Annotated in this window: 51 protein-coding genes, 1 pseudogene and 1 riboswitch (2 of these 53 cut by a window edge); of the genes and pseudogenes, 18 read left to right on the top strand and 34 right to left on the bottom strand. The window is 71.5% G+C overall.

Features of this window, described 5'->3' with window-relative positions; genetic code table 11:
• From ACWD68_RS15585 to ACWD68_RS15575, 3 genes are all read right to left on the bottom strand, one after another.
• Positions 1–712 carry the 5' portion of a glycosyltransferase family 4 protein gene (locus ACWD68_RS15585; RefSeq protein ID WP_451806947.1) on the bottom strand. Its footprint begins 452 nt before the window's first position, so only the first 712 of its 1,164 coding nucleotides appear in the window; its start codon is at positions 710–712; the stop codon falls past the left edge of the window.
• Positions 713–851: 139 nt separating this feature from the next.
• The gene (locus ACWD68_RS15580) at positions 852–2,270 is read right to left on the bottom strand and encodes a HEAT repeat domain-containing protein (protein ID WP_451806946.1); all 1,419 of its coding nucleotides are present in this window, start codon (positions 2,268–2,270) and stop codon (positions 852–854) included.
• 300 nt (positions 2,271–2,570) lie between these two features.
• Entirely contained in the window at positions 2,571–2,963 is a 393-nt protein-coding gene (locus ACWD68_RS15575; protein ID WP_451806945.1) for an ankyrin repeat domain-containing protein, read from the bottom strand.
• A gap of 260 nt (positions 2,964–3,223) precedes the next feature.
• Here ACWD68_RS15575 and ACWD68_RS15570 point away from each other — a divergent pair, with 260 nt between their 5' ends.
• Together ACWD68_RS15570 and ACWD68_RS15565 are read left to right on the top strand one after the other, a co-directional pair.
• Positions 3,224–3,418, top strand: coding sequence for a hypothetical protein (locus ACWD68_RS15570; RefSeq protein WP_037621052.1), 195 nt, complete (start codon positions 3,224–3,226; stop codon positions 3,416–3,418).
• Positions 3,419–3,458: 40 nt separating this feature from the next.
• Positions 3,459–5,036 carry an ATP-binding protein gene (locus ACWD68_RS15565; protein WP_451806944.1) on the top strand — a complete coding sequence of 526 codons (1,578 nt, stop codon included), beginning with the start codon at positions 3,459–3,461 and terminating at the stop codon, positions 5,034–5,036.
• A 144-nt stretch (positions 5,037–5,180) separates the two neighbouring features.
• On the opposite strand, the gene ACWD68_RS15560 is transcribed toward ACWD68_RS15565, so the two are convergent.
• Entirely contained in the window at positions 5,181–6,680 is a 1,500-nt protein-coding gene (locus ACWD68_RS15560; RefSeq protein ID WP_451806943.1) for an SCO1417 family MocR-like transcription factor, read from the bottom strand.
• Positions 6,681–6,743: 63 nt separating this feature from the next.
• Between ACWD68_RS15560 and yczE the strand changes: the two genes are divergently transcribed.
• The 4 genes from yczE (at position 6,744) to ACWD68_RS15540 (ending at position 10,253) form a co-directional block, all read left to right on the top strand.
• The gene (gene yczE, locus ACWD68_RS15555) at positions 6,744–7,466 is read left to right on the top strand and encodes a membrane protein YczE (protein ID WP_451806942.1); all 723 of its coding nucleotides are present in this window, start codon (positions 6,744–6,746) and stop codon (positions 7,464–7,466) included.
• Entirely contained in the window at positions 7,463–8,230 is a 768-nt protein-coding gene (locus tag ACWD68_RS15550) for a glycerophosphodiester phosphodiesterase (RefSeq protein WP_451806941.1), read from the top strand. The genes yczE and ACWD68_RS15550 overlap by 4 nt, the downstream gene beginning before the upstream one ends.
• A gap of 43 nt (positions 8,231–8,273) precedes the next feature.
• Positions 8,274–9,623 (top strand): MFS transporter, encoded by a 1,350-nt coding sequence (locus ACWD68_RS15545; protein WP_451806940.1) that lies wholly within the window; start codon positions 8,274–8,276, stop codon positions 9,621–9,623.
• 255 nt (positions 9,624–9,878) lie between these two features.
• A complete protein-coding gene (locus ACWD68_RS15540) occupies positions 9,879–10,253 on the top strand; it encodes an RNA polymerase-binding protein RbpA (RefSeq protein WP_030677841.1) in 375 nt (124 codons plus the stop codon).
• 314 nt (positions 10,254–10,567) lie between these two features.
• On the opposite strand, the gene fxsA is transcribed toward ACWD68_RS15540, so the two are convergent.
• The 4 genes from fxsA to ACWD68_RS15520 form a co-directional block, all read right to left on the bottom strand.
• On the bottom strand, positions 10,568–11,140 hold the full coding sequence (fxsA, locus tag ACWD68_RS15535) for an FxsA family membrane protein (protein ID WP_451806939.1): 573 nt from the start codon (positions 11,138–11,140) through the stop codon (positions 10,568–10,570).
• A gap of 123 nt (positions 11,141–11,263) precedes the next feature.
• The gene (locus tag ACWD68_RS15530; protein WP_451806938.1) at positions 11,264–12,055 is read right to left on the bottom strand and encodes a polyprenol monophosphomannose synthase; all 792 of its coding nucleotides are present in this window, start codon (positions 12,053–12,055) and stop codon (positions 11,264–11,266) included.
• A gap of 540 nt (positions 12,056–12,595) precedes the next feature.
• The gene (locus ACWD68_RS15525; RefSeq protein ID WP_451806937.1) at positions 12,596–14,212 is read right to left on the bottom strand and encodes an amidohydrolase; all 1,617 of its coding nucleotides are present in this window, start codon (positions 14,210–14,212) and stop codon (positions 12,596–12,598) included.
• A gap of 613 nt (positions 14,213–14,825) precedes the next feature.
• On the bottom strand, positions 14,826–15,266 hold the full coding sequence (locus tag ACWD68_RS15520; protein ID WP_385698471.1) for an Lrp/AsnC family transcriptional regulator: 441 nt from the start codon (positions 15,264–15,266) through the stop codon (positions 14,826–14,828).
• A gap of 267 nt (positions 15,267–15,533) precedes the next feature.
• Between ACWD68_RS15520 and ACWD68_RS15515 the strand changes: the two genes are divergently transcribed.
• A complete protein-coding gene (locus ACWD68_RS15515; RefSeq protein ID WP_451806936.1) occupies positions 15,534–15,971 on the top strand; it encodes a hypothetical protein in 438 nt (145 codons plus the stop codon).
• A 13-nt stretch (positions 15,972–15,984) separates the two neighbouring features.
• Here the strand turns inward: ACWD68_RS15515 and ACWD68_RS15510 are convergent, their stop codons facing one another.
• Together ACWD68_RS15510 and ACWD68_RS15505 are read right to left on the bottom strand one after the other, a co-directional pair.
• Entirely contained in the window at positions 15,985–17,097 is a 1,113-nt protein-coding gene (locus ACWD68_RS15510; RefSeq protein ID WP_451806935.1) for a phosphotransferase family protein, read from the bottom strand.
• Positions 17,098–17,110: 13 nt separating this feature from the next.
• Positions 17,111–18,223, bottom strand: coding sequence for a hypothetical protein (locus ACWD68_RS15505; RefSeq protein WP_451806934.1), 1,113 nt, complete (start codon positions 18,221–18,223; stop codon positions 17,111–17,113).
• A gap of 328 nt (positions 18,224–18,551) precedes the next feature.
• Here ACWD68_RS15505 and ACWD68_RS15500 point away from each other — a divergent pair, with 328 nt between their 5' ends.
• Positions 18,552–18,782, top strand: coding sequence for a hypothetical protein (locus ACWD68_RS15500; protein ID WP_451806933.1), 231 nt, complete (start codon positions 18,552–18,554; stop codon positions 18,780–18,782).
• Positions 18,783–18,821: 39 nt separating this feature from the next.
• Here ACWD68_RS15500 and ACWD68_RS15495 read toward each other — a convergent pair whose 3' ends face one another.
• The gene (locus tag ACWD68_RS15495; protein WP_451806932.1) at positions 18,822–19,994 is read right to left on the bottom strand and encodes an acyl-CoA dehydrogenase family protein; all 1,173 of its coding nucleotides are present in this window, start codon (positions 19,992–19,994) and stop codon (positions 18,822–18,824) included.
• 350 nt (positions 19,995–20,344) lie between these two features.
• On the opposite strand from ACWD68_RS15495, the pseudogene ACWD68_RS15490 reads away from it, so the two are divergent.
• Positions 20,345–21,651: pseudogene (locus ACWD68_RS15490) on the top strand (glycoside hydrolase family 18 protein).
• A gap of 144 nt (positions 21,652–21,795) precedes the next feature.
• Here the strand turns inward: ACWD68_RS15490 and ACWD68_RS15485 are convergent.
• Both ACWD68_RS15485 and ACWD68_RS15480 read right to left on the bottom strand, forming a co-directional pair.
• Complete coding sequence (locus tag ACWD68_RS15485; protein ID WP_451806931.1) at positions 21,796–22,455, bottom strand: TetR/AcrR family transcriptional regulator; 660 nt, start codon at positions 22,453–22,455, stop codon at positions 21,796–21,798.
• Positions 22,456–22,658: 203 nt separating this feature from the next.
• On the bottom strand, positions 22,659–22,805 hold the full coding sequence (locus ACWD68_RS15480) for an SCO1431 family membrane protein (protein WP_451806930.1): 147 nt from the start codon (positions 22,803–22,805) through the stop codon (positions 22,659–22,661).
• 213 nt (positions 22,806–23,018) lie between these two features.
• Here ACWD68_RS15480 and ACWD68_RS15475 point away from each other — a divergent pair, with 213 nt between their 5' ends.
• Complete coding sequence (locus ACWD68_RS15475) at positions 23,019–24,500, top strand: M1 family metallopeptidase (RefSeq protein WP_451806929.1); 1,482 nt, start codon at positions 23,019–23,021, stop codon at positions 24,498–24,500.
• 42 nt (positions 24,501–24,542) lie between these two features.
• Here the strand turns inward: ACWD68_RS15475 and ACWD68_RS15470 are convergent, their stop codons facing one another.
• The 3 genes from ACWD68_RS15470 to ACWD68_RS15460 all read right to left on the bottom strand — a co-directional run bounded on the left by ACWD68_RS15470 (position 24,543) and on the right by ACWD68_RS15460 (position 28,635).
• Positions 24,543–25,895, bottom strand: coding sequence for a peptidase C39 family protein (locus tag ACWD68_RS15470; protein WP_451806928.1), 1,353 nt, complete (start codon positions 25,893–25,895; stop codon positions 24,543–24,545).
• A gap of 188 nt (positions 25,896–26,083) precedes the next feature.
• On the bottom strand, positions 26,084–27,625 hold the full coding sequence (locus tag ACWD68_RS15465) for an amino acid permease (protein WP_451806927.1): 1,542 nt from the start codon (positions 27,623–27,625) through the stop codon (positions 26,084–26,086).
• Positions 27,626–27,678: 53 nt separating this feature from the next.
• Complete coding sequence (locus ACWD68_RS15460) at positions 27,679–28,635, bottom strand: hypothetical protein (protein ID WP_451806926.1); 957 nt, start codon at positions 28,633–28,635, stop codon at positions 27,679–27,681.
• A gap of 231 nt (positions 28,636–28,866) precedes the next feature.
• Between ACWD68_RS15460 and ACWD68_RS15455 the strand changes: the two genes are divergently transcribed.
• Positions 28,867–29,520, top strand: coding sequence for a uridine kinase family protein (locus ACWD68_RS15455; RefSeq protein WP_451806925.1), 654 nt, complete (start codon positions 28,867–28,869; stop codon positions 29,518–29,520).
• Positions 29,521–29,987: 467 nt separating this feature from the next.
• Positions 29,988–31,850 (top strand): AAA family ATPase, encoded by a 1,863-nt coding sequence (locus ACWD68_RS15450; RefSeq protein ID WP_451806924.1) that lies wholly within the window; start codon positions 29,988–29,990, stop codon positions 31,848–31,850.
• A gap of 81 nt (positions 31,851–31,931) precedes the next feature.
• On the opposite strand, the gene ACWD68_RS15445 is transcribed toward ACWD68_RS15450, so the two are convergent.
• The 9 genes from ACWD68_RS15445 to ACWD68_RS15405 form a co-directional block, all read right to left on the bottom strand.
• Complete coding sequence (locus ACWD68_RS15445; RefSeq protein ID WP_451806923.1) at positions 31,932–33,020, bottom strand: hemolysin family protein; 1,089 nt, start codon at positions 33,018–33,020, stop codon at positions 31,932–31,934.
• On the bottom strand, positions 33,017–34,348 hold the full coding sequence (locus ACWD68_RS15440; RefSeq protein WP_451806922.1) for a hemolysin family protein: 1,332 nt from the start codon (positions 34,346–34,348) through the stop codon (positions 33,017–33,019). Before ACWD68_RS15440 ends, ACWD68_RS15445 begins: the two co-directional genes overlap by 4 nt.
• A gap of 198 nt (positions 34,349–34,546) precedes the next feature.
• Positions 34,547–35,014: a PH domain-containing protein gene (locus ACWD68_RS15435; RefSeq protein WP_451806921.1), complete on the bottom strand. Its 468-nt coding sequence runs from the start codon at positions 35,012–35,014 to the stop codon at positions 34,547–34,549.
• Positions 35,015–35,028: 14 nt separating this feature from the next.
• Positions 35,029–35,886, bottom strand: a complete 858-nt coding sequence (hisG, locus tag ACWD68_RS15430) for an ATP phosphoribosyltransferase (protein WP_451806920.1) — start codon at positions 35,884–35,886, stop codon at positions 35,029–35,031.
• 86 nt (positions 35,887–35,972) lie between these two features.
• Positions 35,973–36,245, bottom strand: a complete 273-nt coding sequence (locus tag ACWD68_RS15425) for a phosphoribosyl-ATP diphosphatase (RefSeq protein WP_111665608.1) — start codon at positions 36,243–36,245, stop codon at positions 35,973–35,975.
• 34 nt (positions 36,246–36,279) lie between these two features.
• A complete protein-coding gene (gene ribH / locus ACWD68_RS15420) occupies positions 36,280–36,765 on the bottom strand; it encodes a 6,7-dimethyl-8-ribityllumazine synthase (RefSeq protein ID WP_266756416.1) in 486 nt (161 codons plus the stop codon).
• A 107-nt stretch (positions 36,766–36,872) separates the two neighbouring features.
• The gene (locus ACWD68_RS15415) at positions 36,873–38,210 is read right to left on the bottom strand and encodes a bifunctional 3,4-dihydroxy-2-butanone-4-phosphate synthase/GTP cyclohydrolase II (RefSeq protein WP_451806919.1); all 1,338 of its coding nucleotides are present in this window, start codon (positions 38,208–38,210) and stop codon (positions 36,873–36,875) included.
• Positions 38,207–38,842, bottom strand: coding sequence for a nicotinamide mononucleotide transporter family protein (locus tag ACWD68_RS15410; protein WP_451806918.1), 636 nt, complete (start codon positions 38,840–38,842; stop codon positions 38,207–38,209). Before ACWD68_RS15410 ends, ACWD68_RS15415 begins: the two co-directional genes overlap by 4 nt.
• On the bottom strand, positions 38,839–39,474 hold the full coding sequence (locus ACWD68_RS15405) for a riboflavin synthase (RefSeq protein ID WP_451806917.1): 636 nt from the start codon (positions 39,472–39,474) through the stop codon (positions 38,839–38,841). The genes ACWD68_RS15410 and ACWD68_RS15405 overlap by 4 nt, the downstream gene beginning before the upstream one ends.
• Before the next feature lie 154 nt (positions 39,475–39,628).
• Positions 39,629–39,759, bottom strand: a riboswitch (FMN riboswitch).
• 368 nt (positions 39,760–40,127) lie between these two features.
• On the opposite strand from ACWD68_RS15405, the gene ACWD68_RS15400 reads away from it, so the two are divergent.
• Positions 40,128–41,114, top strand: coding sequence for an RNA polymerase sigma-70 factor (locus ACWD68_RS15400; RefSeq protein ID WP_451806916.1), 987 nt, complete (start codon positions 40,128–40,130; stop codon positions 41,112–41,114).
• Positions 41,115–41,250: 136 nt separating this feature from the next.
• On the top strand, positions 41,251–42,000 hold the full coding sequence (locus tag ACWD68_RS15395) for an NAD(P)H-binding protein (protein ID WP_451806915.1): 750 nt from the start codon (positions 41,251–41,253) through the stop codon (positions 41,998–42,000).
• A 74-nt stretch (positions 42,001–42,074) separates the two neighbouring features.
• Here ACWD68_RS15395 and ACWD68_RS15390 read toward each other — a convergent pair whose 3' ends face one another.
• On the bottom strand, positions 42,075–43,307 hold the full coding sequence (locus tag ACWD68_RS15390; protein ID WP_451806914.1) for an ROK family transcriptional regulator: 1,233 nt from the start codon (positions 43,305–43,307) through the stop codon (positions 42,075–42,077).
• A gap of 130 nt (positions 43,308–43,437) precedes the next feature.
• Between ACWD68_RS15390 and ACWD68_RS15385 the strand changes: the two genes are divergently transcribed.
• Positions 43,438–44,649, top strand: a complete 1,212-nt coding sequence (locus ACWD68_RS15385; RefSeq protein WP_451806913.1) for an MFS transporter — start codon at positions 43,438–43,440, stop codon at positions 44,647–44,649.
• On the opposite strand, the gene ACWD68_RS15380 is transcribed toward ACWD68_RS15385, so the two are convergent.
• A complete protein-coding gene (locus ACWD68_RS15380) occupies positions 44,609–45,067 on the bottom strand; it encodes an acyl-CoA thioesterase (protein ID WP_451806912.1) in 459 nt (152 codons plus the stop codon). The two genes, ACWD68_RS15385 and ACWD68_RS15380, sit on opposite strands and share 41 nt — an antisense overlap.
• A 97-nt stretch (positions 45,068–45,164) precedes the next feature.
• Entirely contained in the window at positions 45,165–46,463 is a 1,299-nt protein-coding gene (locus tag ACWD68_RS15375; RefSeq protein ID WP_451806911.1) for an alginate lyase family protein, read from the bottom strand.
• A 121-nt stretch (positions 46,464–46,584) separates the two neighbouring features.
• Between ACWD68_RS15375 and ACWD68_RS15370 the strand changes: the two genes are divergently transcribed.
• Positions 46,585–47,979 (top strand): uracil-xanthine permease family protein, encoded by a 1,395-nt coding sequence (locus ACWD68_RS15370; RefSeq protein WP_451806910.1) that lies wholly within the window; start codon positions 46,585–46,587, stop codon positions 47,977–47,979.
• Here ACWD68_RS15370 and ACWD68_RS15365 read toward each other — a convergent pair.
• Entirely contained in the window at positions 47,961–49,142 is a 1,182-nt protein-coding gene (locus ACWD68_RS15365) for a glycoside hydrolase family 6 protein (protein WP_451806909.1), read from the bottom strand. The genes ACWD68_RS15370 and ACWD68_RS15365 overlap by 19 nt on opposite strands.
• Before the next feature lie 100 nt (positions 49,143–49,242).
• On the opposite strand from ACWD68_RS15365, the gene ACWD68_RS15360 reads away from it, so the two are divergent.
• Both ACWD68_RS15360 and ACWD68_RS15355 read left to right on the top strand, forming a co-directional pair.
• Positions 49,243–49,917 (top strand): DUF5995 family protein, encoded by a 675-nt coding sequence (locus tag ACWD68_RS15360; RefSeq protein ID WP_451806908.1) that lies wholly within the window; start codon positions 49,243–49,245, stop codon positions 49,915–49,917.
• Positions 49,918–50,009: 92 nt separating this feature from the next.
• The gene (locus ACWD68_RS15355; RefSeq protein ID WP_451806907.1) at positions 50,010–50,939 is read left to right on the top strand and encodes an LLM class F420-dependent oxidoreductase; all 930 of its coding nucleotides are present in this window, start codon (positions 50,010–50,012) and stop codon (positions 50,937–50,939) included.
• A gap of 46 nt (positions 50,940–50,985) precedes the next feature.
• Here the strand turns inward: ACWD68_RS15355 and ACWD68_RS15350 are convergent, their stop codons facing one another.
• The 5 genes from ACWD68_RS15350 to ACWD68_RS15330 all read right to left on the bottom strand — a co-directional run.
• The gene (locus ACWD68_RS15350; RefSeq protein WP_451806906.1) at positions 50,986–52,680 is read right to left on the bottom strand and encodes a flavin monoamine oxidase family protein; all 1,695 of its coding nucleotides are present in this window, start codon (positions 52,678–52,680) and stop codon (positions 50,986–50,988) included.
• 61 nt (positions 52,681–52,741) lie between these two features.
• On the bottom strand, positions 52,742–53,569 hold the full coding sequence (locus tag ACWD68_RS15345) for a carbon-nitrogen hydrolase family protein (protein WP_451806905.1): 828 nt from the start codon (positions 53,567–53,569) through the stop codon (positions 52,742–52,744).
• A gap of 329 nt (positions 53,570–53,898) precedes the next feature.
• Complete coding sequence (locus ACWD68_RS15340; protein ID WP_451806904.1) at positions 53,899–54,279, bottom strand: DUF742 domain-containing protein; 381 nt, start codon at positions 54,277–54,279, stop codon at positions 53,899–53,901.
• A gap of 7 nt (positions 54,280–54,286) precedes the next feature.
• A complete protein-coding gene (locus ACWD68_RS15335) occupies positions 54,287–54,820 on the bottom strand; it encodes a roadblock/LC7 domain-containing protein (protein ID WP_451806903.1) in 534 nt (177 codons plus the stop codon).
• Positions 54,810–56,252, bottom strand: partial view of a nitrate- and nitrite sensing domain-containing protein gene (locus ACWD68_RS15330; RefSeq protein WP_451806902.1) — the 3' portion only. 858 nt of this gene lie beyond the right edge of the window; the window shows 1,443 of its 2,301 coding nt (coding positions 859–2,301); the start codon falls outside the window, past its right edge — the gene reads right to left on this strand; the stop codon is at positions 54,810–54,812. Before ACWD68_RS15330 ends, ACWD68_RS15335 begins: the two co-directional genes overlap by 11 nt.

The raw sequence follows: 56,252 nt of genomic DNA, 5'->3' as shown, positions 1-56,252 counted from the left end.
CCAGCGTGCACACCCCGGAGAGCAGTTCGACCTGCTTCTCGGGGGCGAGCCGGCCGACGTAGCCGACGATCAGCTCGCCGTTCGGTGCCAGTTCGCGGCGGAGCGCCTCGTCCCGGCGGCCGGGGCGGAAGCGGACCGTGTCGACCCCGCGCGCCCACAGCCGCACCCGGGGCACGCCGTGTGCCTCCAGGTCGCGCAGGGCCGCGCTGGACGGCGCGAGGGTCCGGTCGGCCGCGGCGTGCACGGAGCGGATGCGCCGCCACGCGGTGGCCTCGCCCGCGCTGATGTACGTACGGGCGTATCCGGCGAGGTCGGTCTGGTAGACGGCCACGGCGGGGATGCCGAGCCGGGAGGCGGCCGCCATGCCGCGGACGCCGAGGATGAAGGGGCTGGCCAGGTGGACGATGTCGGCGCGGTGTTCGGTGATGGCCGCGGCGACGCGTCGGCTGGGGAGGGCGACGCGGACCTGCGGGTAGCCCGGAAGCGGAAGGGACGGGACACGGACGACCGGGCACGGCGCCAGGGCGTCGGGCCCGCTGCCGGCCGGGGCACCTCCCGGTTCGGGGGAAGCCGAGAACCTGGGGGAGGTGGCCGGGGCGACGACGAGGGGGGCGTGACCGCGATCGACGAGGTGCCGGGCGGTCTGGAGCGCGCAGTGGGCCACGCCGTTCACATCGGGGGGAAAGGATTCGGTCACGATGACGACACGCATATGGGTGTTCTCGCCGCACTGGACGTGGCCGCGTCAACGTGGATCTTTGCGAACGATGAACGTCCCGTGAGCGTTGCACTCCGCCCCCGTCCAGGTCAGCCCCCGTCCACGCGCCCCTGACGCCCGGGTCACCGAACGTTCATACGGCCGGCATGTCGGGCCCGATCCGGCTCCGTACGGCTGTCTGGACCTCGGCCTCCTCGGCCGGATCCGCGGCCAGCCGGCGCAGCTGATCCACCACACGCGCGTCACCGGTCTCGGCGTGCCGGGCGGCGGTCTCGCGGGTGGTCTCCTCGCAGTCCCACAGGCACTCGACGGCGAAGCCGGCGGGGAAGGAGGGATCGGTGACGGCCAGCGCGCGGGCGGCGCGCTGGCGCAGATGCGACGACGCGGTCTCCCGGTAGATGTGCCGCAGCACGGGGGCGGCGCAGGCGATGCCGAGCCGTCCGGTGCCGTCGACGAGGGTCCACAGGGTCGGCGCGTCGGGGCCTTCGCCCCGTACCGCCTCGCGCAGGGCGGCCAGCACGAGGTCCCGGTCCTGCGCCCCGCCCCGGCAGGCGAGCATGCGGCCCGCGGCGGCGCCGAGGGCGTCGGGCCGGTGCGCCCAGCCCCGCGCGTGGTCGACCGCGGCGACGCTCCGCATCCGTTCGAAGGCGTCGACGGCGGCCTCGGCGACGGCCGTCGGACCGGCCGCGACCGCCGCCTCGATCAGGTCGAGGGCGTCCGGATCATTGCTGTCGGCGAGATAGCGCAGGGCCGTGCAGCGGGCCCCCTCGGTGCCGTGGCGCGCGGCCTCGACGATCTCGGGGCGGTCCTCCGGTCCCGCGACGGCGGTCAGGCAGCGGGCGGCCGGGACGTGCAGCGCGGCGCCTCGGTCGATGCCCTGCTGGGCCCACTCGAAGACGGCGCGGACACTCCACCCGGGGCGGGGGCCTGTCGGTCGCATCTGGCGCTGCCAGCGGTCGAAGGACCCGGCTTCCTGGGCGGCACGCACGCGTGCGGCGATGGATGCGCGCGGGTCGTCGGCCCACAGCCGCCAGGGCCGCGGCTCGAAGGAGTCGCGTACGGCGGCGGCGAGGGCGGCCTCGCCCTCCGCGTCGGCAGGGAAGCGGGCGAGCACGGGGACGGCGAGGGCGCGCAGGCCCGCGTCGTCGTCGCGCAGGGCCAGCTCGTCGAGGGCCCAGGCCCAGTTGGTGCCGGTGGCGGCGTACCTGCGCAGCAGCGCGAGCGCGTCCGGCCTGCCGTAGGAGGCGAGGTGGCCGAGGACCGCGAGGGCGAGCCCCGTGCGTGACTCGCAGTCGTCGAGGACGTCCTCGGCATCGAAGAGGTGCCGCTCGATCTCGTCGAGCTCGCCGCTCAGATCGAGGTAGAGACGGGCGTAGTACAGGGAGCGGTTCTCCACCTGCCAGTCGTGGCGGGGGTCGCTCAGAACACAGTGGTTCAGTGCCGCGAGCGCTTCGGCTCGCGGTGCGGTGAGCGCGTGCAGCGTGCCGTCGCCGCGGCCCCTCTGGAGCAGACCGAGCAGGGTTCCGCTGGGCGCTATGACCGGATCGAACATGGGAAACAGCCTCACATCAAGCGTCGACGCAACCGGGATCCTGCATTACCTGGCCGCGTGACAACACGTCGGAGCGCCCGCCGTCTCTTGCTTGCTGTAGACCATCTTCCTCTGCCTCTCGTCGGTGGCCCATGCGGGCCGCGTCACGGCCCGCGCGGTGCGGCAACTTCTGCCCAGCCATCGCGTCCGTGAATCACGTCGTCATGATGACTCGGCAGTTCTTCCTGCCGCGACCGTATTTCCGGCGGCCCCGTTCCGCCTCCTTTTTTTCTTGCGTTTCGCCTGGTCAGAGCGTTCGGTTCACTGCGCGCCGAACAGTTCGAGCAGGTCCGTCTTGGCGAACATGCGCGCCGTGTCGACGGCCGAGGGGGTGCCCGCGGCCGGATCGGCGCCGGCCGCCAGGAGGACCCGGATGACGGCTTCCTCACCCTTGAAGACGGCTCCGGCGAGCGGGGTCTGGCCCCGGTCGTTGACGCGGTCTGCCTCGGCGCCGCGCTCCAGCAGGGCGCCGACCGCCTCCGCGTGACCGTGGTAGGCGGCGAGCATCACGAGCGAGTCGCCGCGGTCGTTGGTGAGGTTGGCCGGTACGCCCGCGTCGACATACGCCGCGAGCGCCTCCGTCTCGCCGCGTCGCGCCAGATCGAAGATCTTGGTCGCCAGCTCCACGACCTCGGGGTCGGGGGCTTCGCTCATCGGCCGGACCGCCTCTCACTGCAACCGTTCGGGTGAATCGACAGGGTACTGGCTCCGGCGGCACATGACAGGCACCGCCCGCAGTAAAGATCACAAAGGGTACATCGGGAGCAACAGACCAGCTCAGGCGGCCCAAGACGGCTCCACCACGTGAGTGAAATCAGCCTGAATTCACCCACTTGCACCTTTTATCGTATGGATACATGCTGTGATCCTGGAACAACTCATGGTGACTGTCCCCACGAACCAGGAGAGCTCAAATGATTCTGTCCATGTCAGGCGTCGTCCTTCTCGGCATCATCGTCTTCCTCTTCTTCAAGAAGGACGGACTGAAGGCGTCGCACGCCCTGGTGGCCGCACTCTTCGGCTTCTACCTCGCGAGCACGGCCATCGCGCCGAGCATCAAGGCCGGCGGGGAGAGCCTGGCGGGCCTCCTCGGCGGGATCAAGTTCTGACGACGTCCCCCCACCTCGTACGCACCTTCAGGAGACAGCAGTGGCTCGGCGCCCTCTCCCCCGCATCCTCAGCAACGGCAACGCACAGATCGCCAAGAGCCGGGAGCTGGCCCGGACGGCAGCCGACAGCGCCACCGATGTCCTCCATCCACTGATCACGGTCACCCGTGGACTGCGCCGGCTGGCAGCCGCCGGACGGCGCAAGTGGGCCGCCACCCCCAAGGACCGGCGCGGGCCGCTGCTGTTCCTGGTGGCCTCGGTGATCCTGGTCGTGGCCCTGGTGCCGTACGGACCGCTGCTCGCCGTCATCAGCCTGATGGCGGCGGCAGCCTGGACCGGCCGCGACGGCACCCCACCGCCCCCGACCGGTCCCGACGAGGCACAGACGGAACGTCTCCAGTCCCTCTACGACGCCCTCGTCCCGTACTTCTCCGCCGCCGAGGACCCTGATCCCCTCTACGCCCACGGCGGCGACTGGGAGAAGGCCTTCGACGCGTACGACTTCGACGACGACGGCCGCGTCTCCCGTCTCCTCATCCACTACCCGGCGTACTTCACGGACGGCGAGCCGGACTCCCGCGCCCGTATCGAGCAGCTTCTGCACGCCAAGTCGGGCCGCGGCCGTGAGTACCACTTCGACTGGGACGAGGAGGGCAACGAACTCGACGTCACGGTCCTCCCGCCCCTCCCCACCGACATCGCCGCCCAGCGCTTCGTCACCGCCCCCGGCGAGACGGTCCTCGGCTTCACCGATCCGGCCGACGTCCAGCGCACGCTCCCCCTCACCCACGGCGAGGAACAGCGCGACGTTCCGCCGGTCGTCTGGCGCACGGGTGCCCGCTCCACCGAACCGCACCTGCTGATCGCGGGCGAACCGGGCACCGGCACGACCACCCTCCTGCGCTCCATCGCCCTGCAGTCCCTTCAGTACGGCGATGTCGTCATCGTCGACGGCGGAGGCACCGGCGAGTACGCGTGCCTGACCGGGCGCGCCGGCGTGCTGGCCGTCGAATGTTCGGCGACCGGGGCGCTCGGCAGTCTGGAGTGGGCGGCGCACGAGACGGAGCGGCGGCTGATCGCCGCGAACCGCGCCCGCCAGGCCGGGCATCCCGCCCCCGACGACACCAAGAACCCGCTGTGGATCCTGCTGGACCGGCCGAGCGCGCTCGGTCACCTGGCCGCCGCCGACGGACGCCAGGACCCGCAGGCCCTGCTCCAGGTTCCGCTGCGGCACGGCCGCGCGGCGGGCGTCACGGTCGTGGTCGCCGAGCACGTCGAGCACCTCGACTTCCTCAGCGAAGCGGTACGCCGGCACACCCGCGCGCGCGTGGTGCTCGGGCCGGCCTCGGCCGCCCAGCTGGAATCGATCCTGGGAGCGCCCCCGCACACCACGCCGACCCGGGACGTCCCGCCCGGCCGCGGCTACGCCCGCCTGGGCACGGGGCCCGTCCTGCGCCTCCAGGTCCCGGCCACACCGGACCCGTACGACGACGCGACGAGCGAGACACACCGGCGTGCGGTGCTCGACCTCCTCCCGGAGCGGACCACTCCGGGAGACACGAAACAGGTGCCCTCGGAGGTCGCCGGGGTCGCAGAAGTCGCGGTGGCGGAGGGGTAGGGGCACCTCCCACCTCCCCCAAGGTCTTCGCGCGTGCAGACCGGACGGGCCGGAGACTCCTGACGAGTCTCCGGCCCGTCCGCCGTCCGGCCCGTCCGCCGCCTGTACCGCTCCGTCGCCCGTGCCGCTCCTGCCTCCGAGCCGCTACGCCACGAACGTCCGCGGTCCCTCGTCCCCTCCGCTCGCGCCGGTCTCCACCAGCCGGGCCGCCGCGGCCAGCCGCGTCGCCGCCTCCTCCGCGACCGCCCCGCCCACGGTGAACGGCAGCCGCACATATCCCTCGAAGGCGCCGTCCACGCCGAACCGGGGCCCCGAGGGCACGCGCACGCCCACACGCTCGCCGACCTCGGCCAGCCGCGACCCGGACAGACCGCCCGTGCGCACCCACAGGGTGAGGCCCCCGTGCGGCACCGAGAACTCCCACCGGGGCAGCTCTCTGCGGACGGCCGCGACGAGGGCGTCGCGGTTCTCGCGGGCCTGGGCGCGCCGGATGTCGACGGCCTGCTCCCAGCCCCCCGTGCTGAGCAGCCAGTTCACGGCGAGCTGTTCCAGCACGGGCGTGCCCAGGTCGGCGTACGCGCGCGCGGCGACCAGGCTGCGGATGACGTCGGGGGCGGCCCGCACCCAGCCGATCCGCATTCCCGCCCAGAAGGCCTTGCTCGCCGAGCCCACGGTGATCACGGTCGAACCCGCCGGGTCGAAGCCGCACACGGGGCGCGGCATCTCCAGGCCCTCGTCCAGGTGCAGTTCGCTCATCGTCTCGTCGACGACCAGGACGGTGCCCGCCGAGCGCGCCGCGTCCACGAGGCCGCGCCGCTGGTCCTCGCCGGCGAGCGCCCCGGTGGGGTTGTGGAAGTCGGCGACGACGTAGGCGAGCCGGGGGGCCGCGTCGCGCAGGACCTGGCGCCAGCGGTCCATGTCCCAGCCGGCCAGCCCCTCGGCCATCGCGACGGGCACCAGCCGGGCACCGGCCTCGCGCATCAGCTGGAGGATGTTGGCGTAGGAGGGCGACTCGACGGCGATGCGCTCGCCGCGGCCGGCGAAGAGGTGACAGATCGCGTCGATCGCGCCCATCGCTCCGGTGGTCACCATGATCTGTTCGGGCATGGTCGGGATGCCGCGAGCCGTGTACCGCTCGGCGAGCATGGCGCGCAGCGCGGGCAGTCCGGCGGGGTAGTCGCCGTGCGTGTGCGCGTACGGCGGCAACTCCTCCAGGGCGCCCCGCACACTGCGGGTCAGCCACGGCTCGGGGGCCGGGAGCGCCGCGCAGCCGAGGTCGATCATCGAACCGAGGGTCTCGGGAGGCAGCGGTTCCAGACCGCGCGCGGGCAGCGGATTTCCGGCGGGGACCGCGGTCCAGCTGCCCGCTCCCCGGCGGGACTCCAGGAAGCCCTCGGCCCGCAGTGCCTCATAGGCCGCGGCTACGGTCGTACGGCTGACGGACAGGGCCAGCGCCAGCTCCCGCTCGGCGGGCAGTCGCGCGGCGACCGGCACCCGCCCTTCGAGCACGAGCAGCCGGACACCGTCGGCGAGCGCGCGATACGCGGGCGGACGACGGGTGCCCGGGCCCGCGGGGCGCTCCTGCTGGGAGTTGAGGAGCCGGGCGAGCTGTGCGGCCCCCACCGCCGAAGTCCACTGCGCCATGATTCCAGTCCACCTTCCCCGAATTGGCCATGGATGCGGCCACTTCTCAAGCCACAGAGTGTCATGCGCCAGGCCACTACCACCACTGGGGGGCATCCCGTGTCCACACGTTCCGAGTCCGCACCTGCCGAGGCTCCCGGACCGGGGCGGCTTCCCCGCCGCCTCGTCCAGCTCTACGCCGGCCTCGCCCTGTACGGCGCGAGCTCGGCGCTCCTCGTGGAAGCGGGTCTCGGACTGGAGCCGTGGAACGTACTGCACCAGGGTCTCGCCGAGCTGACCGGTCTGACCATCGGCGTGGTGTCGATCGTCGTCGGCGCCGCGGTGCTGCTCCTGTGGATCCCGCTGCGCCAGCGCCCCGGCCTCGGCACCGTCTCCAACGTCTTCGTGGTCGGCATCGCCATGGACGGCACCCTCGCGCTGGTCCCGGACGCGCACGCCCTGGCCGTACGGATTCCGCTGCTGGTGGCGGGCATCGTGCTGAACGGTGTGGCGACGGGCCTCTACATCTCCGCCAGCTTCGGCCCGGGCCCCCGCGACGGTCTGATGACGGGACTGCACCGGCGTACGGGCCGCTCGGTCCGTCTGGTGCGCACGGTCCTCGAAGTGGCCGTCGTCGCGACCGGCTTCGCGCTCGGCGGCACGGTCGGCGTCGGCACCGTGCTGTACGCCGTCGCCATCGGGCCCCTCGCCCAGCTCTTCCTGCGCGTGTTCGCCGCCCGTCCGGCACCGGCCGGCAGCGCCGTCGTCGCCACCGGTCAACCGGAGCGCGCCATACTGCCCGGGTGAGCACCCGCACCCTTCACCCGTACCTCGACCATCCCGGCCCGATCCCCTTCGCGCACCGCGGCGGGTCGGCGGACGGTCTGGAGAACACACTGACCCAGTTCCGGCGGGCGGTGAACGCCGGATACCGCTACATCGAGACCGATGTGCACGCCACGGCGGACGGCAGGCTGGTCGCCTTCCACGACGCCGCCCTCGACCGGCTGACGGACGGCACGGGCCGGATCGCGGACCTCCCCTGGGACGACGTGCGCCAGGCGCGCGTGGCCGGCCGGGAGCCGGTGCCCCTCTTCGAGGAGCTGCTCGAGACCTTCCCCGACGTGCGCTGGAACATCGACGTCAAGGCCGAACCCGCTCTCCTCCCGCTGCTCGATCTGATCGGCCGCGGCGACGCCTGGGACCGGGTCTGCGTCGGTTCGTTCTCGGAGGCGCGCGTGGTGCGCGCCCAGCATCGTGCCGGGCCGCGCCTGGCCACGTCCTTCGGCACCCGCGGAGTGCTCAACCTGCGGCTGCGCTCGTGGGGCGTGCCCGCCGCGGTACGCCGCTCCGCGGTCGCGGCCCAGGTGCCCGAGACACAGTCGGGTGTGCCGGTGGTGGACCGCCGCTTCGTACGGGCCGCCCACGCGCGCGGGCTCCAGGTGCATGTGTGGACCGTGAACGAACCGGAACACATGCACCGGCTCCTGGACCTGGGAGTCGATGGCATCATGACCGATCACATCGACACGCTGCGCAAGGTCCTGGAAGACCGGGGCACCTGGTTCTGAGCCTCCTCGCGCGGTCCGTTCCACGGGGAAGTGAGGGGCACGGGTGAGCACGGAGACCGTGCGGGCGCGGGTGGCCGAGGAGGCCGCCGAGCGCCGCCGAGAACAACGCGGCTGGTACTTCTACGACTGGGCCTGCTCCGTCTATTCGACGAGCGTGCTGACCGTGTTCCTCGGTCCCTATCTGACGGCGGTGGCCAAGCACGCGGCGGACGCGGACGGATTCGTCCATCCCCTCGGGGTCCCGGTCCGCGCCGGTTCCTTCTTCGCTTACGCGGTCTCCGCCTCCGTCATCGTGTCGATCTTCGTGATGCCGATGGCGGGCGCGGCCGCCGACCGCACGGGCCGCAAGAAGCCGCTGCTCGCCGCGGCGGCCTATCTGGGCGCGGGAGCCACCGCGGGCATGTTCTTCCTGGACGGCGACCGCTATCTGCTGGGCGGACTGCTGCTGATCGTCGCGAACGCCTCGCTGGCCGTGTCGATGGTCCTCTACAACTCCTACCTGCCGCAGATCGCTCCGCCCGAGGAGCGCGACGCCGTCTCCTCACGGGGCTGGGCCTTCGGATACGCGGCGGGCGCACTGGTCCTGATCGCGAACCTGATCCTGTTCACGGCCCATGGCAGCTTCGGTGTCTCCGAGTCGACGGCCGTGCGGATCTGTCTCGCCTCGGCGGGCGTCTGGTGGGGCGCCTTCACCCTCGTACCGCTGAGGCGGCTGCGCGACCGCCGTACGGCCTCCACCGGGCAGGCGTCCGCGCACGGATGGCGGCAGCTGGCCGCCACGGTGCGCGACATGCGGGGCAAACCGCTCACACTCTCCTTCCTGCTCGCCTACCTCATCTACAACGACGGCATCCAGACGGTCATCTCGCAGGCCTCGGTCTACGGCTCCGAGGAGCTGGGTCTCAGCCAGTCGACCCTGATCGTGGCCGTACTCCTGGTCCAGGTGCTCGCGGTCGGGGGCGCACTCGGCATGGGCCGGCTGGCCCGCACGTACGGCGCGAAACGCACCATCCTCGGCTCGCTCGTCGCCTGGACGCTCACCCTCGGCGCCGGGTACTTCCTGCCCGCGGGCGCGCCCGTGTGGTTCTTCGTCCTCGCCGCCGGCATCGGACTGGTCCTGGGCGGCAGCCAGGCGCTGTCGCGCTCCCTGTTCTCGCATCTCGTACCGAGCGGCAAGGAGGCCGAGTACTTCTCGGCCTACGAGATGAGCGACCGCGGAATGAGCTGGCTCGGCCCGCTGCTGTTCGGGTTGACCTACCAGCTGACGGGAAGTTATCGGGACGCCATCATCTCGCTCGTGGTCTTCTTCGCCCTCGGATTCGTCCTGCTCGCGCGGGTCCCGATCCGGCAGGCGATCCGCGACGCGGGCAATCCCGTACCCGACAGGATTTAGCGCCCGGCGCCAAAGAGCGGTAGTGTACGCGTTTGGCCTGCCAGGCGTACCGTTACTGCGCGTCAATGATACTGAAGCGTTGGGTGACATCTGATGCCAGATGTGACAAACCGGGCGACGGTGGGTACAACAAGGGGCGGCTACGACGGCGACGCAGGACCCGGAACGGGAATCTTTACCGCCGACCGGACGTTGACCGGATGACGACGACAGCGACACCTGTCCTGTGGGCGACAAGCCCGGGAGGCACGATTCATGAGTGAGCGAGCTCTTCGCGGCACGCGCCTCGTGGTGACCAGCTACGAGACGGACCGCGGCATCGACCTGGCCCCGCGCCAGGCCGTGGAGTACGCATGCGAGAAGGGCCATCGATTTGAGATGCCCTTCTCGGTCGAGGCGGAGATTCCGCCGGAGTGGGAGTGCAAGGTCTGCGGGGCCCAGGCACTCCTGGTGGACGGCGACGGCCCTGAGGAAAAGAAGGCCAAGCCCGCGCGTACCCATTGGGACATGCTGATGGAGCGGCGCACCCGAGAGGAGCTCGAAGAGGTCCTCGCGGAGCGCCTGGCCGTCCTGCGCTCCGGCGCGATGAACATCGCGGTGCATCCGCGGGACAGCCGCAAGTCCGCGTAACCCCTCCAAGGGTTGAGCGGCATACACAACGCACGCCGAGACCGCGGGCACCGTACGTCAAGTACGGGGCCCGCGGTCTCGTGCGTTCCGGTGAATTCCGGGCCACCGTTTCCCGCAGCCCGGCCGGGCCCTGTCGGCCGGGCGCGCTCCGCGTCGAGCGAGTCGGCCCGACCTGGCGCCCACGGCCGGAGACATGGCGAGCGGCCGGGTGCCATCGCGCCCAGCCGCTGGTTCTCGTACGCCGGCCCGGGCCGGCGTGGCGTCCAGCGACCCGGCTCCGCCCGGCGGTCGTCCCGCGCCGGGCGCCGTGGTGTCTAGCCGTTCAGCGGCGGATAGTGACCGCCGGGCTCGCGCGGGTCCTCGTTCCTGATGACCTCGCCCTGGACCACCTTGCCGTCGGGACGGTGGATACGGGCCTGCTGGAAGGCGTCGCCGACGGTTCCGGGGGCGGCCGCACGCATCCTGCGCTCGATGGTCCGCTCCGCGTAGCGGCTGAGGCCCTTCTGGACGGGCGGAACCAGCAGGAGCAGGCCGACCGCGTCGGAGATCAGGCCCGGGATCATCAGGAGCAGGCCGCCGAGCATCATCAGGCCGTTGCCCCGGCCGCCCTCGCTCGTGGGCGTGACACCGCTCTGCGCCTGTTGCAGCGTCTGGCTGAGGTTCCTGAAGGCGCGGCGGCCGGCCCGCTTGATCACCACGGCGCCCAGCACGAACCCGGCGACCAGCAGCAGGAACACCGTGAAGCCGCTCGTGGCGCGCGCGACCATCGTCAGCAGCCAGATCTCCAGCACCAGCCACACCGCGACACCGAGCGGCAGGAAGGTACGCAGCCGCGAGCGCCGCGGGCGGGCGGGGTGGGTGGTGGGGGTCGGAGCGCCTGTCGTCATGCTCCCAGTGTGCCTGGGCGTGCCTCAGTACGGGATAAGCGGATGATCAGTCCCCGTTGGGGAACCGAAGCGAGCCGGGCCCGCCCAGGGGCGTCGGGACGGCCCGTGGGCCGGTCCCGCGTGTCAGGACCGCTTGCGGCCCGCGATCCGCCCGACCCGCTCCCCCACACCCCATGTGGTGACGCGCCACAGCGCTTCCACGAGGATGTCGCGGCTCATCTTGGAGTCGCCCAGCTCGCGCTCGACGAAGGTGATCGGGACCTCGACGACGTGGTAGCCGGCCCTCACCGCGCGGCGGGCCAGGTCCACCTGGAAGCAGTAGCCCTGGGAGGCGACCTCACTGAGGCCGAGTCCCTGGAGGGTCTCGGCGCGGAAGGCACGGTAGCCGCCGGTCACGTCCCGGATCGGTACGTCGAGCAGCACGCGGGAGTAGAGGCTGCCGCCGCGCGAGATGAACTCGCGGGACTTGGGCCAGTTCACCACCCGGCCGCCGGGAACCCAGCGCGAACCGAGCACGAGGTCGGCGCCCTTGAGGGCGGTCAGCAGTCGGGGAAGTTCCTCCGGCTGGTGCGAGCCGTCGGCGTCCATCTCGATGAGCACGCCGTAGCCGTGCTCCAGGCCCCAGCGGAACCCCGCGAGGTAGGCGGCGCCGAGCCCTTCCTTGCCCTTGCGGTGCAGCACCTGGACGTAGTCGTCATCGGCCGCCAGCTCGTCGGCGAGCTTGCCCGTGCCGTCGGGGCTGTTGTCGTCCGCAACCAGCACGTGCGCCTCGGGCACGGCGGATCGCACCCGGCCGACGATCTTCTTGATGTTCTCCGCCTCGTTGTAGGTCGGAATGATCACCAAGGCCGTGCCGAGCGGGCCGAACTGCCTCCCCTGGGCTTCCGCCGCGAGGGTCCCGTCGCCGTCGTTCACTGCTGCCCCTTCGTATCCGTACGCAGGGGTCCACCATAGTGCGCCCAACCTGCGCTGCTGCGTCGCAGTGTCCTCACGGGGGTGTCGAATCCGCAGGAGCCGGGTAGGAGCCGACGCTCCGAGGCGGAAACCGCGTGCTGCGGATCGGGGCCCGGCGCCCTTCGGGCCGACCAGGGACCCGCTGGCTGCGGGTCGACCGAAAGCCGTTGTCTACTGAACGTCCGGGCCCCACCCGGGTCGCACCTGCCGACTTGTCGGAACGTTCCCTCGCCCCGTGGCGCGAGCGCTGGGCCTGGCTGCCAGTGGCGATGCGCCGATGCGGCACACCACCCCTGACCCAGCGGCGCTGCGAGGCCGCGCGGAAGTTCCCCGGTCGGCCGTCCGGTGGTGGACCCGGCCGAACCTACCGGCCACCTGCCATCGGCTGTCAACACTGGCTTGATCTGCGCCTTTTCCCTCAAAGCCCTGGTCAGCCCCGAGGTTGCGGGGGTCGCGCGACGGCGTGTCGCGCCATGATCGCAACCCGGGAACCCCGGGACATCACTCGTTAGGCCGTACGAATACCGTCCGTCCGCCGACCACGGTGCGCAGGCAGACGGGCAGGTCGTTCCCGGGGGTCAGATCCGGGAGTCCGGGGGTGCCGGAGCGGGGGTCGGTGGACCAGCGCGCGACCCGGTCGTCGGGGGCCTGCACCACGAGCTCGTCGGTGCGCCACACGGCGTAGTCCGCGGGCGCGCCCGGCACCAGGACGCCCGCGTCGTCCCGTCCGACGGCCCGCCAGCCGCCTCGCGTATGGGCCGTGAAGGCGGCGCGCACGGACACCCGGTGCTCGGGCGTCCGGTGGAAGGCGGCGGCACGGACGGTGCCCCACGGATCGAGCGGGGTGACGGGGCTGTCGGAACCGAAGGCCAGCGGCACACCGGCGCGCAGCAGGGCCGCGAAGGGGTTGAGCGTGCGGGCCCGTTCGGCGCCCAGGCGCTGGGCGTACATGCCGTCCTCGCCGCCCCACAGCGCGTCGAAGGCGGGCTGCACGGAGGCGGTGAGGCCGAGTTCGGCGAAGCCCGCGACGGTCTCCGGGGTGAGCATCTCGGCGTGCTCGACGCGGTGCCGGGCGGCACGCACGCGGGCCAGGCCCACCTTCTCGGCGGCGACGCGGACACCTTCGACCACGGAGGCCACCGCGGCGTCCCCGATGGCGTGGAAGCCCGCCTGGAGGCTCGCCTCGGTACAGGCCACCACATGCGCGGCGACGGCGTCGGCGTCGAGGTGGACGACGCCCGTGTGGCCGGCGTCGAGGTACGGCTGGTCCAGGCAGGCGGTGTGTGAGCCGAGGGAACCGTCGACGAAGAGGTCGCCGGCCGCGCCGACGGCGCCGAGGGCCCGTGCCCGGTCGACATCGCGCTCCGCCCAGTAGCCGACGACCCGCGGTGCGGGCTCGGCGGCGGCGAGCCGCAGCAGGCCGGTGAAGTCGTCCTCGGAGGAGATCTCGGGGCCCGCGCACTCGTGCACGGAGCCGATGCCGAGCGAGGCGGCGTGGGCGAGCGCGGCGCGCTGGGCCTCGGTGCGCTGCTCGTCGCCGACCGCGCCGAGGGCCGCGGCGCGCACCGCGTGGTGGGCGTCACGGGTCAGCGGACCGTCGGGCGCGTAGCCGGCGCGCGCCGTGACGCCGGGAACCAGGTCCAGGAGCGCGCTGGTGGCCACCGCGGAGTGCACGTCGATGCGGGAAAGGTAGAGCGGGCGCCCGCCGGTCGCCCCGTCGAGTTCGGCGCGGGTCGGGGGGCGCCCGCCGGGCCAGCGGGCCGCGTCCCAGCCGTGGCCGAGCAGCACCCGGTCGGCCGGACGGGCGGCCGCGAAGTCGCGGACGAGGGCGAGCGCCGCGTCCAGGGACGGCGCGTCGGACAGGTCGAGGCCGGTGAGCGCGAGCCCGGTGGCGGTGGTGTGCACATGGGCGTCGGTGAACGCCGGGGTGACCAGGGCGCCTTCGAGGTCCACGACCTCGTCGACCCCGTCGGCGAAGGCGTCGGCGGCTCCTTCCGAGCCGACCCAGGCGACTTGTCCCCGTTCCACCACCATGGCGGTGGCGAAGGGATCGGCGGGGCTGTGGACTTCTCCACCGCGCAGCAGCACGGTGTCCGACGGGGCGGTGCTCTCACTCATGGAAGACAGTCTCGCGCCTGCCGGCGACCGGTCGTCGCCGGGGTGGGCCCGGCGCGCCCGCCCCGAGGGGTTCCGTGTGGCGTCCGCGCGGGGCCGCGTGAACGCCTGCGCGGGACTCCGCGGCCTCCCTCGGCAGGTCCGCGGGCCGCCCCGATGCGCTCTGCCCGAACGCCCGGAGCCGCCTGATGGGCTCTGCTCGACCGCCCGGAGTCGACCCGCATGGAGCCCCCACAGGTCTGCACGTCGGCCTCGGGCGCTTCCGCGCGGTCGCCCGGATGGATTCCGCGCGACCAACCCGAGCGGGTCTGCCGGACCGCCCGGAGCCGGTCCGGATGGCCGCTCGCGTGGGCCTGCGCGCCGCCTCGGCCGGGTCCGCGAGGACGCGAGGACGATTCCGCGCGGTCAACCCGGGCGGGCGACGGGCCCACGCGCTCGCCCGACGCAGGTCCGCGTGGCCGTCCGTGCGGATGCCCACGGGCACCTCGACCACGTCTGCGTGATTACCCGGGCGGGATCCGCGCCGGGCGGCGTGCGGGCCGCGCAGCGTGCGCGCCGGGCAGCGTCCGGGCCGGGCAGCGTCCGGGCCGGGCAGCGTCCGGGCCGGGCGGGTCTGTCAGATGCGCGGCGGTCGGGACTCGTACGGCGTCGACAGGACAACCGTCGTCCGCGTCGACACGCCCGCGAGCGCCCGCAACCGCCCGAGGAGTTCCTCGAGTTCGTGCGGAGTCGAGACACGCACCTTGAGGATGTAGTTCTCGTCGCCCGCGACACTGTGGCAGGCCTCGATCTCCGGGACGTCGGCGAGACGTTCGGCGATGTCGTCGGGGGCGCTGGGGTCGAAAGGTTTTACCGAGATGAAGGCGGTCAGGGGCAGCCCGACGGCCTCCGGGTCGACGACCGCGGCGTAGCCACGGATGACACCGCGCTGCTCGAGCCGGCGCACCCGCTGGTGCACGGCGGACGTGGACAGGCCCGTGGCCTTGCCCAGGTCGGTGTAACTCATCCGCCCGTCTGCGACGAGCAGCTGCACGATCTGTCGGTCCAGCTCCTCCATGACGCAAGAACCTACAGGCCGTTGATCCCCCCGGATACCTCAGCGGTGCAGGTCATACCCGCTTTGTGATGTGGCTTAGAGTCAGTCGCGCGCCACCCGGCCGACAAATTCCGCCGGGCCAGGCACCTGCGGTCGGCATGTGACGAACGACACATGGCTGCAACCGGGTCCGTGATGTTCACGTGATTACCGCAGAGACGGGACGGGAAGTGCTTGCTGTGGTCGAGGTCGCAGTGCCTTGTCGGCCCACCCGAGGGGGAGAATCCCATGCAGAGTCTTAAGCGCCCTGGTCGTACCGCGCCCAAGCGGCAGCAGTCCGTTTTCGAGTCCGAGCCGGAGGGTGTCGAAGCCGACGCCCTGGACGGCGACGAGTTCGACGCGTACGACACCTTCGAGATGTACCGGGTGATCTGCCCGGACTGCGCGCAGCCGATCGCGCTGCTGGCGGACGAGGAAGTTCTTCCGGAGCACGCGCTGTGCGCCTCTCCGTGGAACCCGTTCGGGCTCACGGTCTGCTCGGGCACGGGCCGCACGGCCACCGAGGCGCGTCCGGCGGACGAGTCCGCGGAACTCCAGGAGCAGCACACAGCACTCCTGTTGACGCTCCCTCAGGGCCTCGACTGGCGGACGCAGCCGTTCTCCCACGTGGGTGGCCCGGGCTCGCGCCCGATGCGCGTTCCCGATATGCGGAGCCAGGCCGCCTGAGCGGTCCGCGCGCTCAGCGGGCGACGCCCGGTTCACCCCAGTAGCTGCCTTGCACCATGGCCCGCAGGCTGCCGTGGTGCAGGATCAGCGTGTCCGGGTCCGGGGGGAGGGTCACCTCGCCGAAGTGCGCCTGGCGGTAGGCGATGCGCAGCATGACGATCGCGTGCCGCAGGGCGGCGTACAGCGTGTGGAAGTCCATGTCGCGCGGGGTGTGGCCGGTGAGGCGGGTGTAGCGGGCCTCGACGCGGTCGCGGCGCAGGAAGCCGGGCAGCCCCGGCTGTCCGAAGCCCACGGTCAGGTCCTGGAAGAAGCGGTGCAGATAGACGATCCAGCCTAGGTCGACCTCGCGCGGGGCCGGCGCCGCCATCTCCCAGTCGAGCACCGCGACGGGGTCGAAGCCGTCGTAGATGACGTTCCCGATGCGCGCGTCGCCCCAGTTGAGCACCGCCTCGCCCTCGTCGCGCGGCCAGAGCGCCTCCAGCCGGTCGAAGGCGCTCTCGATCAGCGGCGAACGCGACCGCCCGTCGATCACCCATGCGTAGTAGGCGCGTTGGGCGGCCACATGGCGGCGCAGCGGGCTGCCGTCTCCGGGCAGGGCGAGGAAGTCGGCCTCCTTCAGGGGGACTTGGTCGTGCAGCCGGGCGAGGAGCCCGATCGAGGCCGCCTCCAGGTGCTCGCGTTCGGGGTCGCTCGCCGCGTGCAGCCAATTACCTTCGTACGTATAGGGCATGACGTCCGGAGGCACGCGCCCGGCGATGCGTTCCATCACGAAGAACGGCGCCCCGAGTGGCCCGGGGTCCTCTTCCAGCCACAGCACCCGCGGCACCGGCAGATCGCTGCGTTCGCCGACCAGGCGCATCGTGCGGTACTGCCGCACCATGTCGTACACGGGGAACACGCTGTACGCGGCCGGGTCCGCGGCGAGTCTCAACGCACAGGCCCGCAGCGGCGGTTCGGGGTGTTCGACGGTGAAGAGCAGGGTCTCGCTGGACATGCCGTTGGACTCCGGGACGGTCACGTCGACCGCCTCGGCGCCCGGGAGGCGGGTGTCCAGCCAGGCGGTGAGCCGGCGCGCGAGTTCCTCGGGGTCACGGGTGGTCGTACGCGGGCGGGGTGCCGTGGACATCTCGCCACTCCTCTCAGGGCGCGACCGAGTCGAACCCGGTGAAGCCGCTCGGATCGTGGCGGCCGAACGAGCCGTGCTCGAAGATCCCGTACCCGACCTGACCTTCGAGGGTGAAGCGGGCGGCATGGTCGGTCACCCCGTAGCCGGCGAGGGGCTGGGCGGCCGGATCGGAGAGGTCGTAGACGCGGCGGTCGGTCCAGGCACGGCCGCGCCAGGTGCCGTGCTGCCAGTCGTCGGCCGGCGGATATCCCGCGCCGACCGCGAGCGGGGACGAGGCAAGCACCTCCACCCCCAGCTCCAGTGGCTTGCGGTCCAGGGGACGGGTGAGGTGGAGGACGGCCGAGGTGGGCTGCCGGGTACCGGAACGGTAGGTGATGTCGGCCTGGGGCCAGCCGAGTTGGAGGTCCCGCTCGCCGTCGCGCACGAGAGTCGCGTCGTTGAGCGAGCGGTACCCGTCGGCGTCCTCCTGGACGACGACCATCAGGAAGCGGTCCTCGAAGCGCACCGGGCACCAGATCCAGTGGAATCCCTCGGTCGGGTTCTCGGCGGCGAGCCGGCCGCCCTCCTCCCCCGGGATCGGGCGCACCCCCCAGCTGCGGTCCCGGGTGCCGGTCCACTCCCCGGGGCCGACGGGTATCTCCTCGCCGCCGACGCGTATGACGCCCTCGACACCGCCCGCCTGCGCGAAGCGGCGGCCCTCCAGGGTGAGCCTGCCGCCGCGGCGCTGAACGTGGTGCGGCTCCCAGAGGGCGGGGAAGTCGGCGGTCCAGGTGATGTCGTACGACAGGGTGTCGTCGTCCGAGCGGAGCCGCAGCCGGCGCAGTGGCTCCTCGACCGTGATCCGCAGGGGCCCCACGGCCAGGTTCATCCGGTCGTCGCCGAGCGCGTCGGACGCCCGGACCGCGTGCAGTGCGTCGCCGAGGCGCAGCGTGGCGTACGCGTCGATCACGCCGACGTTCGGATAGACGCCGAGGCCGAGGATCAGCAGAGCGCGGCCCCGGTGGTCGAGGACGTGGAAGATGCAGCGGTCGTACGCGTTCCGGTCACCGCTCGCGACATGCTTCATGGACAGCGGGACCTGGTGCACGGGGTATTCGTCGAGGGGGACGGGGCGGTCGTCGGTCACGTCAGGCCTCCCAGGGAGCGCGGCAGTCGACGTCGCCCGGAGGGTACGGCCCCCGGCGGCAGAATTGACGGTACGTCAGACATGCCTCCTCGACCAGACAGCGCACTCCGCGGGCGAACCCCCAGGGGGTCCACCGCGAACGCACGCCCGATTCCGTGGGCGGGTGACCTGACGCCCGCCCGGGCGTTGCCCCGGTATGAGCCCCACACCCTCCGCGACCGGGCGTCGACACCGGATCCTCATCCCGGCCCCGGGAGAGTCGGTTCACCGGGTACCCCTCGCGCCACCGCCCCCGCCGGTCCAGGATCCGCCCATCTACCGTGCCCTGATGCGCGCCTGGGCCGATCGCGGCCGCACACTGCCGGGCCGCCACGACCCCGAGTGGGTGCGACTGGCGGCACCGTCGGTGATGTACGGGTACGGGCAGTTCGGCGCGAACGCGGAGCCGCGGGTCGAGGCGCGCTTCGTCCGTGTCCGGGACCCGCGCGGCGAGGGACAGTTCAACGCGTCCCGCGACCCTCGGAACGAGTTCGGCGTGAACCAGGACCCGCGCGCCTAGGCCGTGTCCGGCGTGCGGGCCGGGACCCGCGAGGCGACGTCAGCGCGGGCCGGGACCCACGAGGTGGCGCGCGATGACCATGCGCTGGATCTGATTGGTGCCCTCCACGATCTGGAGGACCTTCGCCTCGCGCATGTACCGCTCGGCGGGGAAGTCGGCCGTGTAGCCGTACCCGCCGAGCACCTGGACGGCATCCGTGGTGACCTTCATCGCGGCGTCCGTGCACAGCAGCTTCGCCATGGCCGCCTGCTTGGAGAAGGGCCGGCCGACGTCGCGCAGCCGTGCCGCGGCCAGGCAGAGCGCACGGCCGGCCTCGACCTGGGTGGCCATGTCCGCGAGCATGAAGCGCAGCCCCTGGAAGTCCGAGATCCTCCGCCCGAACTGGCTCCGGCCCGTGGCGTACGCGACGGCCTCGTCCAGCGCGGCCCGGGCCACCCCGACCGCGCAGGCCGCGATGCCGAGCCGTCCGGAGTCGAGCGCCGACAGGGCGATGGCGAAACCCTGGCCCTCGTCGCCGAGGCGCCGGTCATCGGCTACCCGCACGCCGTCGAAGTGGACCTGCGCGGTCGGTGAACCCTTCATGCCCATCTTCCTCTCGGGGGGCGCGGCGCTCAGCCCCTCGGCGTCGCCGGGCACCAGGAAGGCCGTGATGCCGCTCGGGCCCTCGCCGCCGGTGCGCGCGAACACCGTGTAGAAGTCGGCCACCCCGCCGTGCGTTGTCCACGCCTTGGTGCCGGTGATCACCCAGTCGTCCCCCTGGCGCACCGCCGTCGTCCGCAGGGAGGCGGCGTCCGAGCCCGAGGACGGCTCGGAGAGGCAGTACGCGCCGAGGAGGCCGCCGCCGAGCATCGCGGGCAGATGACCGGCCCGCTGCTCCCGGGTGCCGTAGTTCGCGAGGGCGTGGCAGGCGAGGGTGTGGACGCTGACACCGAGACCGACGGTGAGGCGGGCCGCGGCGAGTTCCTCGAGAACCTGGAGGTAGACCTCGTACGGCTGGGAGCCTCCGCCGTGTTCGGAGTCGTACGGCAGTCCGAGCAGTCCGGATTCCGAGAGCAGCCGGAAGACCTCGCGCGGGAAACGCCCGGCGTCCTCCTCCTCGGCCGCCTTCGGGGCGATCTCGCGCCGCGCGATGTCACGGACGAGCGAGATCAGCTCCCGGGCCTCGTCCGTGGGCAGTTGGCGGTCCACCGGCGCCGGGACGCGGTCGGGCATGGTGACGGTCCTCCCTGTTCGGGTACGAAGGCGAACGCGCACCCGAGTGGGGCGGCGCCGCCGGGTCTCACCCGGCACGGCCGATGCTCCCGGTCCGGATCGCCGAACCCGCCGATCAGCGGCTGTGGCGCGGTGAGTGTGCCCGAACGGAGGCACCCCCTCACCGGATGACGTCCGTCCGCCGACCACGTGGCGAATTGGTCCGAACCATTGACGCAATGGTCTAGTCCTCCTACTGTTCCCTCAACGCCTCACCGCGTTCATGCCAATGGCGATCGGCAGGCCGCCACGCGGCCGCCGGAAGGTCACAGCACCATCCCCCACGCTCCCCTCCCCCACGAGGAGAACCGATGCTCAGACCGCACCGATCCCGCGCCCTCCCTCAGCTCCTCGACTCCGTTCTCCCCAGGGGCACTTCACTCCGGGCACTGGTGTCCGCCGCGTGTTGCGCCGTCCTCGGAGCGGGACTGCTGGCCGGCGCCGGCACGGCGACGGCCAACGAGACCGGAACAGCGGCCACCGCGCGCACCGTCGGCACGGAGAGCGCCGCCGCGGCCGGTTCCAAGGTCGTCGGATACTTCACCGACTGGGGCGTCTACGACCGGAACTACCACGTCAAGAACGTCGAGACGTCCGGATCCGCCGCCAGACTGACCCACATCAACTACGCCTTCGGCAACGTCACCGGCGGCAAGTGCGCCATGGGCGACGCCTACGCGGCGACCGACAAGGCGTACACCGCCGACCAGTCCGTGGACGGCACCGCCGACACCTGGGACCAGCCCCTGCGCGGCAACTTCAATCAGCTGCGCAAGCTGAAGAAGAAGCACCCGAACCTCAAGGTCCTCTGGTCCTTCGGTGGCTGGACCTGGTCGGGCGGCTTCGCCGAGGCCGCCAGGAACCCGGCCGCGTTCGCCCAGTCCTGCTACGACCTGGTCGAGAACTCCAAGTGGGCGGACGTCTTCGACGGCATCGACATCGACTGGGAGTACCCCAACTCCTGCGGCCTGTCCTGCGACACCAGCGGCAGGGCGGCGTTCAAGAACCTGATGTCGGCACTGCGGGCGAAGTTCGGCAGCGGCAACCTGGTCACCGCGGCGATCACGGCCGACGCCACCGCGGGCGGCAAGATCGAGGCGGCGGACTACGCGGGCGCCGCACAGTATGTCAACTGGTACAACCGATGACGTACGACTTCTTCGGCGCCTTCGACGCGGACGGCCCGACAGCCCCGCACTCGCCGCTCAACTCGTACACCGGTATTCCGAAGGCGGGTTACTACACCTCGGCGACCATCGCGAAGCTCAAGGGGCTGGGTATTCCAGCCTCGAAGCTGCTGCTCGGCATCGGCTTCTACGGACGCGGCTGGACCGGCGTGACCCAGGCGGCGCCGGGCGGCACCGCGACCGGCCCGGCGGCGGGCACCTACGAGCAGGGCATCGACGACTACAAGGTGCTCAAGACGAAGTGCCCCGCGACCGGCACGATCGCCGGCACCGCGTACGCCAAGTGCGGCGGCAACTGGTGGAGCTACGACACCCCGTCGACCATCGCGGGCAAGATGAGCTACAAGAACGCGCAGGGCCTGGGCGGCACCTTCTTCTGGGAGCTGAGCGGCGACACCTCGAACGGCGAGCTGATCAAGTCGATCAACTAGGACAGGTCCCAGCCTTCGGCGAAGGCGACTTGGGGCGGACACCGGCCACGGTGTCCGCCCCTTCGCCGGCCGCCCGGGCGGGGCTCGGCCCACGACGTGCGCGCCCTCGCCGGCCCACCCCCCGCCAAGGGGCCCGCCGTTCGGTCAGCCGTCCCTGCGGGCGTCGGGCGGGGCCGCGTACGAGGGGTCGAGCTCCTCGACGGCGCGCATCGTGCCGCCCAGCATCTTCACCAGCAGTTCGCGCATCGTCTCGCGCGGCAGCGTCTGATGGCCGATCCAGTCGAGGGTGGCTCCCTCCACACTGTGCAGCCAGCCCAGCAGGGCCATCCGCGGCAGCGGTCCGGTCCGGCCCCTGCCGTACGCCCCTTCGGCGATCGTCTCGACGATGGCCTCGCGCACACCCTCCCGTATCGCCTGCACCTCGGTGTCGAAGCCCACGCCACCGGTGATGATCGTGCGATAGGCGGCCTGGTTGTGCTCGGCGTAGCGGAGATAGCCGTCGATCGTGCGGTGGACCCGCTCCACCGGAGGCAGCTCCAGACCGTCGGCGGCCCGCGAGACCAGGTCCGCGACCGAGTCCTCGACGATGGCGAGGTAGTAGCCGCGCTTGGACTTGAAGTAGTAGTAGATCAGCCCCTTGGCGACATGCGCCTGACGTGCGATGTCATCCATCGACAGCGCGTCGTACGACGTGTCGGCGAACAACTTCCGTCCGATGGCGATGAGTTCGGCGCGGCGCGCCAAGGAGCGGTCGGTGCCACGCGCTCGGGGGCGGCCGACGCCACTCTGTTGACTATTATTCAATTTCGGCCCTGGTCTCCAACTGCCGACGGAACATGCGCAGTATGGCAGAACCATGCCGACCGCTCATTCGGGTGCGATCGGCAACCGGTCACCGCGGGGCGGGAGGCGGCGGCCCTTCCGCGGGGCGGCTGACCCGGCCGTTGCGGGCGGACCGCCGTGGGCATCTCGCCGCGATCGCCGCGGGCTCTCCGGGGCGTGACGGCTCAGAGCAGACCGAGCTGCGTCACCAGCATCGCCACGACCACCACGAGGACCCAGCCCACGACGTGCTCGAGGATCTTCGGGCCGTCGTCCTTGGGGCCGCCGGTGCGGGCGCGGAGACGAGGGGCGGTGACGGAGCTCGCGGTCATGGCATCTCGCTGACGTAGTCGTGCGGTGGAACCCCCGCCTCCCGTCGGCTCCCCACCGACCCGCCCACCTTGCCACCGGAGCCGCTTTCACCGGTAGAGACCTGGGTCACGTCCACGCTTCGACCACCTTCGAATCCCGCCGGAATCCACAACGGTGCGCTCCGAGTGTGCGTCTCATCACACGGTTCTGGTCAGCCAACCGAAAGGTCCCCGATGAGCACGTTCCGGACGCCCCGCCGCAGAGCTCGCCTCGCCCTGGCGGCGGCGATCACCGTGGCGGCCGCCTTCACGGGTCCGGTCTCACAGGCCGCCTCCCCACCCTCCGACGTTCCCTCCCCGGGAGCGCCGGGGCTCGGCGACCCGGTCTTCCCGCTGGACGGCAACGGCGGCTACGAGGTGAGCCGCTACACCCTCGACTTCGACTGGCAGGCGCCGAGGACACCCTTCGAGGCCTCCACGACGATCAGGGCGACCGCGACCCGGTCCCTGTCCCGCTTCGATCTGGACTTCGCCGGCAACACCCTGCACACCGTGACCGTGAACGGCGGACCGGCCGTCGCCGAGCGCGACGGCGACGAACTCGTGGTCACCCCGAAGACGCCCCTCGCCCGGGGCAGGGCCTTCACGGTCGTTGTCACCTACACCGCCGACCCGACGCAGATACGCCACCGCGACGACGCGATCGAGGACTACGGCTGGATCCCGACACCGGACGGCACGGTGCTCTATCCGCAGCCGAACGGCGCCAAAATGATCTTCCCGTCGAACGACCACCCCAGCCGGCGGGCCCCGATCACCTTCCGTATCACCACCCCGGCCGGGCTGACGGCCGTGGCCAACGGCAGGCTCACCGACCGCGCCGAGCGGGCCGACGGGCGCGTGCGGTGGACGTACGACTCGGAGCAGCCGGTCGCCACCCAGCTCGCCCAGCTGGCGATCGGCCGGTTCACCCTCGTCGACAGCGCGGGACCGCACGGACTGCCGATCCGTGACGTGGTCCCGGACGACCTGGTCGCCCCGACCGAGCAGTACCGGGGGCTCACCGCAGAGCACATCGCGTGGCTGGAGGAGCGGCTGGGCCCGTACCCCTTCGACCGGTACGGCCTTCTCGTCGGCGACACCGACCTGGGTGTGGCCCTGGAGACGCAGACGCTCTCCCTGGTCCCCAAGGCCGACCTGCTCGGCGACCGGGTCGACGCCGAGCGCAACCTGGTCCACGAGCTGGCCCACCAGTGGACCGGCGACAGCGTCGGCATCACGACCTGGTCCGACCTGTGGCTGAGCGAGGGCCACGCCCGCTTCTACGAGCGGCTGTACTCGGAGGAACACGGCGGAGTGAGCTTCGAGGACACCATGAGGACGGCGTACGCGAGCCACGACCAGTGGCGCCACGACTACGGCGCCCCGGCCGGGCCCACCGAGCCGAATCTCTTCAAGCGCATGCGCTACGACGGCTCGGCGCTGGTGCTGTACGCGCTGCGCGAGAAGGTCGGCCAGAAGACGTTCGGAAGGATCGAGCGGGCCTGGGTCACCAAGTACCGCGGCAGGACCGCGGGTACCGGGGACTACATCGCCCTGGCCTCGAAGGTCGCCGGCCAGGACCTCGACGGCTTCCTGCGCCCGTGGCTGTACGGCGCGAATACCCCGCCGATGCCGAACCACCCGGACTGGGTGGTCGATCCGGTCCAGGGCTGAGCCCGGACGGGCGGCCCTCCTTCCCGGGGGCCGCCCCTCCGGTCACCGGACGCCGACCGCCGCGAGCGCCTTGCGCTGCCGAGCCGAGGGATGTGCCGGGAAGTACAGGTAGCAGACCCCGCCGGTGCCGGAGACGACCTTCCCGGAGGCGTTGTAGCGCTTGGTCCGCAGCCAGACGGTCTCCCACTCGGAGCGCTTGTAGACCCTGCGCACCGCCTCGTCACCGGGTGACGCCGGGTCGTTGGCGATCACATCGCCGTCCGCGGTGAACCCTATGACGGTCATGAGGTGGCCCGAGGTGCCGTAACCCGCGCCCGTCAGCTCGGACTTGAGGAACGACTGGGACGTTATGGCCGGGATGCCGGCGGCGATCAGCGTCTCCAGGTCGGTGAGCGAGCCCAGCCGGGTCACCACGCCCTGGAGGTCCTTGTACGTCGCCGCGTAGGCGGCGTTGAAGGGCCAGTTGCCGCAGCCGGCGTACTGGTAGTCGTAGGTGAAACGGGCCGCGTGGCACACCTGCGGGTCGGTGTACGCCGGGTCGACCCAGGCGAGTTGCTCGGCGGTGGGCCTGCGCCCCCAGTACTCGATGATCATCTCCGAGGAGGTGGGGCTGCACCAGGCCTCGCCGCCGTTGTCGTACTCGGGGTACTGGCCGGCGTGGATCTCCTGCGAGTAGCGCGGCACCCTCAGCTCCTGGGCCAGCCCCGGGGTCGAGGCCGGGACGGTGAAGCGGTCCGGGATGTCGGACCCCATCGCGCCGAGCCGCCACACGGTGGGCGTGATCCTGGAGCCCGGGGTGCGGTAGAGGGTCAGGCGCAGCCGGTACGAGACGAGGCGCAGGCCGGAGGCCGTGTCGTCGATGGAGAAGGTGTCCGTCCAGATGCTGCTGCGGCCGTCGCTCTGATCGTCCACGGAAGTGCGCCGGATGTCCTGTTCACCGGCGGCCCAGCGGCCCATCACGTACCAGGGGGTGTCCGTGCCGTCCGAGTACGCGCCGGTCAGCTCCACCTGTAGCCAGGTGCCGGCCGGGGTGTGCGCGTTCCAGGAGGCGATGGCCTCCGTGGAGGGGACGGCGAGCCGGTGGACCGGTGAGGTCCAGGTCGCGTACTCCCAGGCGGCGGTCCTGCCGGTGTGCGGGTCGGTGTAGTCCGTGGTGCCGGCCGGGGAGACCATCACCAGGCCGGGACGCGCGCCCGGCGCGGCCCGCGTGCCCCGCGCGGTCCCACCGCGCCAGTCGCTGTACGAGGTCCAGGCGCGGTTGTCGACGAGACCGCCGGACGCCTCGGCCCGGCGGGCCGGTGCGGCGGCGGCCGACGGGCCCGCGGCCCCCACCGCTGCCGCGGCGACCGCGGCGGCCAGAACGATTCTGCGGGACGGCTGTTCGGCTCTGCTCATGGGTGGAGAACCCCCAGGTGTCCGGAACGGGCGGGCCCAGTGCTCGGTTGTGCGCCAACTATGGACGCCGGAGGCCGACTTCTGCCAGCACTTCGGCCCGTGCCGCGCCACCAATATTGGTCGGGACCACTGGCATGACCTGCGACGCCTCGGCCCCGGCGGGCGCCGGGGCCGAGGATGACGGTCGATCAGACGAGGTCCATGGCGGCGACCTCGTCGGGGCGGCCGTAGCTGACGGGACCCTGGAAGCGACGGCGCGCCGTGGCGAACCACCACACCGTGGCGATGATCAGCACGACGGCCAGGGCGATCGAGGCGTAGTTGAAGGTGTCCCCGGTGATCGGCGAGACCTGCGGCAGCATGAAGAGCACGCTGCTGGCGAGGATCCAGGTCACGGCCACCCAGCCGACGGGCTTGCTCCAGCGGCCCAGGTGCCAGGGGCCGGGCTGGAATTCGTCGCCGAGCCGCAGCCGCAGGAAGATCGGCACGGCGTAGGCCAGGAAGAGTCCGACGACGTTGACGCTGACGATGGCGGTGAAGGCGGTGTGCGACCACCAGCCGGGCAGGACGAGGACCAGCGAGCAGGCGACGGCCAGCCAGACGGCCTTGACGGGTGTACGGGTGCGCGGCGAGACGGAATGCCACCAGCGGGAGCCGGGCATCGCGCCGTCCCGGGAGAAGGCGAAGATCTGCCGGGTGTTGCTGGTCAGGTTGGCCAGACCGCAGAAGAGCATGGACCCGATCACGATCAGCAGGATGAGCTTCGCCATGCCCATGCCAAGCCCATCGATGAGGATCTGCACGGGCGGCGCCGACGAGCCGGCCACCTGGTCATAATCATGGATGCTGTACACGAGGGCGAGCATCAGGATGAGTCCGGTGATCGCCGAATAGCCGATCGCGCGGGTGATCCCCTTCGGCGCGTTGACCGTGGCCCGCACCGTCTCCTCGGACATGTGGAAGCTGCCGTCGAAGCCGGTGAAGGTCCAGCTGGTGACCAGCAGACCGAGCATCCCTCCGTAAAGCCCGTTCGTGAAACCGGTGTTGTTCGCGAAATGCGTGACGAACGAGGCCGACTGATGGTCGTCGGGCATCACGATGAGTGTGCTCACGATCACTACGAGCCCGATCAGCAGCCACCACACGGAGATCCGGTTGAGCAGGGCGACCAGCTGGACGGTGTAGGTATTGGCCAAACCCTGGAGCACGATGATCAGAGCCGTGATCAGGACCGTCTGCTGCGCGGTCGGCTCGTACGAGTGCCACTGCAGGGCGACGAACGCCTGGATGAAGGTGGCGGCCGCGTATCCGGTGGCGGCCGTACCTCCCACCTGACCCACGAAATTCAGCCACCCCGTGTACCAGGACCAGGCACCCTTGTGCCGCTTGGCGAGCTTCCCGGCGGAGAAGTAGAGCGCCCCGCTGGTCGGATAGGCGGAGGCGACCTCCGCCATGGCCGCGCCGATGAAGAGCACCATCACGGAGACGCCGATCCAGCCGAACACGAGAATGCGCGGACCGCCCGCGTTCATTCCGAATCCGAAGGACGAGAAAATACCCGAAATAATGTTGATGATGGTGAAGGAGATCGCGAAATTGTCGAACGCCTGGAATCGGCGGGTGAGTTTTCGCGGATATCCCATCGCGTGAAGCGTCGCGTCGTCGTCGAGGGCGACCGAATCCTCTCCGGTGCGGACTCTCCGGCGTGGGGCCGATATTCGTTCTGACACGAGTGACCTTTCTCTGGGTGGGGGTGCAGGTCGTCAGGGAGGGCGGCGGCCGGTCAGGCGGCTCCCGGCACGGGCAGGCCGCAGGCGCGGCGGGCGCGGGAGAGCTGCTCCTCAGGTTCGCCGAACACGCTCCACGGCATACGGCAGGCGTACGGCCCCATGGCCATCAGGACCGCGCGCGCCTCGAACTCGCGCTGCGCCATGAACAGGGCGTGCGCCAGATACGCGAGGTCGAGCACCGGCGTGAAGCGGTATCCGGACACCTCCGGAAGCCAGTTCTGGTAGATCGCGAGCGCCGTGGAGCGCCACTGCGGCTGCTCCCAGGTGCGGTCGACCAGCAGCTGGGAGGGGTTGTAGCTCTCCACCAGGGCCACCAGCGGCAGCAGCCGCAGCGGCGAGGTGGCGGGGGCGCGCTGGCTGAGGAAGGCGGCGACGTCCCAGGCCGCGTTCACGGACCCGCCGTACCGCGTGAAGAAGAACGCCAGGAACCGGTGATGGCCCTCACGGTTCCACGGATCGAGGCGGATGATGTGCGAGAAGAGGCGCCAGGGACCGGGCGGCCGGGTCAGCAGGCCCTGCGGTGCGGGGTCGCGCAGATCGTGCAGCCGGGCCATGGAGAGCCGGGCGACCCAGGGCGTGGGGTCCGCCCGGTCCATCGTCGCGGCCCGGTCGCAGGCGGTCAGCGCTATGCGTTCCAGAGCCTCGGCCCGGTCGTCCTTGGCGTCCGCCGCGCGCAGCGCCCGCAGCACGGCGACGCGGGCCCACAACAGCGCGGCTTCGGGGGTCTGTTCCTCGCCCAGCCAGCGTTCGGCGAGGTCGGAGTCGGCGGCCTCGGAGGCGAGGACCAGCGAGCGGTGGGCCCGTAATGCGAAGTCGGCGCGTGTCTCGGCCAGCGCTTCGTGGGCGCTCAGATAGCGGCCGGCCCGGACATCCAGACAGACGCTCGCGAGTCTGCGGTCGTCGGCCGCCGGATGCCACACATACTGCCCCTCGAATAAGCCCGCGGCCATCTTCCCCTGTCCATCCCCGTACGACACTTCACCGTTGCGCAACAGGAACCCTACTCAGCATCACGGAGTACCGGAACGGCATATCTGAAATACCTGGTTCCGCGGGCCGGGAACCTTTGGATCCGACGGGGGAAGTTCCTGAGGATTGTTCAATGAATGGTTCAATACGCCACTATCCCGAACCCGTGGATCAGCTCTGGGCGACGCCTCGATAGAATGTTCCACAGGACTATGCCCACCTCGCATCACACCCCGGGAAACCTCATTCACGAGCTCGCCTCGCGTCTGCGCCGGCTGCCGCCCTCCTGCGGGCCCGTCCGCCTGATCGGCGTCGACGGCCACGCGGGCTCCGGAAAGACCACGTTCGCCGGGGAGTTGGCGACCGCCCTGGGCGGCGCACCCGTACTGCACCTCGACGACATCGCCACCCATGAGGAGCTCTTCGCCTGGACCGGGCGCCTGCTGCGCGAGGTGATCGAGCCGCTCGGGCGCGGCGAGACGGCGCGCTACGCCCCGTACGACTGGACCGCCCGGGACTTCGGACCGGCCCGCGAGCTGCCGGCCGCGCCCGTGGTGCTCCTGGAGGGCGTCGGCGCGGGACGCCGGATGCTGCGCCCGTGGCTCGCGCGGCTCCTGTGGATGGAGTTGCCGCACGAGGAGGCCTGGACGCGGGGGCGGCAGCGGGACGGGGAGGCGCAGAGCGATTTCTGGGCCGGATGGGTCCGCGCGGAGCGCCGGCACTTCGCCGAGGACCCCACGCGGCCTTTCGCGGACCATGTGGTGCGGCAGTGTCCGGAGGGATACGAGGTGCTGCCGGGGCCTGTTGAGACGCCTGGACCGGACCAGTTCATCACTCATCGTGATGGACCACCCGCAGTGTGCTGAACTTGTGAAGAGCCGCCCCCGGGAAGTTTCCTCAGTGCCTCAACTCTGCTTGACCAGGGGGCCGTACAGGTCTTACGTTCTGAATGAGCGGCCTTCGGGAGCCGCCCCGCAGTCGCGAAGCCCCCGGTTGTTCCCCCGTGATCGGGGGCTTCGTTCTGCCCACACCCTCTCTTTCCGGACGCTGCGCGGCATGTTTCGCTCACCCTGGGTCACGGTCCGAAGTGCGCCCCATCTGCTCCCACCTCGTGGAACGGGGTGTGCGGCACCCTTCGGCAGGCCCATGAACCGCAGGTACGATGCCTCTCGGTGCGACCTTCGGACGGCTGCTCTGCGCACCACTGCAACTCCCGTCCGCGGCACAGTCGTTCGACCAGAGCTGCCGACGGGCACCGGCCCGGCGGCAAGGGGGGTGTCCTGATCCACGAGACACTCCCCGACCATCGGGGGCACGGTTTGTGGGGGACGTGATGGACTTCGGCACGCAGGGCCCCGAGGCCCCGGCCGACCTCGCCTGGCTGCGAGGTGTGGACGCCTACACGATGGGCGCCTACCCGCAGGCGGAGGAGGAGTTCCGCGCCGCGGTCCGGATGGACCCCGGTATGGCGGACGGCTGGCTCGGACTGCACGCGCTACGGGTGGACACGACGACCGCGCTGCTGCGGATGTTCCGGCACCGGGACCGCTTCGGCGAACAGCGCGCCCGCCACCGGCGCACCATCAACTCCTGGTACTGGCTGGGCTGGTGGGTCCAGCCGGTCCTGGAGAGCCCGCGCGACCTGCTGCTCGCGCACGCCTCGCACTGGCTCGACGGTCGTCATGTCCCCGAACTGGACCGGGCGTTGGCCGGCCTGCCGCCGGTCGACGCGGACCACCAGGTGCGGTTCCTGCACGCGTGCCGCGCCTATCTGGTCAAGGACTGGGAACAGCTGGTGCGGCACACCGATCCGCTGATCAACGATCCGATGCTCGGCATAGAGGCCGGTCTGTTCGGCGGCATGGCCCGTGTCCGGCTGGAGATGTACGGCCAGGCGGAGCCGCTGCTGTCGTCCGCGCTGATGCGCTGCCGCAGCGAGCAGCCGCAGCGCAAGGAACTGCGGTACTGGCTGGCCCGCGCCCACGAGGGCACCGGACGGTCCGCCGCGGCACTCCCCCTGTACCGGGCGGTGCACCGGGTCGACCCCTCCTTCATGGACACCTCGGCGCGGCTCGCGGCCATATCCGAGGGGGACGGGTACGACGACGCCGCGGCCGATCTCGCGGCGATCACGCTCGCCGGAATCGGGCAGGACGTGCTGGAGGGCCCGGACGGCGTGGATCCGCTCTTCGGCTCCGAGGGCCGGGACCTGAAACTCTCGGAGCCCGATCCCTCGCCGCCCGGCGGGCTGCCGCCCCAGACCGACGCCTTCCGGGAGAAGGCCGTGGTGCCGGTGCAACCGCTGCCCGCCGGACCGACCGACCCGGCATTACTCGAGGAGGCGCTCGCCGAGCTGGAGCGCATGGTGGGCCTGGAGCCCGTGAAACGACAGGTAAAGGCGCTGTCGGCGCAGTTGAACATGGCACGGCTGCGCACCGGGCAGGGCCTCCCGGTGCAGCCGCCCAAACGGCACTTCGTCTTCTCCGGCCCGTCCGGCACCGGCAAGACCACGGTGGCCCGCATCCTCGGCCGGGTCTTCTACGCGCTCGGGCTGCTCGGCGGCGACCATCTGGTCGAGGCCCAGCGAGCCGACCTGGTCGGCGAGTACCTCGGCCAGACCGCCGTGAAGGCCAACGAGCTGATCGACTCGGCCATCGGCGGCGTCCTGTTCGTGGACGAGGCGTACTCCCTGTCCAACTCGGGCTACGGCAAGGGCGACGCGTACGGCGACGAAGCCCTCCAGGTCCTGCTGAAGCGGGCCGAGGACAACCGCGACCACCTGGTCGTCATCCTCGCCGGATATCCCGAGGGCATGGACCGGCTTCTCGCCGCCAACCCCGGCCTCTCCTCCCGCTTCACCACCCGCGTGGACTTCCCCTCCTACCGCCCCCTCGAACTGACCTCCATCGGCGAGGTGCTGGCCGCCGAGAACGGTGACATCTGGGACGAGGAGGCGCTGGACGAGCTGCGTTCGATCGCCGGCCACGTCGTCGACCAGGGCTGGATCGACGAACTCGGCAACGGCCGCTTCCTGCGCACGCTCTACGAGAAGAGCTGCGCCTATCGCGATCTGCGGCTGTCGGGATACCCCGGCACACCCTCGCGCGACGACCTCTCGACCCTGCGCCTGCCGGACCTCATGCAGGCCTACGGGGAGGTCCTGTCGGGACGGGGCCCGCAGGATCCCGCCATGTGAGAAGGCCCCGGCGCCGCCGGAGCCGTACGACCGGAAGGCCCGGTCGCACGGCCGCCGGGGAACCGGGGTCCACGCTCACGATCAGCTCGCCAGCGCCTCCTCGGGGGCCGCGCTCGGCCGCGGCTCCGCGACGCGCACCGGCGCGACGTTCCGGTGTGCCGGGTCCCGCACCTCACCGACCAGCAGTTCCAGTACGTCCTCCAGCGCGACGAGGCCGAGGACCTTGCCGGAGGCGTCGGCGACCTGGGCGAGGTGCGTGGCGGCGCGACGCATCACGGTGAGGGCGTCGTCCAGGGGGAGTTCGGAGCGCAGGGTGGTCATGGGGCGCCACATCTGCTGCGGGACCGCACGGTCGGACTCCTCCAGGTCGAGGACATCCTTCACATGCAGATAGCAGCCCATGAAGGCACCGTTCTCCGCGACCACCGGGAAACGGGAGTACCCGGTGCGCGCGGTGAGCGCGACGACCTGGCCCGGGGTGACCGAGGAGTCCACGGTCACCAGCGAGGCGCTGTCGAGCAGGACGTCGGTGACCGGTCGGGAGCCGAGCTCCAGTGCGTCCTCGAGGCGCTCCTGCTCCTCGGGGTCGAGGAGGCCCGCCTGTCCGGAGTCCTCGACGAGCCGGTTCAGCTGCTCGCTGGTGAAGACCGCTTCGACCTCGTCCCTGGGCTCGACCCGGAACAGCTTGAGGATCAGACGCGCGCAGGCGCCGAGACCCACCGTGACCGGCCGGCACAGCCGCGCGAAGGCGACCAGTCCGGGGCTGAGCCACAGGGCCGTCTTCTCCGGCGCGGCCATCGCCAGGTTCTTCGGGACCATCTCGCCGATGACGAGATGGAAGAAGACGACGAGGGCGAGCGCGATGACATAGCCGAGGGGGTGGATCACCCCGTCCGGCAGACGGACCGCCTCGAAGAGCGGCTCCAGCAGATGGGCGACCGTGGGCTCGGCGACCGCGCCGAGCGTCAGCGAGCACATGGTGATGCCGAACTGGGCCGCCGCCATCATCTGCGGGAGCCGCTCCAGGCCGTAGAGGACCTGCCGGGAGCGCGTGGTGCCGAGCGGTTCGATCTGGCTGCGCCGCACGGACACCAGGGCGAACTCGGCACCGACGAAGAAGCCGTTGGCGAGCACCAGCAGGCCCGCGAAGAGGAGTTGGAGCACGCTCATCGGACGGCCTCCGGGGCGAGCGCGGTCCGCACCAGGCGGACACGTTCGGCACGGTAGTGCCCGACCTGGCGGACCGAAAGGCGCCAGCCAGGGAGCTCGGCCTTGTCGCCGGGGGCCGGGATCCTGCCGAGCAGGTCGGCGACGAGGCCCGCGACGGTCTCGTACGGTCCCTCGGGAACGTCGAGGCCTATGCGCTGCAGGATGTCCACCCGGCAGCTGCCGTCGGCGTCCCAGGCGGGCCTGCCGTCCTCGGGAGGAGCGACCGCGAGCTCGGGCGGTTCGCCCAGGACGTCGTCGTGCTCGTCGCGGACCTCACCGACAAGTTCCTCGACGATGTCCTCCAGGGTGACCACGCCGGCCGTGCCGCCGTACTCGTCGACGACGACGGCGATCGGCTGTTCACTGCGCAGCTGTTCGAGGAGGGGCTGCACGGGCAGCGTCTCCGGGACGAGCAGCGGTGCCTGGGCGATCCGGCCGACGGGAGTGCGCAGCCGGTCGTGCGAGGGGATCGCGAGGGCGTCCTTCAGGTGCACCATGCCGACGATCTCGTCGATCCGCTCCCGGTAGACCGGGAAGCGGGAGAGGCCGGTGGCACGGGTGAGGTTGACCACGTCCTCGGCGGTCGCCGACGACTGGAGGGCGCTGACCTTCACTCGCGGCGTCATGACGTGCTGGGCCGTGAGGTCGGCGAGCGCCATGGTGCGGACGAAGAGGTCCGCGGTGTCCTGCTCCAGCGCACCCGCCCGGGCCGAGTGGCGGGCCAGGGAGATGAGCTCGCCGGGGGTGCGGGCGGAGGCCAGTTCCTCGGCGGGTTCCACGCCCAGGGCGCGGACCAGCCGGTTGGCGACCGTGTTGAGCGCGGCGATCACCGGCCGGAAGAGGCTGGAGAAGACGTGCTGCGGGCCGGCGACGAAGCGGGCGACCTGGAGCGGCTTGGACACCGCCCAGTTCTTGGGCACGAGTTCACCGACCACCATCTGCACGGCGGAGGCGAGCAGCATGCCGACCACCACGGCGATGCCGGGCACCGCGCCCTCGGGCAGCCCGATCGCGGTGAACGGGCCGTCCAGCAGCTGGGCGAGCGCCGGTTCGGCGAGCATGCCGACGACGAGCGAGGTGATGGTGATGCCGAGCTGGGTGCCGGAGAGCTGGAAGGACAGTTCCTTGAGCGACTCGACGACCGTGCCGGCGCGTTTGTCGCCGGCGGCCGCGGCCTGCTCGGCTTCCGGGCGCTCGACCGTGATGAGGCCGAACTCCGCCGCCACGAAGAAGCCGTTGGCGAGAATCAGCAGGAACGCCGCGCCAAGGAGCAACAGGGGGATGGTCATGCCGCCGCCTCGATATGTCGGAAGGGGGCGGCGCAGGTACTACAGGACGATCCGTCCATCGCTGGAGGGAGTCACTCCTCGGGTAGCAGGGAGCCTCTGAGGGCTGGGGGCACATCGGAGGCGGAGGCGCGATGAAAACGCCTCCGCCAACAGATTAATCAAGACATGGGCCCTCAGGGCAGGGTGGAAGGCCGAGAGTCAGGCCTGATGTTCGTCGCGATGCCCGCCGGGCTCGCGAAGCGCGCGGTCCTCGGCGAGGGCGCGCAGGGTTCGGGCGTCCTCGATGGCGCGCTGCTTGGCGATGCCCGGCTGGATGCCGAGCGCCGGCAGGCTGGTGCCGTCACTGAGGTCGAGGAACACCCAGGGGTCGCCGGGGCGCAGGTTGACCTTCAGGATCTCCGCCCAGTCCAGGTGCCGCCGGCTCGCGATATTGACGACGGTGACCCCGCTCTCGTCGGCGACGACCTTGGGCCGCGAGAGCAGCACGAGCACTCCGAAGAGGAGGGCCGCGGTGAAGATGAAGCTGAGCCGCTCCCCCGGGCCGAGTTGCTCCAGAAGCATGGCGACCGTGGTGATGACCACGAGGATCGTGGCGCCCGCGGTGAGCAGCACGGCCCGGGTGCGGGACGGGCGGAAGGTTACGGGAAGGGCGGGAAGGTCCGACATGTTCGACATCCCCGTCAGAGCCGGCAGGCGTGGATGGCCGTGGTCAGGATGGCCCGCGCGCCGAGCGCGTACAGGTCGTCCATGATCCGCTGGGCCTCCTTGGAGGGGACCATGGCGCGGACGGCGACCCAGCCCTCGTTGTGCAGCGGCGAGATGGTCGGCGACTCCAGGCCGGGAGTGAGCGCGACGGCCTTCTCCAGGTGCTCGGCGCGGCAGTCGTAGTCCATCATCACGTACGTCCGGGCGACCAGGACGCCCTGGAGACGGCGCAGGAACTGCTGCACCTTGGGCTCGGCGTCCTCGGTGAGGTCGGCTCCGACACGGCGGATGACGATGGCCTCGGACTTCATGATGGGGTCGCCGAAGACCTCCAGGCCGGCGTTGCGCAGCGAGGTGCCGGTCTCGACGACGTCCGCGATGACCTCGGCGACGCCGAGTTCGATGGCGGTCTCGACGGCGCCGTCGAGGTGCACGACGGAGGCGTCGATGCCGTGGTCGGCGAGGTACTTGGCGACGATGCCCTCGTAGGAGGTGGCGACCGTCTTGCCGTTCAGGTCGGCGAAGCCGTTCGCGGTGCCGGGCTTGGCGGCGAAGCGGAAGGTGGAGCGGGCGAAGCCGAGCGGGAGGATCTCCTCCGCGTTGGCTCCGGAGTCGATCAGCAGGTCGCGGCCGGTGACGCCGATGTCGAGGCGGCCGGAGGAGACGTAGATCGCGATGTCGCGGGGTCGGAGGTAGAAGAACTCGACCTCGTTGACCGGGTCGACGATCCGCAGTTCCTTGGACTCGCGGCGCTGCTGGTAGCCGGCCTCATGCAGCATGTCCGCCGCAGGTCCTGAGAGGGAACCCTTGTTGGGGACGGCGATGCGCAGCATGAGGTCGGCTTCCTTTGCGTGAGGTTGTTCAGGAGTGGGTGGGACTGGTGGACGTGCTCGGTGGGGGGCGCTGCTGAGACGGGCCCCTACAGATGCGCGTACACGTCGTCGAGGGAGATCCCGCGAGCGACCATCATCACCTGGACGTGGTACAGCAGCTGCGAGATCTCCTCGGCGGCGGCGTCCTTGCCTTCGTACTCGGCGGCCATCCAGACCTCTGCGGCCTCTTCGACGACCTTCTTGCCGATGGCATGAACGCCCTTGCCGACCAGCTCGGCGGTGCGCGAAGTGGCGGGATCGCCGGTGGCGGCCTTCTGCTGGAGCTCGGTGAAGAGCTCCTCGAACGTCTTATTGGACATGGTGGTCCTCACCCTACGCGCTCGGTGCCGTACCTCAGTGCCAGGGTTCGGATACTGAGCGGAGGGTGGCCGCCGTCGCCACGGCCGCCGTCACCGCCTCGTGTCCCTTGTCCTCATTGGAGCCCTCGAGGCCCGCGCGGTCCAGGGCCTGCTCCTCGGTGTCACACGTCAGCACGCCGAAGCCGATGGGGACGCCGGTGTCGATGGAGACCTGGGTGAGGCCCTGGGTGACGCCCTGGCACACGTACTCGAAGTGGGGCGTTCCGCCACGGATGACGACGCCGAGCGCGACGATCGCGTCGTAGCCGCGGCCCGCCAGGACCTTGGCGACGACCGGCAGCTCGAAGCTTCCGGGGACCCGCAGCAGGGTCGGCTCGTCGATTCCCAGCTCGTGCAGGGCGCGCAGCGCGCCGTCGACGAGACCGTCCATCACCTTGTCGTGCCACTGTGCCGCGATGACCGCGACCCGCAGGTCGCCGCAGTTGCGTACGGACAGTTCAGGTGCACCCTTGCCGCTCACGTCTCTCCTCAAGTCCCGCTGTGCTGTGTTGCCGACAGTGCTGTGTTGCTGACAGTGCTGTGTTGCCGACGGTGCCGTGTCGTGCCGGTGGTACCGGTCGTGCGGTGTCACTGGCTCCCGCAGGCGGACACGGTGGCCGTGTCCAGCCAGGGCAGGTCGTGGCCCATCCGGTCCCGCTTGGTGCGCAGGTAGCGCAGATTGTGCTCGCCCGCCTGTACGGGCATCGGCTCCCGTCCGGAGACCCGCAGGCCGTACCGGACGAGTGCGTCGGTCTTGTCGGGGTTGTTCGTCATGAGCCGCAGGCTCCGGACGCCGAGGTCCTCCAGGATCTGCGCGCTCGCGCCGTAGTCCCGGGCGTCGGCGGGCAGGCCGAGTTCCAGGTTGGCGTCGAGGGTGTCGCGTCCGCGCTCCTGGAGCTCGTACGCGCGGAGCTTGGAGAGCAGGCCGATGCCGCGTCCCTCGTGACCGCGCAGATAGACCACGATGCCGCGGCCCTCGGTCTGGATGCGTTCCATGGACGTCTGCAGCTGGGGTCCGCAGTCGCAGCGCTGCGAGTCGAACACGTCACCGGTGAGGCACTCGGAGTGCACGCGGACGAGGACGTCCTCGCCGTCGCCGATCTCGCCGTGGACGAGAGCGACGTGCTCGACGCCGTCGGCGGTGGAGCGGTAGCCGTACGCCGTGAACTCGCCGAAGGCGGTGGGCAGGTGGACCTCGGCCTCGCGGCGGACGGTGGGTCCGGCGAGCAGCGCGCCCTCACCGGGCGTCGCCGTGAGCTCGACGGAGCGGCGGTAGGCGATCAGGTCCTCGATGGAGATGATCGTCAGGCCGTGCTTGCGGGCGAAGGGGATCAGCTCGGGCAGCCGGAGCATCCGGCCGTCCTCGCCCGCGATCTCGACGATCGCTCCGGCCGGACGCAGGCCGGCCAGCCGGGCCAGGTCGACGGCGGCCTCGGTGTGGCCGTTGCGGGCCAGGACGCCGCCAGGCCGCGCGCGGAGCGGGAAGATGTGGCCCGGGCGCACGAAGTCGTCGGCCCCGGCCGCGCCGTCCGCGAGGAGCCGCAGGGTGGTGGCCCGGTCGGACGCCGAGATGCCGGTGCTCACACCGTGCGCGGCGGACGCGTCCACCGACACCGTGAACGCCGTCTTCATCGACTCGGTGTTGTCGTCGACCATCTGCGGAAGGCGCAGCCGGTCGAGTTCGTCGCCCTCCATGGGGGCGCAGATCAGCCCGCGGCACTCGCTCATCATGAAGGCGACGATCTCGGGGGTCGCCTTCTCGGCGGCGATGACGAGGTCGCCCTCGTTCTCCCGGTCCTCGTCGTCGACGACCACGATGGGGCGGCCCGCCGCGATGTCGGCGATGGCCTGCTCGACGGGATCGAGCGCGAAGTCCGAGGCGTCTTGATCGTGCCCGGTGCTGTACCAAACCGGCGCCGTTGTCATGCCGGAGCTCCTTCCAGGACGGGCTGCCCGGCCTCACGGGAGCGCAGCCACCAGTCGCGCAGGCCCCACAGGACGAGCGCGCCGTACAGGACGTAGACGAAACCGGAGAAGGCGTAGCCGTTGGCGAAGTTGAGGGGGACACCCACCAGGTCGACCAGCAGCCAGGCGAACCAGAACTCGACCATGCCGCGGGCCTGCGCGAACATGGCGACGATCGTGCCGACGAAGATGTAGGCGTCCGGCCAGGGGTCCCAGGACAGCTTCGGGTAGAGGTGGAACAGGCCGCTGACCGCGAGGGTGCCCACGACCGCGGCGCCCACCATGTACGCGCGCTCGCGCCAGGTGGCGAACCGTACGGAGACGCGTCCGTCCTTGCCCTCGCCGCGGTTCCACTGCCACCAGCCCCACAGGGCGACGGCGATGACCACGACCTGCTTGCCCGCGCTGCCGGTGAGGTGACCGAAGAAGGCCGCGAAGAGGACGACGCCGGACAGGAGCTGAACGGGCCAACTCCATATGGAGCGCCGCCAGCCGAGCGCGAGGGCGATCAGACCGATCACGTTGCCGATCATGTCCGACCACATGATGTGCTGGTCGAGGAGGACGAAGGCCTCGGAGTTGAGCCAGTTCACTGCCCGGCCCCCTGGGCACCGGGCAGACCGGCGGGCTGCTCGCCACGGGCGCCGAGCAGTCGCTCGACGTACTTGGCGATGACGTCGACCTCGAGGTTGACCGGGTCGCCGGGCTGCTTGTGGCCCAGCGTGGTCAGGTCGAGGGTGGTGGGGATGAGGCTCACGGTGAAGTAGTCGGGGCCGGCGTCGACGACCGTCAGGCTGATGCCGTCGACCGTGATGGAGCCCTTCTCGACCACATAGCGCGCGAGGTCGGCGGGGAGCGAGATCTTGACGATCTCCCAGTTGTCGGACGGCTTGCGCTCGATGACCGCGCCGGTGCCGTCGACGTGTCCCTGCACGATGTGACCGCCGAGGCGCTCGCCCACGGCCATCGGGCGTTCCAGGTTGACGCGGGAGCCGACGGTGAGGGCGCCGAGGCTGGAGCGGTTCAGGGTTTCCGCCATGACGTCGGCGGTGAACTCGTCGCCTTCGTGCTCGACCACGGTGAGACAGACTCCGTTGACGGCGATGGAGTCGCCGTGCTGCGCGCCCTGCGTGACGACGGGGCCACGCAGCCGGAAACGCGAGGCGTCGTCGAGCATCTCGACGGCGGTGACCTCACCCAGCTCTTCGACGATTCCGGTGAACACTTCCCGGGTCCTCCTGCCTCATAGGGCACGGACTCCGGGGCCTGTCGATGACGACAGAATGAGCGGACTGCGACACACCGGCAACGAAGCCGAAAGGGCACTCGTCCCGCAGGACGAGTAGCAACAAACGGCAGCGCGCACGCATGCCCGCCCGCCGCGCACTGCCTCCCATCCGGACTTTAACCGTCGGTCCAGGAATTTCACCTGGTCAACCGGCCGCTGGAAGCGACCGGGTCGCGGACTGTAACCGCCGGTTCGGAATTACACCGACCCCGGAGTGCGCTGCTTCTGGTACACGGCCAGTGTGCCACGCCCGATCGGCACCCATGCGGCCGAGCCTCTGTGGGGTGGCTCACAGAGGCCCGGCCTGGACTTTCGCGAGACGGTTCCTCAAGTCAACTCCCGTCCCGCCGTGCGACCTTGGGGCGTACCACGGCACGCTTCAATATTGGTCCATACCTATTGACGGTATGGTCTAGTCCTCTTAGTGTCCTCGATCAAGACTGCGTGATCGTTCATCGCCGGTCCCCCCACGATCGACCCGGCGGCGGTGACGAAGGCCCTTGCCCCGCCGCCGGGTCCCCCACCGGAACCGGCTCGGCCCCCCGGCACCCGTGCGGTCCGCCGGATCCCGGCCTCTGCGAAGCTGGGGCGTGACGACGAGCCTCGCCGACGAGTTCGAGACGTACCGCCCGCGCCTGTTCGGGCTCGCCTACCGCATGCTCGGTTCCGCCGCCGACGCCGAGGACACCGTGCAGGACGCCTATCTCCGCTTCAGCGGCGCCGACCGCGCGGAGGTCGAGCGGCCCGGCGCCTGGCTCGCCAAGGTCGTCACCAACCTCTGCCTCAACCGGCTGACCTCGGCCCGTGCACGGCGCGAACGGTACGTGGGGCCCTGGCTGCCCGAACCGGTCGTCACGGCCGACGGCACCCTCGGCCCCCTGGAGTCGGCGGAGCAGCGCGACGCCGCGTCCCTCGCCCTGCTCGTCCTCCTGGAGCGGCTCACCCCGACCGAGCGGGCCGTCTACGTTCTGCGGGAGGCCTTCGCGTACGGCCACCGGGAGATCGCCGGGGTGCTGGAGCTGAGCGAGACCAACTGCCGTCAGCTGTACCGGCGGGCGGTGCAACGGATCGCCGCGCCGGAGGCCCGCTTCGAGGCCCCCGCCGAGCAGCGGACCCGGCTCGTCACCTCGTTCCTCTCCGCCGCCCGCGACGGTGATCTGGCCGGGCTGGAGCGGCTGTTCGCCGCGGAGGTCACCTGGTGGTCCGACGGCGGCGGCAAGGTCTCCGCGGCGCGGCGGCCCGTCGAGGGGCGCGAGAAGGTGCTGCGCTTCCTGGCCGGTGTCCTCGGCCGGGCCCTGGCGGACGGCGTCGAACTGTCGGTGGCCGAGGTCAACGGCAGCGCGGGACTGATCGCGCGCGGGCCCGAGGGCGCCGACGGGGTCGCCGCGGTCCTCGGCGTCGTCGCGTTCGAAGCCCACGACGGGGTCTTCACGGAGGTGCGGGTGGTGCTGAACCCCGCCAAACTGGAGTTCGTCGGGCGCCAGCTGGCGCGGGTCCGGCCCCACGGCTCCGACCGGTACCCCTCACCCGGGTCCCGGCCTCGCGAGGTTCCGTCCCCGCCCGATCCGCGCGCGTAGGGCTCACGTCCGCCCACCGACGCGGGGTTCGGTCGTCGTCCCGCGCAGGCCGTTGTCACATCCGCGCGGGCTGTCCGGTCTCAGCTGACGAGGGGCGCTCCATCCGGGAGCGTCCGGCATCGAAAGGCTGAACAGCATGACCACGATCCTGGTGACCGGCGGCACCGGAACCCTCGGCCGGCTCGTCACCGAACGGCTGCGGGCGGACGGCCACGAGGTGCGGGTGCTCAGCCGGCACGCTCAGCCGTACGCCGTCGATCTGCGCGAGGGCGGCAGCGGCCTGGACGCGGCCGTCGCGGGAGTGGACGCGATCGTGCACTGCGCGACCACACCGCGCGGAGGCGACGAACGGGCCGCCGCGCAGGTCATCGCGGCCGCGCGCCGGGCGGCCGTGCCGCACCTGATCTACATCTCGATCGTCGGCGTCGACGCGGTGCCGATGGGCTACTACAGGACCAAGCTGGCCGTGGAGAAGCTGATCGAGGAGTCCGGGCTCGGCTGGACGATCCTGCGCACCACGCAGTTCCACGACCTCGTCGCCCAGCTCCTGGGCGGGCTCGCCAAGCTGCCGGTGCTGCTCCTCCCCTCCGGGGTCTCCGACCAGCCGGTCGAGGCCGCCGAGGTCGCCGCCCGGCTGGCCGAACTGACGGCCGGGCCGCCCGCGGGGCGGGTCGCGGACATGGGCGGGCCCGAGGTGCGCCCGTTCCGCTCCCTGGCCGCCGCCTTCCTCCGCGCCACCGGGAAGCGACGCCCGCTGCTCGACGTACGTCTGCCGGGCCGGACCTACCGGGCGTTCCGGGAGGGGCACCACCTCACACCGGGCCACGCGGTGGGGAAGGGAACGTTCGAGGACTTCCTGAAGGCACGCTCGGAGAACGCACGCTGACTCGCCGGTGGTCCTGGGGGCGCTGGATCCCCGGTTGGCCCAGCACGCCACCCGGGGTCCTCCCGACCCCGCTCCTACCGCGACGAAGGCGGGGCGAACAGCTCGTCCTGCGCTCCGTCGCGCGCGGTCAGGAGCGCGCCGCGCAGCACCGCGCCTCCGCCCAGCGTGCTCGCGCGCACCTCGGTCGGGAGCGGCGACATGCGGACGAGCCGCCGCTCGACCCGGGCGGCGAGCACGGTGCCGCCCGCCTGGCCGACCTCACCGCCGAGGACCACGCACCCGGGGTCCAGAACGGCGGTGACGGAGGCCGCCCCGATGGCGAGGCGGTCGGCGAGGACATCGAGGAAGTCTGCGGCGCCCGGGGCGTCCGGGGCTGCCACCGCCCGTCGCACCAGCGCCGCGGCGTGCGGCTCGTGCGCGTCCGGCTCCGCCGTTACGCCGTACCGCGCGGCGAGCGCCGCGACCGCCGCCGCCCCGGCCAGCGAGTGGAAGCCTCCCTCGCAGTCGGTCGCCGAGGGGAGGGTCGTGGTGCCGGGCACGGGCAGGAAGCCGATCTCCCCGGTACCTCCCGAGGCACCGCGGCGCAGGGCGCCGTCGAGGACGACGGCGGCCCCGGTGCCGTGGCCGAGCCACAGCAGGACGAAGGTGTCGCGGTCGCGGGCGATGCCGTCGCGCTGTTCGGCGAGGGCGGCGAGGTTGGTCTCGTTCTCGACGAGGACGCGGGCCTCGGGCAGCCGTTCCTGGAGGGCGGCGACCAGACGGCGATGCCATGCGGGCAGGCCCGAGGAGTCGCGCAGTTCGCCGGTGGCGGGGTCGATCAGGCCGGGCGCGCCGATGCCGACGGTGTGCAGCCTGCCCCACCCCCGGACGAGTTCGCGCGGGGGCGCCGCCCCCAGGGCCCCGGCCTCCTTCGCCACCCGCTCGACCAGCGCGACCGCCTGCTCCACCGCCGGTCCGGTCCCGGTGTCGCCGCCGATCGGCACGGACGCCTCGGCCAGGACGTCTCCGACCAGGTCGGAGACGACCACGGAGACTCCCTCCGTACGGATGTCGAGCGCGGCCAGGTGGGCGCGGTCCGCGACGATCCCGTAGACCCGGGCGTTCGGGCCGCGCCGCTGCTCCCCGGATTCCCCGACGACCGTGATGAGGCCGGAGGCCGTGAGGCGTTCGACGAGGTCGGCGACCGTCGGCCGGGACAGTCCGGTGAGCTGCTTCAGCCGCCCTGCCGTCAAAGGGCCTTCCTGCTGCAACAGCCGCAGGGCGAGCCGGTCGTTGATGGCCCGGGCGGTGCTCGGGGATGCGGGCATGCCGGGATCCTCCCAGATCGGCGGGGCCGTCCGGTGGGCGGGCGGCCGACAGTTCACTATCTATCAGGCAGGGTTCCTGATAGTTTACGGCCGCAGTTTGGTGAACCATCACCCGGGGAGGGGCCGGAGCATGAGTGAAGTGGTCTACGACCAGCGCGAGGTGAAGCGCGCCCGGTACGCCGTGGCTGCCGTCTTCGCCGTGCACGGAGCCGTCACGGGCTCGTTCGCGACCCGCGTCCCGTGGATCCAGGACCATGCGTCGGTCAGCGCGGGGCAGCTGGGCTTCGCCCTCGCCTTCACCGCCCTCGGCGCGTCCTGCTCGATGCCCCTGGCCGGCCGGATCACCCACCACTTCGGCAGCCGTACGGCGCTGCGCGGGCTCATGGCCCTGTGGACGCTGGCCCTGATCCTCCCGTCCCTGGCACCGAACCTGCTCACCCTGTGCCTCGCCATGTTCGTCTACGGCGCCACGGCGGGTATGGCGGACGTCGCCATGAACGCGCTGGGCGTCGAGGTCGAGAACCGGCTCGACAAGTCGATCATGTCCGGACTGCACGGCATGTGGAGCGCCGGCGCCCTGGTCGGCGCGGCGGCCGGCACCCTCGCCGCGCATCTGGGTTCGGACGCGCGCCTGCACCACGCCCTGGCCGCGGTGACCCTCACGCTCCTCGGTCTCGTCGCCTGCCGCTGGGTGCTCGACCTGAAGCCCACCGAGGACGAGGAGCCGCCGCCGCGGTTCGCGCTGCCGCCCCGATCGGCGCTGCTCATCGGCGCGGTCGGCTTCTGCGCGGTCTTCGCGGAGGGCGCGAGCCTGGACTGGTCGGCGGTCTACCTGCGCGACCAGCTGGACAGTTCGGCGGGTCTCGCCGCGGCGTCGACCACCGGTTTCATGCTGACGATGGCGGTGGCCCGGCTGGTGGGCGACACGGTGGTGAACCGATTCGGCGCCGTGCGCACCGTGCGGGCTGGCGGTGTGCTGGCCGTGGCCGGCGGGCTGCTGATCGTCGTGGCGGAGCATCCGGCGGTGGCGATGGGCGGCTTCGCGCTGCTCGGCCTCGGTATCGCGGTCGTCGTCCCGCTCTGCTTCGCGGCGGCCGGGCGCAGCGGCCCCAATCCAAGTCAGGCCATCGCGGGCGTCGCGACCATCACGTACACCTCGGGGCTGATCGCGCCGAGCCTGATCGGGTCGGTGGCGCAGGCGACGAGTCTGGCCGTGTCGTTCGGGCTGGTCACGATCCTGGCGTTCGGGCTCACCGTGCTCGCGGGTGTGCTGCGCGCCGGGGACCGCGACCGCCCGAAGATCAGCCCTCCGAGCGCAGCAGTTCCCGGCCCAAGGCCCTGAACCGGTCGCTCCACGGCGCCGGGCGCAGCGTCCCGGGGTCGAGCCGGACGAGGACGCGGGTGCCCTGCGCATAGGTCACCGCGCCGTCGAGGGAGCAGAAGCGGAAGCCGTACGTCAGTCCGGTGTTCCCGAGCCGTTCCAGCCAGAGGTGGACGGCGTACGCGCCGGGGCGGCTGACCGGGGCCTCGTAGGTGATGCGCAGTTCCTTGACGGCGTTGCAGAAGTCGCCCGCCGCCTCCCAGTCGCCCTCGAAGCTCAGGCCGCGCTCGTACCACAGCGCGGCCCAGGCACGCTCGACCATGACCGGGTAGCGGGCGTTGTGCAGCAGTCCGAGCGCGTCGAGGTCGTCGAAGTGGACGGTGACGGGCAGGAGCCGTCCGTACGGGAGGGCGGGGGCGACGGGGGCTTCGGCGGTCACGGGCGGGGCTCCTGGGACAGGGTGCGGACAGGACAGGCATGGCTGAAAACGACACCCCCATCCTAAGCAACCGCTCAGGAGCCCCGGCCGGGCGGGATCAGCCCGTGATCGAGTCGAGCTGCTCGGCGGCCGGCCGCAGTTCCCACAGATCGCCGCCGGGCGGCGCTTCGAGCTTCGGCACGGCGGCCCGTGCGGTCCGGTCCCCGGCGTCGGCCGCCGCGTGCACCACATCGCTCGCCGCGAAGCGGTGGAACTCCAGCTCGGGACGGGTCCACGGCTCGGTGCCGGTCGCCGCGGGCAGCAGGTAGTCGACCGCCTTGAACAGGCTCTGGCCGTCCGGCCCCCGGTAGGACCAGAGGTCCACGCCGACATGCCGGCCGATGGCCGCGAGCCGGGTGTAGGCGACCAGGTCGAAGGTCGAGTAGTGCCAGCTGCGGGTGCGGGCCAGTTCCTGGGGCTGGCTGCCGTCGGCGGCGATCTGCGGGTCGATGCGCAGAGCACGCGCGGCGAGCACGGTCCGCCGGGCGAGGGCCTTGTCGCCGGTCGCGTACGCGAGAGCGGCGAGCTGCATGTCGTAGAAGGTCCCGTGATTGTTCTGGGCGGCACCCTCCTCCCTGCCGAAGGCGCTCTCCGCCAGCCAGTCGCGGAAGCCGGTGTTCCAGTCGAGCATCGCGGCCCGGTCGTGCCGCGACCAGCCGGGGGCGCCGGTGTCCAGGACGGCGATCGCGTCGAGGACGCTCGTGTAGGACTGCGAGAAGTCGATGATGCCGATGGCCCGGCCGTCGTACTTGCAGGGGATGAACTGGCCGTGGTCCAGGTCCGGGTTCATCCGCGTCGCCGGGTCCAGGAACCAGGTGCGCAGGACCTGGGCGGCCTTCTCCGCGTACTGCTTCCTGCCGGTGTAGTACCAGGCGAGCGCGAGGTCGTACGTCGAGTCGAAGACCTTCTCGACGTCCTGGCGGTCGGTGCCGGTGTCCACCTCCGGGTTGCGCTGCCCGTCGCGCTGGACGTAGGGGCAGCCCCAGGGGTTGTCGGCGGTGGCGGGCCGCGAGGGCCACCAGTAGGGGGCCTGGCTGAGATAGTCGTGAACGTCGCCGCCGGGGGCGGGCTTCGGCTTGTCGACGACCGTCCAGGGTCCCTGGTCCAGCCAGTTGTCGGCGCGGGCCGTCAAGTCCCGCAGCGGACGGGCGAGTCGGCGGTCGCCGTGGTCCAGCCGGATCCGGGTCCGCTGGAGCCGCCCGCCGTCGAGGACCACGGTCCGGGGGATGCCGGGCACGGCGTGAGCGGACGCGGCGGGGGCGGCGACGGAGGCGGTACGAGCGGACGCCGCGGGAACGACGACGGACACCAGCGCGACGGCCGCCACGACCGCGCTCAGTCGGGATCGTGCACTCACAGAACACTCCGATCATAGATATGAACGACGTTCACGAGTGGGACCGTGTGAGCGTAAGGCGGCTGGTTACCCCTGACAATGGTCCGGACCGATTCACGTACAGAGAAAGCGAATCCTCACCATGGACCTCGGCGTGCGCTGGAAACTGCACGGCGACGGGCGGACCCCCGCCCCGGGAGCGGTCGTCCGCCCCGATGAACGCCTCTCCTGGCCCCGGACCTTCGGGCTCGGCGCCCAGCACGTGGTGGCCATGTTCGGGGCGTCCTTCGTTGCGCCCGTCCTGATGGGACTCGATCCGAACCTCGCGATCATGATGTCGGGCGTCGCGACGGTCATCTTCCTGCTCGCCACCCGCGGCCGGGTGCCCAGCTACCTGGGCTGTTCGCTCTCGTTCGTGGGCGTCGCCGCCGTGATCCGCGCGCAGGGCGGCACCAGTGCGACGGTGACGGGCGCGTGCTTCGTGGTCGCGGTCGCGCTGTTCCTGGTGGGGCTCGCCGTGCAGCGGTTCGGCGCGAGGATCATCCATGCCGCGATGCCGCCGATCGTGACCGGCGCGGTCGTCATGCTGATCGGCTTCAACCTGGCGCCGGTGACCGCGTCCACCTACTGGCCGCAGGACCAGTGGACCGCGCTGCTCACGATGCTGGTGACCGGAGCCGCCGTGGTGTGCCTGCGCGGTTTCTGGTCACGCATCGCGATCTTCCTCGGACTCGTCTTCGGTTACGTCATCTCCTGGGCCTTCGACCGGATCTTCGGCCGGATCCACTCGATGGACGCGAGCGGCAAGGTGACCGACCACTGGCGCCTGGACCTGTCCGGTGTCGGCCGGGCCGACTGGATCGGGCTGCCGTCCTTCCACGGGCCGTCGTTCCAGTGGTCGGCGATCCTCGTCGCGCTGCCGGTCGTGATCGCGCTTGTCGCCGAGAACGCGGGTCACGTCAAGGCCGTCGGCGAGATGACCGGCGACCCGCTGGACGACAGGCTCGGCACCGCGATCTCCGCCGACGGTGCCGCCTCGATGCTCTCCACGGCGGTCGGCGGCCCACCCAACACCACGTACTCCGAGAACATCGGCGTGATGGCCGCGACCCGGGTCTACTCCACGGCCGCCTACTGGGCCGCCGCCCTGTTCGCCCTGCTCTTCGGCCTGAGCCCCAAGTTCGGCGCGGTGGTCGCGGCGATCCCGGGCGGTGTCCTCGGCGGCATCACCGTCATCCTGTACGGCATGATCGGGCTGCTCGGCGCCCAGATCTGGCTCAACGCCCGGGTGGACCTGCGCAATCCGCTGAACCTGGTGCCGGCCGCCGCGGGCATCATCATCGGCATCGGCGGCGTCACCCTGAAGTTCACCGACAACTTCTCGCTGAACGGCATCGCGCTGGGCACCATCGTCGTGATCACCGGCTACCACGCGCTGCGGGCGATGGCCCCGGCCCACCTCAAGCGGCAGGAGCCCCTGCTCGACTCGGGGACGTCGACGTACGACGAGCCCGGGGATCAGCGCGCCAGCTCATAGGCGTACTCGGCCGAGAAGGCCCCCGGGGTACCCCGGCAGCCGTCCGACTCACCCGGCAGCTTCACCCACAGATAGGCGTCGATCCCGGCCTCCCCGGTGCTCAGGGTCGGCGCCTGTCCGATCCTGCGGCCCGCCGGATCGCACCACTCGCCGTCGGGAGGGGCACCGTTGCCGTTGCGGCTGGTGTCGATGACGGCGCCGAGGCCGGCGGACCCGCCGAGCGCGGACAGCACCCGACGGGCATAGGTGATCTCGTCGCTCGTCCGGTGGAAGTTGGACACATTGGTGAAGATGCCGTCGGACGAGGCGGTCGAGGCCGCGCCCGCCCGGCCGAGCAGCGCGGCCTGTTCGGCGGCCGGGTTCCAGTCGGAGTGACCGGCGTCGTAGTAGACCCGGGCCCTGGGGTTCGCCGCCTTCAGGACGCGGCCGGCGCGGGCCAGGGAGGCGAAGCGGTCGGCCCGCTCACCCTCACCGAGGCAGTCGGACTGGGCGATCGAGTCGGGCTCCAGGACGACGACGACCTCACCGGAGCCGAGCCCGGCCGCGAACCGGTCGATCCAGCCGTCGTACGCGGCGAGGTCGGGCGCCCCGCCGTCCGAGGCGCCGCCGCAGTCGCGCTGCGGGATCGCGTACGGCACGACGACGGGCACCCGGCCCTGCGCGGAGCCGGCCGACGTCACTGCCCTGACCCGCGCGGTGATCGTGGACGGCGTGAAGTCCGCGAACCACACCGCGGCCGGACGGTCGGCGATCCGGGACTCGATGACCGGCCGCCGGGCGTCATCGGGGTGGGCGTCGACCCAGTCGCGGACCTGGGAGTCCGCGTGGCGGTAGAGACGCTCGGGAGCGGGCGTGGTCCGCGGTTTCCTCCTGCTCGGCGAGGACTCGCCGGCCGGTCTCGGGGAGGCCGGGCCCGACCGGGACGGCGCGGCCGAGGTGCGCGACGGCGTCGGCACACCCGGCAGCGGCCCCGGGCCGCTCGATGGGGTCACCAGCGGTTTCGCGTCCTTCGAGGGGCGCCCGCCGTCGAGCGCGGACACCATCCCCGTCACGGTCCCGACCGCCACCACGACCGAGGCCGCGGTGACCATCGCGGCGCGCCCGGCGGACCGCCTGCGCTCGGCCCTGCGCTCGGCCGACCGACGCGCACGTAAGCCTGACACGTACCGCTCCCTCACTCCCGCCCCGGCCGCGTTCCCCCGTTCTGGGGAAGCCTCCGGCCCGGCGGCACTCCGGCCAGCCTAGGACTGGGACGCTGCCCTCATGGCGCAGTCGGCACAGTTCACCACTCCCGTAGACGCGGTCGTCGCCCGTATGCGCACCCTGGACGCGGAGCTCCCCGAGCGGGACGGTCTCGCGGTCTTCAACCGCGTCTACCTCACCGGCACCGAGGAGTTCGACCGGCACCTGGACACCGGGGTCTTCCCGGACCGCCGGGCCGCGATCACGCTGGACGTGCGGTTCGCGGAGCGCTATCTGACGGTGGCCGAAGAGGGCCGCGCGCCGGCCTGCTGGCGGCCGGTGCTGCAGTTCCGCCGCCATCCGGGGGTACGTCCGCTGCAGTTCGCGATCGCGGGCATCAACGCGCACATCGGGCACGATCTGGCGCTCGCCCTGGTGGACACCTGTCGTACGCTCGACTGCGAACCGGCGGACCTGGAGGACGAGTTCGACCGCGTGGGTGATCTCCTCGTCTCGCTGGAGGAGCACATCCGCGAAGAACTGATGCCGGGCCCCGACCTGCTCCAGATCGCCGATCCGCTCACCCATCTGCTCGGCGCATGGAGCCTCGAGCGGGCGCGTCAGGCCACCTGGGCAGCGGCGCGGGCCCTGTGGGCGCTGCGCGGACTCCCGGACCTGGCCGAGGAGTTCGCCGAGCGCCTCGACGCCGCGGTGGGCCTGGCCGGCCGGATGCTGCTCACTCCCCTGCCGACCTGATCCGGCCACGCGGTGCGGTCCTCGCCGGAACTCGGTTCGGATCACTGTACGTTGAACGATCGGCACACCCTGCTGCGAAGGAGCCCCCAGGTATGGCGACGCGACTCGGCCTCACCCTCCCCCAGATGAAGCAGTACGACCTCGGACGGGACGTGCCCGACGTGGCACGCGCCGCGGAGGCGATCGGGTACGACAGCCTGTGGGTCTTCGAGCGGGCGCTGTTCCCGGATCCCCCTACGCAGGGGCTGTACGGCATCGAGGGACTGCCCTGGCCGGACGCGTACCGCGCCGTCGCCGACCCCCTGGTCACCCTGACCCTCGCGGCCGCGGTCACCGAGCGCGCGCTGCTCGGCACCAGCGTCCTCGTCGCCCCGCTGCACGGCCCCTTCCAGCTCGCCAAGGCCCTCGCCTCGCTCGACGCGGCGAGCGGCGGCCGTGTCGTGGCGGGCCTCGGCACGGGCTGGTCGCTCGACGAGTACGCGGCGGCCTCCGCCCGGCCCTTCGAGGAGCGCGGCCAGGTTCTCGACGAGGTGATCGCGGTGTGCCGCGCGGTGTGGGGCCCCGACCCGGTGGTCTACGACGGCACGTTCACCAAGATCGCGTCCGCCGTGGTCGGCCCCAAGCCCGCCCGGCCGATCCCGATCCTGCTGGCCGCCAACACCGGAAAGGCGCGGCGCCGGCTCGTCGACCACGCCGACGGATGGATGCCGATCGGCATGGGTGTCGAGCAACTGGCGGCGCAGTGGCGCCAGTTGCTCGATCTGGCAGCCGAGCGCGGCCGTACCGAGCCGCTGCGCACGGTGCTGCGGACCAACCCGCGGTACACGGCGAAGGGGTACGAGGGCGCGGACCGCCAGCCCTTCCAGGGCGGTGTCGAGCAGATCGTGGCGGACCTGGTCGCCCACGCCGAGGTCGGCCTCGACGAGATCTTCCTCGACCTCCAGAGCTCGGTGCGGGACGCCCAGGAACTGAAGGACGTGGCCGCCGAGGTGTACGAGGCGGCGCGGGCGGCCGGGGTCTGACCCGCGCGCCGCGTCTCGCCTCGTCTCGTCTCGTCTCGAGGAGGACTCAGTCCTCGGGGAGTTCCACCGGCGCGATCTCGTCGTAGACGTCGCCGGGCCCGGGGTTGGTCGGGTCGGTCGTCCCGCCGAGCTGGTGCATGACGCCCCAGACCGCGTTCAGCGCGGTCTGGACGGCGCCCTCGGCCCAGCCGGCCGTCCAGGAGATGTCGTCGCCGGCGAGGAAGATGCCCCGCTTGTCCTCGGGCAGCCCCTCCTGCATGAAGTGCGTGAACAGACGGCGCTGGTAGCGGTAGTGGCCCGGCAGGTTGGCCTTGAACGCGCCCATGAAGTAGGGCTCGTTCTCCCAGGACACGGTCACCGGGTTGCCGATGATGTGCTTCCTGATGTCGACCTTCGGGTAGATCTCGCCGAGCGACTTCAGCATGACCTCCATCCGCTCGCTCGCGGACAGCGGAAGCCACTTCAGGCTGTCGTCGCACCACGTGTACGAGAGGCAGATGACGGCGGGCTTGTCCGGGCCCTCGTCGAGGAGGTAGGTGCCGCGCGTCATCCGGTCGGTGAGCGTCATCGACATGACGTCACGGCCGGTCTCCTCGTCCTTGTCGAGCCAGAACGGCCGGTCGACGGGGACGAAGAGCTTGGAGCTCTCCATGTAGTGCGTGCGCTCGATCGCCGTCCAGTGGTCGATCGGGAAGAGCGAGTCGTCGCAGGCGACCTTGGAGAGCAGCATCCAGGACTGGGCGGTGAAGATCGCCGCCTTGAAGGTGCGGATGTCGCCGTTCGCGTCCGTCACGGTGATCCCGTTGCCCGCGGTGCGGTTCAGCCGGGTCACGGCCGGGCGCGGGGCGCCGTCGTGCAGCGTCGACAGCGAGGTGCCGTACGCCCAGTGGACGATCTTCTCCGGCTCGCGCTCCCACAGACGCAGCGGAAGCTGCTGGGAGCCGCCGACGATGCCGCGGTGGTGGTCGTCGGCCTCGGTGTAGACGACGCGCAGGATCTCCAGGATGGAGTTCGGGAAGTCGGTGTCCCAACCGCCGGTGCCGAAGCCGACCTGGCCGAAGATCTCACGGTGCCGGAAGGACTTGAAGGACTCCGACTCGCAGAGGAAGCCGTAGAAGGTCTGGTTGTCGAGCTTCTCGACGAGCTTCGACCAGATCTCCCGGATGCGCGGCACATCGCGCTCCCGCATGGCCTGGTTCATGTCGGAGAAGTCGGCGCCGTCCTCGAGGCAGGCGTTCCAGGCGTTCATCACGTCGCGGTAGACCTGCGGCAGGTCGTCGACGGAGGTCGCGTAGTGCGACTCGCCCTTGAGGTCGACGACCGTCGAGGGCGTGGACTCGGCCAGGGGGTTGGGGAACGGCCGGGTCTCGAGGTCCACCAGGTCGATGTAGTGCTGGAGGGCGGTGGAGGACGGCGGGAAGCGCATCGCGCCCATCTCGGCGGTGAGCGACGGGTCGCAGCCCTCGAATCCCACGGTGCGCAGCCGGCCGCCGATCTCGTCGGCCTCGTACACGACGGGCTTGAGGCCCATCTTCATCAGCTCGTACGCGGCCACGATGCCGGACAGGCCGCCACCGATGACCGCGACCTCGGTGCCGTGCTCGGTCGCGGGTATCTGCCCGAGGCCCGCGGGGTGCGCGAGGAAGTCGTCGTAGGCGTAGGGGAAGTCCGGGCCGAACATGGTGATCGGCGGCTGCTGCACGTCGGCGTGCTGGACGGCGTTGGGCACGGTGGACGTCATGGGGTACGGACTCCTTGCGCGAAAGCTGGTGAGGGGGAGGCTTGTTCGACCGGGCGGGATGTCAGACGAGGGACCCGTAGAGACCGGGGCGGCGGTCCTTCAGATACGGGTTCGCCTCGCGCGAGGCCGCGAGACGGACGGGGTCGGCGTCCGCCAGGACCAGTTCCTCGCCGCGTCCGGCCCGGGCACGGGCGACTCCGTCGGGCCCGGCCAGCGTGGACAGTCCGACGAACTCGAACTCCCCTTCCGGACCGGTGCGGTTGACGTAGGCGACGTACATCTGGTTCTCGAAGGCGCGCACCGGGACGACGGACTCGGCGACGAACTGGAACGGGTGCATCTGCGCGGTGGGCACGAGCAGCAGGTCGGTGCCGGCGAGGGCGTGCGCGCGGACGTTCTCCGGGAACTCGACGTCGTAGCAGATCATGAGACCGACCCGGAGGCCGTTCAGTTCGGCCTGTACGACGGGCTGGTCGCCGGGCGTGAAGTGGTCGTGCTCGAAGCAGCCGAAGAGGTGGGTCTTGCGGTAGTTCGCGAGCCGGGTGCCGTCGGCGGAGATCAGCTGCACGGAGTTGAAGACGCGCGCCCCACCGTCGGCCGGGGAGCCCTCGCGCTCATGGCGTGCGGCTTCGCGCTCGGGGTAGCCGTAGGCGACGGACACGCCGTGCCGGGTGGCGATCTCGGCGATCGCGTCGGCGGACGCGCCGTCGGCGGGCTCGGCGAGGCGTGCGATGTCGTCACCGATGGCGTAGCCGGTCAGGAACATCTCCGACGTCACGATCAGCCCGGCTCCCGCTGCGGCGGCGCGGCCCGCGGCCTCGTCGAGCACCTTGAGGTTCTCGACGATCGAGCCGGGGCGGCCGGAGCTCTGGAGCAGGGCTGTGCGCATGCGTGTTCTCCACCGGTACGGAAAGGGATTCGGGGGGCCACATAGACGGTACGGTCGGGCGGCGCGGGGGGACAAGAAGGACCCGTTGCGCGCCACCGAACGATTCATTGCGTGCGCCCGGCCTCCGGCGGCGATTCGTTGCGCACCCCCTCGCACCCCCCGGTCGTGGCCCTGATTCCCGGGGAGACGCAGGTCACAGGCGGGTTTCCCGCTCCAGGACGGGGCGGGGCGACGCCCCGAAGCGGGTCGGGTCTCCCGCTCCAGGACGGGCGGCAGGGCGATGCCCGGAAGCGCCGGCCCTCCGGCCCCGCGTCCGGCCCGCCCGGCGCTCACAGCTCGCGCAGCCGCTCCACGATCTCGCGCAGCAGCTCCGGGTCGGCCGCCGGACCGCCGTCCGGCGTACGGCGCGGCTCGTCGATGCGCACCAGACCGGCCTCGGCCAGGTCACCGAGCAGCACACGTACGACGGTCAGCGGCAGGTCGACGTCCGCGGCGAGCTCGACGACCGGCCGGGGTCCGCGGCGCGCCAGGTCGAGCAGGGCGGCCGCGGCATGATCGACACCGGGCAGCCCGGTGCCCGCCTCCAGGGCCGTGACCTGCGACATCAGATCGATGACATGCCCGTCCGAGGGCCGGGTCCGGCCCCCGGTGACGGTGTAGGGCCGCACCATCGGCCCGGTCTCGTCCTCGTACCAGTGATCGTCGGTCACGGGCGGATCAGGAGCCCGCGGGGTCGGCCGCCGAACGTACGGAGGCGGCCATGTGGCGGCCGACGCGGCGGACGAGCAGTTCCATCTCGTGGGCGAGCTGTCCGACGTCCGTCTGCACCTCGCTGAGCACGGCCAGCCTGCTTCCGTCGCCCGCCGGGGTGATGAAGAGGTAGGCGTCGTCGAGCATCACCATGGTCTGGCGCACCCCGCCCGCGGCGAAGCGTTCGCCCGCCGAGCGGGCGAGGCTGTGGAAGCCGGCGCAGACGGCGGCGAGGTGTTCGATGTCCCTCCGGCGCATGCCGTCCGAGCAGCTCAGCGGGAGACCGTCGGCGGTGAGGAGCACGGCCTGACGGACATGGTCGGTTCTGGCCACGAGGTCGTCGAGCAGCCACCCGAGATCGGTACCGGGCCGGTCGGTGCCGTCCCCGGACTCGGAGGCGCCGCCCGTCGGCGCCAGGCTCTCGGTCTCGGGGATCCGGGCCTCGCGGATCCGGGCCTCGATGGTCTGGGCAGGGTGCTCTGGGAGCTGGTCAGGGCGCATGGTCGACGTCGTTCCCTTCCTCGGTGTCGGTTCGCTGCGCGGGGCCGGGCTGCCTGGAGCCCGGCTGCGTGGGCAGGCCCTTGCGGCCACGGTCGAGGCCGCGCTGGAAGGCTCCGAAGACCGCGCGCATCTCCTCCGGCGTGACCTCGCGCTCCGGTGTCCCGTCGGCCTCCGGTCCCGCGGTACGCAGTTCGGGTGCGAGGGAGGTCTGGCGGACCCGGGTGGGCAGCACGGGCGCGGCGGGGACCGGAGCGTCCTGCCGCACCAGGCCGACGTCCTGCTCGCGCTGCGCCGTCCGCCGCTCCTGCAGAACCGCGGTGCGCCCCCGCGAGGGCAGCCCCCGCGGGTCCGGCTCCGCATCGAGGGCCGAACCCGTGGGTTCCACCGGCGCCAGAACCGCCTCCGGCAGCAGCACCACCGCCGTCGTACCGCCGTACGGTGAACGGCACAGCGTGACCCTGATGCCGTGCCGTGCGGCGAGCCGCCCCACCACGTACAGCCCGAGCCGGTCGTGCCGGGTCGGGTCGAAGTCGTCCGGCCTCGTGATGGTCCGGTGGGCCTCCTCGATCTGTTCCGGCGCGAGACCGAGGCCCCGGTCGTCGATCTCCAGGACGAACCCGCTCCCGGCCCGACCGGTACGCAGGGTGACCTGGGTGTGGGGAGGTGAGAACACCGTGGCGTTCTCGACGAGTTCGGCGATCAGGTGGACGACGTCGGCGACGGCGTCGGCCGCGACGCCCACCTCCGGCATCGGGGGGACCACGACCCGCGCGTAGTGCTCGATCTCGCTCACCGCGGAGGACACCACCTCGGCGACGGGCACGGGCCGCCGCCAACGGCGGCCCGGGGCCGAGCCGGAGAGGATGATCAGGCTCTCCGCGTGCCGTCGCATGCGGGTGGTCAGGTGATCGATCCGGAACAGGTCGTCCAGGACGTCCGGGTCGTCGGTGCGCCGCTCCAGCGTGTCGACCAGCTTGAGCTGGCGGTGCACGAGCGCCTGGTTGCGGCGGGCGATGTTCAGGAGCACCGCGAACAACCCGCGGCGCAGGGTGGCCTGTTTGACGGCGGCCTCGACGGCCGCGAGCCGGGCGGTGTTGAAGGACCGGCCGACCTGGCCGATCTCGTCGGCCACCGCCTCCGCGTCGGCCAGGGGCGGCGCCTCGGCGGCGGCGTCGATCTCCTCGCCGGCGCTCAACCGTTCCATGACGTGCGGGAGCTGACGGTTGGTCAGTAGATCGACGGCGTCCCGCAGCGACTCGAGGCGGCGCGAGATGCGCCGTGCCCCGCGCACCGCGAACCACAAGGACAGTCCTACGGCGGCCAGTCCCAGCACACCGACGATGGCGGCCTTGGCCATCTCACGGTAGGCGAACTCCCGCCCGCGCTCGGCGGAGTTGATCGCCGACCGGGTGCACAGCCGCATGTACTGCTT

The organism is Streptomyces sp. NPDC005141, assembly GCF_053599975.1.
Note: the sequence above shows the minus strand (reverse complement) of the source record. Positions and strands in the feature narration are given on the sequence as shown.

What these genes read in the sequence shown, in the direction of transcription:
- ACWD68_RS15580 (WP_451806946.1), bottom strand. Translation starts at nt 2,270, where the DNA reads ATGTTCGATCCGGTCATAGCGCCCAGCGGAACCCTGCTCGGTCTGCTC.
- ACWD68_RS15575 (WP_451806945.1), bottom strand. Translation starts at nt 2,963, where the DNA reads ATGAGCGAAGCCCCCGACCCCGAGGTCGTGGAGCTGGCGACCAAGATC.
- ACWD68_RS15570 (WP_037621052.1), top strand. Translation starts at nt 3,224, where the DNA reads ATGATTCTGTCCATGTCAGGCGTCGTCCTTCTCGGCATCATCGTCTTC.
- ACWD68_RS15560 (WP_451806943.1), bottom strand. Translation starts at nt 6,680, where the DNA reads ATGGCGCAGTGGACTTCGGCGGTGGGGGCCGCACAGCTCGCCCGGCTC.
- yczE (WP_451806942.1), top strand. Translation starts at nt 6,744, where the DNA reads ATGCGCCAGGCCACTACCACCACTGGGGGGCATCCCGTGTCCACACGT.
- ACWD68_RS15540 (WP_030677841.1), top strand. Translation starts at nt 9,879, where the DNA reads ATGAGTGAGCGAGCTCTTCGCGGCACGCGCCTCGTGGTGACCAGCTAC.
- fxsA (WP_451806939.1), bottom strand. Translation starts at nt 11,140, where the DNA reads ATGACGACAGGCGCTCCGACCCCCACCACCCACCCCGCCCGCCCGCGG.
- ACWD68_RS15525 (WP_451806937.1), bottom strand. Translation starts at nt 14,212, where the DNA reads ATGAGTGAGAGCACCGCCCCGTCGGACACCGTGCTGCTGCGCGGTGGA.
- ACWD68_RS15520 (WP_385698471.1), bottom strand. Translation starts at nt 15,266, where the DNA reads ATGGAGGAGCTGGACCGACAGATCGTGCAGCTGCTCGTCGCAGACGGG.
- ACWD68_RS15515 (WP_451806936.1), top strand. Translation starts at nt 15,534, where the DNA reads ATGCAGAGTCTTAAGCGCCCTGGTCGTACCGCGCCCAAGCGGCAGCAG.
- ACWD68_RS15510 (WP_451806935.1), bottom strand. Translation starts at nt 17,097, where the DNA reads ATGTCCACGGCACCCCGCCCGCGTACGACCACCCGTGACCCCGAGGAA.
- ACWD68_RS15500 (WP_451806933.1), top strand. Translation starts at nt 18,552, where the DNA reads ATGCGCGCCTGGGCCGATCGCGGCCGCACACTGCCGGGCCGCCACGAC.
- ACWD68_RS15495 (WP_451806932.1), bottom strand. Translation starts at nt 19,994, where the DNA reads ATGCCCGACCGCGTCCCGGCGCCGGTGGACCGCCAACTGCCCACGGAC.
- ACWD68_RS15480 (WP_451806930.1), bottom strand. Translation starts at nt 22,805, where the DNA reads ATGACCGCGAGCTCCGTCACCGCCCCTCGTCTCCGCGCCCGCACCGGC.
- ACWD68_RS15475 (WP_451806929.1), top strand. Translation starts at nt 23,019, where the DNA reads ATGAGCACGTTCCGGACGCCCCGCCGCAGAGCTCGCCTCGCCCTGGCG.
- ACWD68_RS15470 (WP_451806928.1), bottom strand. Translation starts at nt 25,895, where the DNA reads ATGAGCAGAGCCGAACAGCCGTCCCGCAGAATCGTTCTGGCCGCCGCG.
- ACWD68_RS15460 (WP_451806926.1), bottom strand. Translation starts at nt 28,635, where the DNA reads ATGGCCGCGGGCTTATTCGAGGGGCAGTATGTGTGGCATCCGGCGGCC.
- ACWD68_RS15455 (WP_451806925.1), top strand. Translation starts at nt 28,867, where the DNA reads ATGCCCACCTCGCATCACACCCCGGGAAACCTCATTCACGAGCTCGCC.
- ACWD68_RS15450 (WP_451806924.1), top strand. Translation starts at nt 29,988, where the DNA reads ATGGACTTCGGCACGCAGGGCCCCGAGGCCCCGGCCGACCTCGCCTGG.
- ACWD68_RS15445 (WP_451806923.1), bottom strand. Translation starts at nt 33,020, where the DNA reads ATGAGCGTGCTCCAACTCCTCTTCGCGGGCCTGCTGGTGCTCGCCAAC.
- ACWD68_RS15440 (WP_451806922.1), bottom strand. Translation starts at nt 34,348, where the DNA reads ATGACCATCCCCCTGTTGCTCCTTGGCGCGGCGTTCCTGCTGATTCTC.
- ACWD68_RS15435 (WP_451806921.1), bottom strand. Translation starts at nt 35,014, where the DNA reads ATGTCGGACCTTCCCGCCCTTCCCGTAACCTTCCGCCCGTCCCGCACC.
- hisG (WP_451806920.1), bottom strand. Translation starts at nt 35,886, where the DNA reads ATGCTGCGCATCGCCGTCCCCAACAAGGGTTCCCTCTCAGGACCTGCG.
- ACWD68_RS15425 (WP_111665608.1), bottom strand. Translation starts at nt 36,245, where the DNA reads ATGTCCAATAAGACGTTCGAGGAGCTCTTCACCGAGCTCCAGCAGAAG.
- ACWD68_RS15415 (WP_451806919.1), bottom strand. Translation starts at nt 38,210, where the DNA reads ATGACAACGGCGCCGGTTTGGTACAGCACCGGGCACGATCAAGACGCC.
- ACWD68_RS15395 (WP_451806915.1), top strand. Translation starts at nt 41,251, where the DNA reads ATGACCACGATCCTGGTGACCGGCGGCACCGGAACCCTCGGCCGGCTC.
- ACWD68_RS15390 (WP_451806914.1), bottom strand. Translation starts at nt 43,307, where the DNA reads ATGCCCGCATCCCCGAGCACCGCCCGGGCCATCAACGACCGGCTCGCC.
- ACWD68_RS15385 (WP_451806913.1), top strand. Translation starts at nt 43,438, where the DNA reads ATGAGTGAAGTGGTCTACGACCAGCGCGAGGTGAAGCGCGCCCGGTAC.
- ACWD68_RS15370 (WP_451806910.1), top strand. Translation starts at nt 46,585, where the DNA reads ATGGACCTCGGCGTGCGCTGGAAACTGCACGGCGACGGGCGGACCCCC.
- ACWD68_RS15360 (WP_451806908.1), top strand. Translation starts at nt 49,243, where the DNA reads ATGGCGCAGTCGGCACAGTTCACCACTCCCGTAGACGCGGTCGTCGCC.
- ACWD68_RS15355 (WP_451806907.1), top strand. Translation starts at nt 50,010, where the DNA reads ATGGCGACGCGACTCGGCCTCACCCTCCCCCAGATGAAGCAGTACGAC.
- ACWD68_RS15350 (WP_451806906.1), bottom strand. Translation starts at nt 52,680, where the DNA reads ATGACGTCCACCGTGCCCAACGCCGTCCAGCACGCCGACGTGCAGCAG.
- ACWD68_RS15345 (WP_451806905.1), bottom strand. Translation starts at nt 53,569, where the DNA reads ATGCGCACAGCCCTGCTCCAGAGCTCCGGCCGCCCCGGCTCGATCGTC.
- ACWD68_RS15335 (WP_451806903.1), bottom strand. Translation starts at nt 54,820, where the DNA reads ATGCGCCCTGACCAGCTCCCAGAGCACCCTGCCCAGACCATCGAGGCC.